This is a genomic window from Modestobacter sp. SYSU DS0875, from assembly GCF_054050915.1.
The window spans coordinates 1-53401 of record NZ_JBJHAH010000028.1 but is presented as its reverse complement, the minus strand read 5'-3'; the positions used below and the strand labels follow the sequence as shown (position 1 = coordinate 53401).

Genomic DNA, 53401 nt, shown 5'->3' with positions numbered 1-53401 from the left:
GCCGCGCACCGCCCCCCGCGCCCCGCACGCCCGGGCGCCCCGGCGGCCCCGGGGGGGCGGGGGGCCGGCGGGGGGGGCCCCCCCCCCCCCCCCCCCACGATCAGGTCACCTGATCCCGGGGCGGGGATCAGGCGGGGAGGGAGGCGACGCCGCGGGGGAGGAATCGCCGGCCGGTGACCGCCTCCGAGACGCCGGCGCGGTCCAGGTGCGCGGAGATGCCGCCCAGCCAGAAGGGCCAGCCGGCGCCGAGGATCATGCACAGGTCGATGTCCTGCACCGCCTGGACGACGCCCTCGTCGAGCATCAGCCGGATCTCCTCGGCCAGCGCCCGCTCGGCCCGGTCACGGAGCTGCCCGGCGGTGAGCGGGGAGTCGCCGGCGTCGATCCCGCCCAGCTCCGGGTCGACCACGCCGGGCACGGAGAAGACCGAGGTCTTGCCCAGCTCGACCATCCGCCGCAGCCCCGCACCCACCCCGAACCGGTCCGGGAACGCCTCGTGCATCCGCTCGGCCACGTGCAGCGCCACCGGCGGGCCGACCAGCGACAGCAGCTCGAACGGGGTCATCGGCAGGCCCAGCGGCTCCAGCGCCCTCTCCGCCACGTCGACCGGCGTGCCGGCGTCGACCGCAGCGATGACCTCGCCGAGGAAGCGGGTCAGCAGCCGGTTGACCACGAACGCCGGGGCGTCCGCGACCAGCACGCAGGACTTCCTGAGCTGCTTGCCGACGGCGAACGCGGTGGCCAGCGTCGCGTCGTCGGTGCGCTCGGCGCGCACCACCTCCAGCAGCGGCAGCACGGCGACCGGGTTGAAGAAGTGCAGCCCCACCACGCGCTCGGGGTGCTGCAGCTGCGCCGCCATCTCGGTCACCGACAGCGCCGAGGTGTTGGTGGCCAGTACGCACTCGGGCGCCACCACGGCCTCGACCTCGGCGAAGACCTGCTGCTTGACCGACAGCTCCTCGAAGACCGCCTCGATCACCAGGTCGGCGTCGGCGAAGGCGGCCTTGTCCAGCGCCCCGGTGACCAGGCCGGTGAGCCGGTTGAGCGCGTCGGGGGAGAGCCGGCCGCGCTCGGCCAGCTTCTGCAGCTCGCCGTGCACGTAGCCGACGCCCTTGTCGACCCGCGCCTGGTCGACGTCGGTCAGCACGACCGGCACCTCCAGCCGGCGGACGAACAGCAGCGCCAGCTGTGAGGCCATCAGCCCCGCGCCCACGACGCCGACCTTGGTGACCTTCCGGGCCAGCGCCTTGTCCGGTGCCCCCGCCGGCCGCTTGGCCCGCCGGTTGACCAGGTCGAAGGAGTAGAGGCCGGCGCGCAGCTCGTCGCTCATCAGCAGGTCGGTCAGCGCGTCGTCCTCGGCCGCGGTGCCGGCGGTGAAGCCGGCATCACCGGCCCGGGCCAGGTCGAGCAGCTCGATCGCGCGCAGCGCGCCGGGGGAGGCGTCGCGGGTGCGGGCGGCGACGATCTGCCGGGCCCGGGCGATGGCGCCGTCCCAGGCCGACCGGTCGACCTCGGAACGGCGCACCTCGACGTCCCCCCTGACCACGCCGGCCGCCCACTCCAGCGAGCGCTCCAGGAAGTCGGCCGGCTCGAACACCGCGTCGGCGATGCCGAGCTTCGCCGCCTCCGGCCCCGGCGTGACCTTGTTCTGCGCCAGCGCGTTCTCCACGATCACCGTGACCGCGGCGTCGATGCCGGTCAGCTGGGGCAGCAGCTGGGTGCCGCCCCAACCGGGCACCAGCCCGAGGAAGACCTCGGGGAAGGCGACGACGGCGGTCGAGGCGATCGTGCGGTGGGCGCAGTGCAGCGCCAGCTCCAGCCCGCCGCCGAGCGCCGCGCCGTTGACGAAGGCGAACGTCGGGATCGCCGAGTCCTTCAGCCGGCGGAACACCCGGTGACCGGTCTCGGCGATCTCCCGGGCCTGCCCGGCGGAGGTGATCCCCGGAACGCCGGAGAGGTCCGCGCCGACGGCGAAGACGAACGGCTTGCCGGTGACGGCGATCGCCGCCGGGGCGGGGGAGTGCGCGGCGATCTCGTCCAGCGCGGCGTCCAGCGAGGCCAGCCCGCCGGGGCCGAACGTCGACGGGCGGGTGTGGTCGTGCCCGTTGTCCAGGGTGATCAGCGCGACCTCGCCGGTCAGCCCCGGTACCCGCAGGTACCGGACCAGCGCCCGGGTGACGACCTCGTCGGCGAACTGCTCGCTCACGCCTGTGCTCCCTCGGTGTCCGCCCCGGACCAGTTCGGGTTCTCCCAGATGACGCTGCCGCCCATGCCGATGCCGATGCACATGGCGGTGAGGCCGTAGCGGACGTCGGGCCGCTCGGCGAACTGCCGGGACAGCTGGGTCATCAGCCGCACCCCGGAGGAGGCCAGCGGGTGGCCCACCGCGATCGCCCCGCCCCAGGGGTTGACCCGCTCGTCGTCGTCGGCGATGCCGAAGTGGTCGAGGAACGCCAGCACCTGCACGGCGAAGGCCTCGTTGAGCTCGAAGAGGCCGATGTCGTCGATGGTCAGCCCGGCGCGGGCGAGCGCCTTCTCCGTGGCGGGGACCGGGCCGACGCCCATCACCTCGGGCTCGACCCCGGCGAAGGCGTACCCGACCAGCCGCATGCCCACCTGCAGGCCCAGCTCGGAGGCGACGTCCTCGGCGGCGAGCAGGCACCCGGTGGCGCCGTCGTTCAGCCCGGCGGCGTTGCCGGCGGTGACGTGACCGTGCGGGCGGAACGGCGTCCTCAGCTCGGCCAGGGCCTCGACCGTGGTGCCCGGTCGCGGCGGCTCGTCGACCGTGGCCAGCCCCCAGCCGGCCTCGGCCGACCGGGTCGCCACGGGCACCAGGTCGGGGCCGATCCGGCCCGCGGCCACGGCCGCGGCGTGCTTCTGCTGGCTGGCGACGGCGAAGGCGTCGGCCCGCTCCCTGGTCAGGTGCGGGAAGCGGTCGTGCAGGTTCTCCGCGGTCGCGCCCATCACCAGCGCGGACCCGTCGACGATCTGCTCGCTGACGAAGCGCGGGTTCGGGTCGACGCCCTCGCCCATCGGGTGGTGGCCCATGTGCTCGACGCCGCCGGCGATGGCGACGTCGTAGGCGCCGAAGGCGATGCCCGATGCCGTGGTGGTCACGGCGGTCATCGCGCCGGCGCACATCCGGTCGATCGCGTAGCCGGGGACGCTCGTCGGCAGCCCGGCCAGCAGGGCGGCGGTGCGCCCGATGGTCAGCCCCTGGTCGCCGATCTGGGTGGTGGCGGCGATCGCCACCTCGTCGACCCGCTCGGCGGGCAGGGCCGGGTTGCGGCGCATCAGCTCACGGATGCAGCGCACGACCAGGTCGTCGGCCCGCGTCTCGGCGTAGATGCCCGTCGGGCCGGCCTTGCCGAAGGGCGTGCGCACGCCGTCGACGAAGACGACCTCCCGCAGGGAGCGTGACCGTTGCTGGGGGGTGGACACAGGACCTCCGCGTCGAGTCCGGACGCCGGATCGGGTGGCGAACCGGCCGCCGCCGAAGTTACCCACTGGTAACCAGCAGCGCGAGTGCCACCCCCGTCGGGGTGATCGGGTCGCCGGAGTTCTGGATCACGGTCCGGCAACGGTCCCACGGTGTGCTTGCCACCACATGTGAGGGAGCGCACGATCCCCCACGGCACTTTCCGGAACCTCGACGAAAAGGCAGGAACCTTCATGGCGCGACGGCGCACCCTGATGACTGCTCTGGCAGCGGCCCTCGTGTTCCCCCTCGCCGCGTGCGGTGGCGGCGACGACGGCGGCGGCACCGGTGGTGGCGGCGGTGACAACGGCGGCGGTCAGGCCGAGGGCAGGGTCGGCGTCATCCTCCCCGACACGGAGTCCTCGCCCCGCTGGGAGTCCTTCGACCGACCGCTGCTGCAGGCGGCGTTCGAGGAGGCCGGCATCGAGGCCGACATCCAGAACGCGCAGGGTGACGCCCAGCGCATGCAGACGATCGCCAACCAGATGATCACCTCCGGGGTGACCGTGCTGGCGATCGTCAACCTGGACAACGCCTCCGGTGCGCAGATCCAGGACCAGGCGGCCCAGCAGGGCGTGGCGACGATCGACTACGACCGCCTCACCCTCGGTGGCTCGGCGGAGTACTACGTCTCCTTCGACAACACCGAGGTCGGCCGGCTGCAGGGGCAGGGGCTGGCCGACTGCCTCGGTCCGGAGCCGGCGAACATCGCCTTCCTCAACGGCTCGCCCGACGACAGCAACGCCACGCTGTTCGCCAACGGGGCGCACGAGGTGCTCGACCCGATGAGCCAGTACACCCAGGTGGCCGAGCAGCCCGTCCCCGGCTGGGAGCCGGAGCAGGCGCTGACGATCTTCGAGCAGATCTACACCCAGCAGGGCGGCGACATCCAGGGCGTGCTGGCCGCCAACGACACCCTGGCCAACGCCGCCATCCAGGTGCTGGCGCGGAACAACCAGGCCGGCCAGGTGCCGGTGACCGGGCAGGACGCCTCGCTGGAGGGGCTGCAGAACATCCTGGCCAACCGGCAGTGCATGACCGTCTACAAGCCGGCCGCCGAGGAGGCCAACGCGCTCGCCGAGCTGGCGATCGCGCTGATCAACGGCGAGGAGGACCCGGAGATCATCAACGGGGAGTCCGAGGACACCGAGGGTGACCGCACGGTGCCGTCGGTGCTGCTGGACCCGGTCTCGATCACCCGGGACAACGTCAGCCGGGTGGTGGAGGACGGCCAGGTCAGCCCTGAGGACCTGTGCTCCGGCGAGTACGCCGCCGCCTGCGCCGAGCTCGGCATCCAGTAACCCCATCCGTCCCGGGGCGCCCTCCGTTCGCGGGGGGCGCCCCGCAGCCGTGTTCCCAGGGAGGACCACGCATGTCCGTTCCGACGTCCGAGGACGGCTCCCCGATCCTCGAACTGCGCGGGGTGACCAAGAGCTTCGGCGCCAACCAGGTCCTCCACGGGGTCGACCTGAAGGTGTTCCCCGGTCAGGTCACCGCGCTGGTCGGTGACAACGGCGCCGGCAAGAGCACGTTGATCAAGTCCATCGCCGGCATCCACCCGATCGACAGCGGGGAGTTCTGGTTCGACGGCGAGCAGGTGCAGATCGCCGGCCCGCGGGACGCCGCGCACCTGGGCATCGAGGTCGTCTACCAGGACCTCGCGCTCGCCGACAACCTCGACGTCGTGCAGAACATGTTCCTCGGCCGCGAGCGGAAGAAGGGGATCGTGCTGGACGAGGCGTCGATGGAGCAGGCCGCCAAGGACACGCTCACCACGCTGTCGGTGCGCACCCTGAAGTCGGTCCGCCAGCTCGTCTCCAGCCTCTCCGGCGGCCAGCGGCAGACCGTGGCGATCGCCAAGGCGGTGCTGTGGGAGTCGAAGGTCGTCATCCTCGACGAGCCGACCGCCGCGCTCGGTGTCGCGCAGACCCGGCAGGTGCTGGACCTGGTCCGGCGGCTCGCCGACACCGGTCACGCCGTCCTGTTCATCACCCACAACATGGTCGACGTCTTCGAGGTGAGCGACCGCGTCGCCGCGCTCTACCTGGGCCGGATGGCGGCCGACGTCCCGCTCGACCGGGTCGACCGGACGCAGGTCATCGAGCTCATCACCTCCGGCCGGTCCGGCGACCTGGGCCTGGACCAGTCCGTCTTCGAGGGGGCCTGACATGGCGAGCGACACCACCGTTCCCACCAGCGACGTCGAGCCCGGCGCGTCGGCGCCGTCCGGGTTCGACGGCGACCGCACGCAGGACACCGTGGGTGGCGTCGTCCGCGGGTACGTCGACCGCGTCCGCGGCGGCGACCTCGGCGCGCTGCCGGCGGTGCTGGGCATCGTCGTGCTCACCCTGCTGTTCTTCGCCCTGCGGCCCGAGACGTTCCTGACGCCGCTGAACATCACCAACCTGCTGGTCCAGGCCGCACCGATCACCCTGCTGGCGATGGGCCTGGTCTGGGTCCTCCTGCTGGGCGACATCGACCTGTCCGCCGGTGTGGTCAGCGGGGTGGCGGCCGCCGTGCTGGCCCAGCTGCTCGCCGAGGTGGGGGTGCCCTGGTACGTCGCGGTGCTGGCGGCGCTGGTCACCGGTGCGGTGATCGGCATGTTCACCGGCACCCTGGTGGCGATGATCGGCATCCCGTCGTTCGTCGTCACCCTGGCGCTGTTCCTCGCCTTCCAGGGCGTCACCCTGCGCATCATCGGTCAGGGCGGCACGGTGCCGATCCGGGACGACGTCATCCGGGCCCTGACCAACAGCTACATCCCGGTCGGGATCGGCTGGCTGCTGGCCGCCGCGGTGACCGTGCTCTACGCCGCGCTCACGCTGAACCGCTGGCGGGCGCAGCGCAGCAAGGGGCTGGCCAGCCAGCCGCTGGGCATCGTGCTGGGCCGGATCGCGCTGATCGCGGTGATCGTCGTGGTGCTCACCTGGATCCTCAACGCAGACCGTGCGCTGTCGGCCGCGGTGGACCTCAAGGGCATCCCGTACGCCATCCCGGTCGTCGTGGTCCTGCTCCTGGCGCTGACCTTCCTGCTGGGCCGGACGACCTTCGGCCGGCACGTGTACGCGGTCGGTGGCAACAAGGAGGCCGCGCGCCGGGCCGGCATCAACGTCGTCCGGATCCGGGTCATGGTGTTCGTGCTGTCCTCGTCGATGGCCGCGGTGAGCGGCCTGGTGGCGGCGGCCCGGCTGAGCTCGGTGACGCCCGGCTCCGGTGCCGGCAACACCCTGCTGTACGCGGTGGGTGCGGCGGTCATCGGTGGCACCAGCCTCTTCGGTGGCCGGGGTCGGGTCCGCGACGCGGTGCTCGGTGGTCTGGTGATCGCGATCATCGACAACGGCCTCGGGCTGCTGCAGGTGTCGGCGTACCTGAACTACATCATCACCGGCGGCGTGCTCCTGCTCGCCGCCTCCGTGGACGCCCTGGCCCGCCGCCGCGCGGCCGCCGGGCGAAGTTAGCCCTCCACCCCTCCACGGCACACGAGGGGCGGTCACCGGGCATCCCGGTGGCCGCCCCTCCGTCGTGGGACGCCCCCACTCCCGAGTCGCCCCACGGGACGGATCCGGCCGCTACGGTGTCGGCACCGGCGCGGGGGTGGCGATGGGTTCCAGGCAGGTGCTGCGGCGCGTGGTGCCCTGGCTGGCCGTGGGCGTCCCGCTGGTCGAGGCCGGGCTCGTGGTCGCCGGCGTGCTGCCCGTCCGGACCGCGGTCGTCGTCGCCGTCGTCCTCGAGGTGCTCGTCGCCGGGGTGTTCCTCGCCGAGCTGGCGCTGTTCCGGGGGGCCTACCGCCGGACCCGGGTGACCGGGGCCGGCCGGGGGACGGCGGTGCTGGCCGGAGCCGATGCGGCGCTGCCGCGGCCGGTGTACCGGCTGGTCCGCTCCGAGCTGGGCGTGCTCCGGGCGCTGGGCTGGGCGGTCCGCCGGCACACCGTGGTTCGGCCGGGGGAGGAGGCGTTCACCTACACGTCCCGGATCGGGGTGATGCTCGGCACGGTCATCGGGCTCACCCCGGTGGAGATCGGTGTGGTCCACCTGCTGCTGCCCTGGCCCACCGTGCGCTGGGTGGTGTTCGCACTCGCGGTGTGGGGGATGGTCTGGCTGATCGGGTTCACGCTGTCGCTGCGGCAGAGCCCGCACACCCTGGGCACCGACGTGCTGACCCTGCGGTTCGGGCAGCTGCGGACGGTCCGGGTCCGGCTCGCCGACGTCACCGAGGCCCGGGTCGTCGCCACCGACGGGGCGAAGCGGACCCTGGAGGTCGCCGCCGGGCTGGTCGCCCTGAGCGTCATGGAGGAGACCAGCGTCCGGCTGGCCCTGCGCCCCGGAGCGGCGGTCGACCTCGACGGGCAGGCCGTGCCGGCGGAGGCCGTCGCGCTCTTCGCCGACGACCCCCGCCGCCTGGTCCGCGAGCTGCGGACCAGGCTGGCCGACCCCGCGAGGGGCTGAGCCCGGCCGCTCGACCGGGGACTCAGCCCTGGGCGATGGCCTCGGTGAGCAGGTCCCGGGTCAGCCCGACCTGCCACTCGCGGGCACCACCGGCGCGCAGCGCGGCGGCGACCGAGTCGGCGTCGGCCGGAGACGGCGGGGCCCACATGAGCCGCCGGACGAGGTCGGGGGAGAGGATGTTCTCCACCGGCACCGACCACTGCTCGGAGACCTGCGCGAGCCCGGCCCGCGCGGCCTTGAGCCGGGCGGCGGCAGCGGGGTCGCGGTCGGCCCAGCGGTTCACCGGCGGCGGCCCCTCGCCGGGGCGGCTGTGCAGCGGCAGCTCGTCCTCCGGCAGCTCGCGCCCTCGGGTCAGCGCCCCGAACCAGGTGCCCACCAGCTTGCGGTTGGCCCGGCCGCGGAACACCGGCAGCTCCAGCAGGGCACCTTCGCTCTTCGGGTCGGCCTGCACCGCGGAGACCATCGCCGCGTCGGGCAGCACCCGGCCGGGGGCGACGTCGCGGCGGCGGGCCAGGTCGTCGCGGGCCTGCCACAGCGACCGGAGCATCCCCAGCTGCCGCCGGCTGCGCAAGCCGTGCATGCCCGACGTGCGCCGCCAGGGGTCGGCCTTCGGCGCGGGCGGGCCGGCGGCGAGGATCGCCTCGAACTCCTGCCGGGCCCACTCGGTCTTGCCCTGCTCCTCGAGCAGAGCGGCCAGCGCGTCGCGCAGGTCGACCAGCACCTCGACGTCCAGCGCGGCGTAGACCAGCCAGTCCTCGGGCAGCGGGCGGGTGCTCCAGTCGGCCGCCGAGTGACCCTTCTCCAGCCGGAAGCCCAGCAGCGACTCGACCACGGCGCCCAGCCCCACGCGGGGCAGGCCGGCCAGCCGGGCGGCCAGCTCGGTGTCGAACAGCCGGGCCGGGACCAGCCCGATCTCCGCCAGCGACGGGAGGTCCTGGTTGGCGGCGTGCAGCACCCACTCGGCGTCGGCGATCGCGGCCTGCAGCACCGAGAGGTCGGGCAGCGGCACCGGGTCGATCAGGCCGGTGCCGGCGCCCTCGCGGCGCAGCTGCACGAGGTAGGCCCGCTGCCCGTAGCGGTAGCCCGACGCCCGCTCGGCGTCGACGGCGACCGGCCCGGTGCCGGCGGCCAGCGCATCGGCGTAGGCGACCAGCGCCGTCGAGGTCTCGACGACCGGGGGCAGCCCGTCGCGCGGGGCCAGCAGCGGGATCGCGGGCGGGCCCTCGTCGACGGCGGGCTCCACGGTTGCGTCGGTGGGCACGGTCGCGTCGGTGGGCGCGGTGGACTCGGTGGGCAGCTGGGCGCCCGGGTCGGTGCTCAGTTGATGACCCCCGAACGGATGCCGAGCGCCACCATGTGCGCCCGGTCGCCGGTGCCCAGCTTGCGCGCGATGCGCGCCAGGTGGCTCTTCACGGTCAGTGCGGACAGGTCCACCTTCTCGCCGATCTCCTTGTTCGTGTGCCCGTCGGCCACCAGCCGCAGGATGTCCCGCTCGCGCGGGGAGAGCTCCCCGACGGCCTCCTCGACGCCGCTCTGGGTGAGCCCCTGGGCCAGGCTGCTGGCGATCCCCGGGTCGGCGTACACCTCGCCGGACAGCGCGGTGCGCAGCCCGTCGGTGAGCACGGCCAGCGGGCTGGTCTTCAGCACGTACCCCTGGACGCCGGCCAGGAAGGCGGTGCGCACCACCGCCGGGTCGGTGACGGCGGTGAGCACCACGGTCACCGGCCAGCCCTCGGTGCGCAGGGTGGGGAGCAGCTCCAGCCCCCGCCCCGGGTCACCGCCGCGGCCGGCGGTCTCCGGCCCGGTCTCGGGCAGGTCGACCTCCAGCACGCAGAGTGCCCGCGGGCCGGAGACGTGCGCCCGCACCCGCGCCTCCTCGAGTGAGGCGGCCTCCTCGACCTCCCGGGCACCGAGCGCCCGCAGCCGTCCGACCAGCGCCTCCCGGAGCAAGGGGGAGGGGTCGACGACGAGCGCGCCGGCGTGCGGACCGAAGAGGGCGCCGTCGGGCCATCCCGCACCTGCCCCCATCGACCCTCCCGCCGTGGGCCGGCCGCAGGTGGCCCGGACGCAGTTGGCGACCAGGCCGGTCCTCGGTCCGGCGTGTCCGATCACTCGGCGGCGCAACCGTTACGCCGAGTGGAGTACACCGGAGAGTCTAGGCGCGGTCGTCGCCGGTCCGCCCGTTCGCACCCAGCAGGTGGATGCCCACCGGCGGCAGTCCGGCGGCGTCGCCCAGCACCTCCAGCCAGGCGGCGAGGTGGCGGTCCAGGTCGGTGTCCTCGGCCGTCCACGAGGCGCGGATCTCCACCTCGACGGAGTGCTCCGGCGCGGCGATGGAGCCGAACCGGGTCGAGGCGGTGCGGGTGACGGTGCCGCCCACCGAGTGGTGCCGGGCGCCGGAGTCGGCCAGCGCGTCGGTCAGCCAGCTCCAGGCGACGTCGGAGAACATCGCGTCGTCGACCAGGTGCTCGTCGGTGAGCGCCGAGACGAAACCGACGCAGCGGGTGGTGCCCGCCCAGGCCTCGTGGCCCTCGGGGTCGAACAGCACGATGAACCGGCCGCTGGCCAGGTCGTCGTCGGGGTCGCCGGGCGAGGCCACCCGGGCGCCGATCGCGGCGGCGAACGGCGCCAGCCGTTGCGGTGCCGGGATGTGCTCCAGCTCCACCTCCGGGCGGGGGCGGACGGTGGCCAGGGCAGCGAGCGCGGCCTCGAACTCCGGCGGGCGCTCCGGGGCCTCCTCGGGCTGCCGCCCCTGCTCCGCGCGCGTGCGCTGCTGAACCACGCCCGCAGGGTAGGTGCCGGACGGTGGTCCGGGAGCCCCCGACGCGCGGCGCGACCCACCCGTGACCTCACCACCGGCTCCCGGAGGCGGGGGAGCGGTCGCCGCCGCGTCTGGGAGGATCGGCAGCCGTGGGCATCCCAGCGGCACCGGCCGCCGACTCCGATCTGGTCCGCGCTGCACGGGGGCTGCCGGTCTCACGCACCCCGGTGTGGTTCATGCGGCAGGCGGGCCGCTCGCTGCCCGAGTACCGGGCGCTGCGGGCGGGCACCGCGATGCTGGCCGCCTGCCAGGACCCCGACCTGGTCACCGAGATCACCCTGCAGCCGGTGCGCCGGCACGGGGTCGACGCGGCGATCCTCTTCTCCGACATCGTGCTGCCGCTGGTCGTGGCCGGGGTGGACATCGAGATCAAGCCCGGGATCGGGCCGGTGGTGGCGCAGCCGATCCGCACCGTCGCCGACGTCGACGCGCTGCCGGCGCTCGAGCCCGAGCGCCTGGAGTTCCTCGCCACCGCTGTCCGCCGGCTCGTCGCCGAGCTCGGCAGCACGCCACTGATCGGCTTCGCCGGTGCGCCGTTCACGCTGGCCACCTACCTGATCGAGGGCGGCCCCTCCAAGGAGCACGCCCGCACCAAGGCCTTCATGTACGCCGAGCCGGCCGCGTGGCAGCGCCTGCTGGAGCGGCTCGCGGTGAGCGCGGCGACCTTCCTGCGGGTGCAGGTCGACAACGGCGCCAGCGCCGTCCAGCTGTTCGACTCCTGGGCCGGGGTGCTGTCCGCCGTCGACTACGGCACCCGCGTGCTGCCGCACTCGCGCGCGGTGTTCGACGGCCTGGGTGACCGGGACGTGCCCAAGGTCCACTTCGGCGTGGGCACCGGGGAGCTGCTGCCGCTGATCGGCGACGCCGGCGCGGACGTCGTCGGGGTCGACTGGCGGGTGCCGCTGGACGAGGCCGCCCGCCGGGTGGGGCCGGGGTACTCGCTGCAGGGCAACCTCGACCCCGCGGTGCTGCTGGCCGACCGGGAGACGCTGGAGCGCGAGGTGCGCCGGGTCGTCGACCAGGGGCGTGCCGCCCGCGGCCACGTCTTCAACCTGGGCCACGGTGTGCTCCCCGAGACCGACCCCGATGCGCTGACCCGGGTGGTCGAACTGGTGCACGAGCTCTCCGCGAGATGAGCAGCCACCGGCTGGTCGTCGTCGGCGGCGGGCTCACCGGCCTCGCCGCGGCCTGGGAGTGGCGCCAGACCCATGCGGACGACGAGATCGTGGTGCTCGAGGCCGACCGGCGGCTCGGCGGCAAGCTGGACCGGGTCGAGCTGGCCGGGCAGTGGTACGACACCGGCCCCGAGGCGATGCTCGCCCGGGTGCCGGAGGCGGTCGAGCTGGTCGAGGCGCTCGGCCTGGGCGACCAGCTCGTCGAGCCGCGGACCACGCAGGCGTCGATCGTGCTGCCCGAGGGGCGCTTCGGCCTGCCCGCGGGCACCGTGCAGGGCGTGCCCACCTCCGCCGAGGGGCTGGCCGGCGTGCTGACCCCGGCCGGGGTGGCCCGGGTGGCCGCGGAGGCCGACCTGCCGCCGCTGCACCTCGACGGCGACGTCGCGGTCGGCCGGCTGCTGCGCGAACGGCTCGGCGACGAGGTCGTCGACCGGCTGGTCGAGCCGCTGCTCGGCGGGGTCTACGCCGGCCGGCCCGACGAGCTCTCCCTGGACGCCACGATGCCCGGGCTGGCCGCCCACCTCCGGGGGTCCACCTCCGTGCTCGGCGCGGCCACCGCCGCCCGGGACGCCGGTGCCCGCAGCCGCGGCGACGTCGACGGCCCGGTGTTCGTGACCGTGGCGCCCGGGATCGGCTCGCTCCCCGCCGCCCTGGTCGCGGCCAGCGGCGCCGACGTCCGGCTCGGCACGCGGGCCGATCGGCTGCGGCGCCGTGCCGGGGGCTTCGAGATCGAGCTGGCCGGCGGTGAGGTGCTCGCCGCCGACGCCGTCGTGCTGGCCACCCCGGCCGGGCCGACCGCCGCGCTGCTCGCCGACGTCGCGCCCGACGCGGTGGAGCCGCTGCGCGGCATCCCCTACGCGTCGATGGCCGTGGTGGCGATGGCCTTCCCGGCGCAGGACCTGCCGGCCGGGTCCGGGCTGCTGGTGCCGCCGCTGACCGGCCGGCTGGTCAAGGGCGTCACCGTCTCCTCCGCGAAGTGGCCGCACCTCTCCGACGGCGGGGTGCTCCGCGTCCGCTCCTCGGTGGGCCGCTTCGGGAACGACGCCGACCTGCAGCGCGACGACGCCGAGCTGACCGCCGCGGTGGTGGCCGACGTCGCCGAGCTGCTGGAGCTGGCCCGGCCCGAGCCGGTCGACACGCACCTGGTGCGCTGGGTCGACGGGCTGCCGCAGTACCTGGTCGGCCACCCCGGCCGGGTCGCCGCGATCCGGTCGGCGGTCGCCGCCGTGCCCGGGCTCGCCGTCGCCGGTGCCGCCTACGAGGGGGTGGGTGTGCCGGCCTGCATCCGCGACGCCCGCCGCGCGGTCGCCGCCATCGCCTGAACCGCCGGAGGCCGGCTCCCCACGTGGGGAACCGGCCTCCGGGGCGCTGCGGGGTCGCGCGGACCCCAGCCGTTGTGCAGGTCAGTCCTGGGCGGCCTCGGCCTGCCACATCCACCAGTGCTTCTCGAGCGCACCGGTGATCTCGATCATCAGGTCCTGGCTCACCTCGTCGTCCTCGGTCGCCTCGATCCGCTCGCGCATCCGCGCGACGACGACCTCGAACACCTCGACGAAGTAGCGGATGGCGTCGTCGGCGTGGATCCAGGCCACCGGCGGCTGGGGGAGCGCGGTGGCGCGCAGCGCCTCGGTGCGGCCGTCGGGCAGCACGCCGATCGCGGCGGCCCGCTCGGCCGCGGTGTCCTGGTACTCGCGGGCGGTGGCGACGACGTCGTCCAGCTGCAGGTGGATGCTGCGGAAGTTGCGGCCCACCAGCGTCCAGTGCACCTGCTTGGCGACCAGGCTCAGGTCGATCAGGTCGACGACGGCGCCCTGCAGCGCCTCGCCGGTGACCTTCTGCACGTCCTCGGGCAACGGGCTCTTGATGACGGCCATCTGTCCTCCTCGAATCGGGCTGACGGTGCAGCCGGTACAAGATCCGAGCAGTCGCTACCCTTCCCGCCCGCCGGGAGAAACCACCCGTGTCGAGCTTCACGATCATGATCGACCAAGGTCCCTGACCGGTCCGCTGCGGGCGGGGCGACAATGGGCGCATGAGCGCGGACGAGCAGCAGGCGGGCACCCGCAGTGCCGAGGAGATCAACGCACTGACCCGGTACACGATGTGGTCGGTGTTCAAGCTGGTCCGACCGCTGGCCGACGAGCAGCGCACTGCGCTGGCCGACGAGGTCAGCGGGCTGTTCGAGGAGCTCGCCGGCAAGGACGTCGTCGTCCGCGGCACCTACGACGTCGCCGGGCTGCGCGCCGACGCCGACCTGATGATCTGGTGGCACGCCGGCGACCCGGAGGCGCTGCAGGAGGCCTACACCCGGTTCCGCCGCACGGCGCTCGGCCGCCAGATGGAGCCGGTCTGGTCGCAGATGGGCATGCACCGCCCGGCCGAGTTCAACCGCAGCCACGTGCCGGCGTTCCTCAACGACGAGGAACCGCGGCACTTCATCTGCGTCTACCCGTTCGTGCGCTCCTACGAGTGGTACCTGCTGCCCGAGGACGAGCGCCGGGAGATGCTGCACGAGCACGGCATGCAGGCCCGCCCGTTCCCGGACGTCCGCGCCAACACCGTCTCCTCCTTCGCCCTGGGCGACTACGAGTGGCTCCTCGCCTTCGAGGCCGACGAGCTCCACCGGATCGTCGACCTGATGCGCGCCCTGCGGGCCAGCGCCGCCCGCCGGCACGTGCGGGAGGAGGTGCCCTTCTACACCGGCACCCGCAAGGCGGTCGCGGAGCTCATCGCCGACCTGCCCTGACACGGCGGTCCTGGCGGATCGCGCCGCAGCCGCCTCCCGTGCCCGGCCGGGGCGGCGGATCGTCCCCGGCCCGGGCGGTGGCTGGTCCGGGTCCTGCGGCTCACCGCCCCAGGCCCGCGTCGCGGGCGCGGACGATCGCCTCGGCCCGGTCGGCCACCTGGAGCTTGCTGAGCACGTTGGAGACGTTGTTGCGCACCGTCTTCGGCGACAGGTACAGCGCGGCGGCGATCTGGGCGTTCGACCGGCCGGCGGCGACCAGGTCCAGCACCTCGCGCTCCCGGGCGGTCAGCTGCGGGAAGGCGGTGGCCGGGCCGGCCGGGCCGGCGGTGAAGAACTCGGCGATCCGCCGGGCCAGGGCGGCACCGAACACCGCGCCGCCCGCCGCCACCGTGGTGATGGCCCGGACCACCTCCTCCTGGTCGGCGCCCTTGAGCAGGTAGCCGCGGGCGCCGGCCCGGACGGCGGCGAACACGGTGCCGTCGTCCTCGCTCATCGTGAGCACGACGACGCCGACCGACGGCTGCTCCGCGGTGACCCGCCGGGTGGCCTCGATCCCGTCCAGCCCGGGCATCTGCACGTCCATCACCACCACGTCCGGCTGCTCCTGGCGGGCCAGGGTCACCGCCTCCGCGCCGTCGGCCGCCGTGCCCACCACGGCGATGCCCGGCACGGACGAGAGCAGCGCGGCCAGCCCCTCCCGGTAGACCGGGTGGTCGTCGGCGACCACCACCCGCAGCGGCTCCTCGTCGACGACCGGATCAGCCACCAGCGCTCCTTCCCGCCACGGGCAGGACCGCCCGCACCTGGGTCCCACCCTCCGCCGGGCACCCGACGGTTCCCCAGCCGCCCAGTTCCGCGGCCCGCTCGCGCAGTGACGCCAGCCCCACCCCGGCCGGGGCGTCGGGGCCGATCCCGCGCCCGTCGTCGGTCACGCTGACCACCAGCGCGCCGTCGACCCGGTCGAGCTCGACGCGGCAGTGGTCGGCGTGGGCGTGCCGGGCCACGTTCGCCAGCGCTTCCGACGCGATCCGGTAGGCGGCCACCTCGACCGCCGCGGGCAACTGGTCGACCTCGCGGCCGGCGGTCACCGTGACGGCCACGCGCGGGGCGAGGAGCCGCTCCGCCTGCTGCCGGACCGCGCCGACGAGGCCGAGGTCGTCCAGCGCGGGCGGGCGCAGGTCGTGCACCAGCCGGCGCACGTCCGCGAGGGCGGCGGCCACCTCCTCGCGCGCCTGCCGGAGCACCCGGTCGGCCTCCTCGGGCCGGGACCCGGCCAGGTTCCGGGCGGTGTCGATGCGGAGCACGACGGCCCCCAGGCTGGGGCCGAGACCGTCGTGGAGGTCCCGTCGCAGGCGCCGGCGCTCCTCCTCCCGCGCGGTCACCAGCTGCTCCCGGCTGGCCTGCAGCTCGACCGCGAGCGCGCTCGACCGGGCAGCTGCCGCGGCCTGCCGGACGACGTCGGCCAGCAGTCGTTCGTCCCGCCCGAGCAGGGAGGCGTGGAGGCCGGCGCGGGGGAGGAGGAGGTGGCCCACCTGCTGGCCACGGAAGGAGATCGGCAGCGACTGCACCTCGGCCGGCCGGGTGCCGTGCTCGGCGACCAACTGGTCGCCCTCGGCGTGGTCGACCGCCACACCGACGTAGGGGGAGCGGAAGGCCTCCGCCACCGTCCGGGCGACGGTCAGCAGTTGCTCACCGGCGTCGGTGGAGCGTTCCAGCTGCTCGGCGAGGCCGGAGACCACCCGGTAGGGGTCCTCCCGGTCACCCAGCACCCAGCGGCGCACGACCCGCCAGAGCTGGGCCCGCAGGGGCACGTAGACGGCGGTCACCAGCAGGAGCGCCAGCAGCGCCACGTCGCGCTGCTCCAGCCGGTCGCCCAGCAGCGCCCCGGTGGTCGCGACGACGGCCAGGTCCAGCAGGACGACGGCGACCGCGAGCCCGCCGTACACCAGCGTCCCGCCGAGCAGCCGGTCGATGTCGACCGCCCGCGGCCGGACGATGCCCACGGTGACGGCCAGTCCGGTGAGCCCCACTGCCAGGGACAGGCCCAGGGAGGCGGCGTCGCCCGGCGTCAGCAACGTCGCGAGCATCACCAGCAGGTCGACGACGCCGGCCCACACCAGCCACCGCATCTGCCGGCGTCGCTCGCCGTGGGCCCGCCGGTGCCGGCCCAGGACCACCAGCAGCGGCACCACGACACCCAGCAGCGCGGCCGGGAAGGCCAGGTGCAGCAGGGGCAGCACGAGCTCGGCCGGCAGGGGCAGGCTCGTCGGGTCGACGTCGATGCGGTGGTACGCCGGCGGCAGCGACGTGCCCGCGCGGGCGTCGGCGATCTCCGCGGGCACCACGAGCAGCAGCAGCGGCAGCAGCGACGTCAGCGCCAGGCTGACCACCGACACCACCCGCCACCCGCCGCGGGGGAGCTGCCCGTCGGGGTAGAGGAGCAGCAGCAGGGGCAGACCCAGCAGCAGCGACGCCCCCAGCCGTTGGACCACCCAGAAGGCGGCCGTGGCCAGTGGCAGCACCGGGTCGTGCCAGAGCGCCCAGGTCAGCCAGGAGCCGGCCAACCCGTCGACGGCCCACAGCAGCGCGGTGGCGGCGAGCACCCAGGACAGCGGGTTCCGGTGTGCCCGGCGCAGCAGCACGTGGGCGGGAACGGCCAGGAGCGCGCCCGGGAGCCCGACCAGCCAGCCGAGCCCGTTCTCCGTCGCGGCCCGGGCCGCGGGCGGGGTGACGAGGTCCAGCCCGACCGCGCCGGCCATGGCCAGCAGGCAGATCGCCGGGACCGTCCACGCGACGACGTGCACCCACGTCGGCTCGGTGCGCCGGTGCCCCGCCGCGGCGTCCGGCTCGGCGGTGGGCACCGCGGAGGCCGGTGCCGGGGCCCGGCCGGACGCCCGTGCACCGGCGTCCGTGGTGGTCTGGCTGTGCACCCGCGGATCATCGCCGGTCCGGCGTCCCGGCGGGGAGAGGCAGGCGTCCCGGTGGATCCGGGACGGTGAACGGGACCGGGAACGGGGCGCTGCGCTCTGGGCGCCCGGGACGCCGTCCCGCGACGGTTCCTCCCGTCGCGGTGCACTGGGCACCGCCCGGACCACAGAGGACCCCCGATGTCGCTGAGCACCAACCCCGCCCCCGCCCGCACCGACGTGCCCGGCTTCGACCGAACGACCACGCCGCCGCCGTCGACGCCGTCCGCACGGATGGTCCGAAGGGCCGGGGCGGGGGTCGCTGCCGGCTCCGCGGCCTGGGCCGGGGGGATCCTGGCCTTCGGGCTCACCCCGGTCGACGGCTGGCAGGGCGTCACCTACGACCTGTCGTCGCTGGCGTTCCAGCTGGGCCTGGTCGCCCTGGTGACCGTCCAGCTGCGCACCGGCGCCATCGGAACCGGTCGCCTGGCCCGCGGCCTGCTGCACGCCGAGCACGTGCTGCTCGTGCTGGCGATCGCGTCCACGGTGACCTGGATGGTCACCTCGGAGGCCCAGCGCGAGACGACCTGGTTCCTGCTGCTGGACTCCTGCTGGCCGCTGTCGATGATCGGCATGTTCGCCATCGGGATCCGGATCGCCATCGCCGGCCGGTGGCGGGGGGCGGCGCGGTTCTGGCCGCTCGGGGCGGAGAGCTGGGCGCCGGTGGTCATCCCGGTCAGCGCCGCGCTGCCCGACGTGGCCGGCCCGGTCGCGGCCGCGCACCTGGTCCTGGGGTACGCCGCCCTGGGCGTCGTCCTGGCCCGCCGGCCGGAGCTGACCGGGGCCGGCGACTGACCCGGCTCCGACGCGACAGCACCCCCGCCCCGTGCTCCCGGGCGGGGGTGCTGTTCGCGTGGTGCGGGGTCAGCCCTCGGCGGGGTGCAGCCGGATGCTGACCGAGTTGATGCAGTAGCGGTCGCCGGTGGGGGTCTGCGGGGTGTCCTCGAAGACGTGGCCCAGGTGGCTGTGGCAGCTGCCGCAGAGCACCTCGGTGCGCACCATGCCGTAGCTGGTGTCCTGGCGGAGGACGACGTTGTCCGCGGCGGACGGCGCGTAGAACGACGGCCAGCCGCAGTGCGAGTCGAACTTCGTCTGCGAGGTGAACAGCTCGGCGCCACAGGCCCGGCAGGAGTACGTGCCGACGGTCGTGGTGTCGACGTACTCACCGGTCCCCGGCCGCTCGGTGCCCGCCTGGCGCAGGACGGCGTACTCCTCCGGCGACAGCTGGGCGCGCCACTCCTCGTCGCTCTTGACGACCCGGGGCTGGGCGGCGGGTGTGGTCGGCTGGGAGGCGGATGTGGTCATGGGTCCACGGTACGGCGGGCGTGCCACCGGCCACCCCGCCGAATGACCCGGGTGCCCCGCGCCCGGCCGGGACGGCGGACACTGGTCCGGTGACCGCACCCGATCCCCAGCAGCCCCTGTCCGACGTGTGGTTCACCCGCGACCTGCCGGTGCTGCGGGCGATCGTGCGGCTGCTCGACGAACCGCCGCACGGCAGCGCCCCCTACCTCGGCGCGGTGGTCCCGGCCAGCGGGCTGCCGAAGCCGCAGGTGGTGTCGGCGGCCAACGCCCTCGTCGCGGCCGGCTACGTCGTGGCGCTGACCAACCACGCCGGGGACGTCGTCCGGTTCACCTCCGCCTCCGCGGAGGCGCGCCGGCTGGCCGGTCTGTGGCCGACGCCGCAGGGGGAGTGGGAGCGGCTGCTGGAGCAGCTGGAGGTCCGGGCGGCGAACGCGCTCAGCGACGTCGAGCGCGACCGCTGGCGTGCCTTCGCCGACGCCGCGGCCGCGGTGGGCCCGCACGACGGCGCCCTGCTGATGTCGGCGCTCATCGGCGGCTACGTCCCGCGCGCCCGCTGAGCTCCCCGTGCGCTGAGCCTCGCCGGGCCGCCGTCCGTTGTGCACTCGTCGCCGGTCTCGGATGGCCGGACTGACGACGAGTGCACAACGGCGGGGCGGGGCCTCGGGTGGAGGACGCCGGAACGAAGACAGCGCCCCCACCCGGCGTACCGGGTGGGGGCGCTGCAGGTCTTCCTGGGGCCGCGATCAGCCCAGCTCTGAGGAGATCAGAGCGGGTTGACGTTCGCCGCCTGCGGGCCCTTCTGGCCCTGCTCGACGTCGAACGAGATGCGCTGACCCTCGTCGAGCGAGCGGTACCCGCTGGACTGGATGGCCGAGTAGTGGACGAAGACGTCCGGGCCGCCCCCGTCAGGGGTGGCGAAGCCGAACCCCTTCTCGGCGTTGAACCACTTCACTGTTCCTTCGGGCATTGCTCGCTCCTAGCTGCGGTGGTGCATCGGGGTCCTGCCAGTGCGCAGGGCCTTCCCGACAGACAGAACCCTAGCGGCTCCAGCGCCTCCGTGGGGGATCAGGGACAGATCTTGCACCGACACGGTGGTCAGAGCAGCCGGCCGTCGTCCTCGGGGAAGGCGCGCGCGGTGCCGCTGGCGGGGGCGTAGGCGTTGACCGGGGACCGCGGTGCCGCGTCCTCCGGGCGGTCGCCGGGCGACCAGGGCAGGGCCGGTCCGGCGGCGGGCAGCGCCCAGCGTGCCGGCCGCCACGACTGCACCTCGATGGGCTCCTGCTCGGCGGCCCACAGCTCCTGGGCGAGCCGGGCCTGCTCCTCGCGGTAGGTGCGGACCCAGCGGCGCCAGCGGTGTCCGAGCACGTCCAGGGCGACCAGCACGGCGACGAGCACGGCGACGGCGAGCATCGCGTCGGTGACCGCGGCCGCGACGTCCAGCGGGCTCAGCTCGGGCCAGCCGACGCTCTCCAACTGGTGCCCGATGATCTCGATGACGACGTACAGCACGCCGTACACCAAGAACGAGGCCCGCATCCCTGCACTCCTGTCGTCGGAACTGACTCCAGCTCAACGACAGCTGGGGTACCGAGGGAGAGGCCGCGGGGCACGCTCGGGCGCCGGGACCACCCGAAGGGGTGAGGCCGCAGTGTTCGTGCCGATCGGGGTGGTCGCCCTGGCGCAGCACCCGCCGACGTCGGTCGCGCTCGGCTGCGCGGTCACCGCCGGGCTGCTGGCCTCGGCGGTGCCGCTCGTGGTCGACGTGGCCGCGCTGCGCCGGGTTGCCGACCAGCGCCTACGGCCGGTTCACGAGCGTCCACCCGGTGCTCGCCGCGCTGGTCGGGCTGGGTCAGGCGCTGAGCTGGGACGCGTGGCTGGGCATCCCCGCGATCGTCGGCGCCAACGCCGGCAGCCGGCTCGCTGCCGGGCGGCGGACGGTCAGCTCAGCTGCGCGGCGACCATCGGGGTCAGCGTCAGGTGCGGGTTGTTCCGCTCCAGCACCCCCAGTGCCCACTTGTTCGTGAACAGCGCCAGCAGCTCACCGTCGGCGCGCTGCATGACCTCGACGTCGCGGGCCTTGGCCAGCTCGGGGGCGGACGCGGCATCGGTGATCCGGGCGATCTGGTAGGGCAGCGGCTCCAGGGAGATGCGGGCGCCGAACTCGTGCTCCATCCGGTGCGCGGCCACCTCGAACTGCATCGGTCCGACGACCGCGAACACCGGGGCGCCGTCACCGCGGCGCTCGGAGACCAGCACCTGCACCACGCCCTCGCCGCCGAGGGTGTCGATGCCCTTGCGGAACTGCTTGTACTTGCTGGTGTCGGCGGCCCGGACCACCGCGAAGTGCTCCGGCGCGAAGGTGGTCACCGGCGGGTAGCTGACCGGGTGGTCGGCGTAGAGGGTGTCGCCGATGCCCAGGGCGGCGGCGTTGACCAGGCCGACGACGTCGCCGGGGTAGGCGGTCTCGATCGTCTCCCGTTCGCGGCCGAGGACCTGCTGGGCGTACTTGGTGGCGAACGGGCGGCCGGTGCGCGCGTTGGTGACCACCATGCCGCGCTCGAACACCCCGGAGCAGACCCGGATGTAGGCCAGCCGGTCGCGGTGGCCGGTGTCCATGCCGGCCTGCACCTTGAAGACGAAGCCGCTGAACGGTGCGTCGACCGGGTGTGGCTTGCCCTCGGCGTCTGGCCGGTCGGCCGGTGCCGGTGCCATCGTCACCAGCACGTCGAGGAGCTGGCCGACGCCGAAGTTGGAGACGGCGGAGGCGAAGAGCACCGGGGTGGTGGCGTGGGCCAGGAACAGCTCCTGGTCGTGGACCTGGCCGGTCTCGGCCAGCAGCTCGGACTCCTCGACCGCGGTCACCCAGGCGTCGCCCTCGCGGGCCAGCGCCTCGTCGGCGGGGAACACCTGCTCGGGGGCGATGGTGGCGCCGCCGGCGGTGCGGGTGAAGTGCCGGTAGCTGCCGTCGCGGCGGTCCAGCACGCCGCGGAAGTCCCCGGCGATCCCCACCGGCCAGGTCAGCGGGGTGGGGGTGAGGCCGGTGCGGTCGGCGATCTCGTCCATCAGGGCGAGGGCGTCCATGCCGGGGCGGTCCCACTTGTTGACCACGGTGATCACCGGGATGCCGCGGTGCTTGCAGACGGCGAACAGCTTCATCGTCTGCGCCTCGAGGCCCTTGGCGGCGTCGATGAGCATCACCGCGGCGTCGACGGCGGTGAGCACCCGGTAGGTGTCCTCGGAGAAGTCGGCGTGGCCGGGGGTGTCCAGCAGGTTGACGACCGCCTTCTCCCCGCCGGCCGGGCCGTACTCGAACTGCAGGGCCGCGGAGGTGATGGAGATGCCGCGGTCGCGCTCCATGTCCATCCAGTCCGACACCGTGCCCCGCCGGCCGGCCTTGCCGTGCACCGCGCCGGCCTGCCCGATCACCCGGGCGTGCAGCGCCAGCGCCTCGGTCAGCGTCGACTTCCCGGCGTCCGGGTGGCTGATCACCGCGAACGTCCGCCGGCGCTTCGCCTGCTCGAGGACTGCCTGCTCCAGCACTGCCTGCTCACTCACGCTGCACTCCTCCTCACCGGGCATGCGTCGGCCAGGGAGGACGTGCGCCGGTGCCCTCGATGGTAGGCCGTGCGGACCGGTGGATCAGCGGGCCTGGTCGCTCCGGGTGCCGGCCGGTGCCGGCAGCCGCAGCCAGCCGGTCGACGGGGTGACGACGGCGGAGACGGGCTGGTCGTGCGGTTCGGCGGGCAGGTGGTCGACCAGTTCGTCGTCGAACACCAGGGCCACCAGCAACGCGTCGGGCCGGGCGTGCCGGAGCGCGCGGTCGTAGTACCCGCCACCGCGGCCGAGCCGGACCCCCGCCCGCGACACCGCGAGGGCGGGGACGACGACGACGTCGGCGGCCGCGAGCTCGGCCGGACCGAACCGGGGGCCCACCGGCTCGGACAGCCCGAACCGCCCCACGACGAGCTGCTCGGTGTGCACCGCCCACTGCAGCTCGTGACCGACGGCGGGGACGACGGGCAGCAGCACCCGGGCGTCGAGCTGGTCCAGAGCGGCCGGGAGCAGCGGTGCCCCCGGCTCGACCGGTTCGGGGGCGTAGGCGGCGATCGTGCGGGACCCCGTCAGCCCCTGCAGCAGGGCACCGGTGATCGCGGCGGCGGCCGCGGCCCGCTCCTCGGCGGGGCGGGCCGCGCGGCGGGCCAGCAGGCCTCGCCGGTAGGCGGCCTTGGCCCGCGCCTCGTCCTGGTGTGCTCCGCCCGAGGCGGCCGCCCACCCACTCGCCGCGGACATCAGCGGGCGATGCGCTCGCGGACGGCCGCCTCGACGGCGTCGGCCCGGCGGAGCAGGTCGTCGACGCGGTCCAGGGACGCGCCGAGGTCGGCCCGGGCAGCCTCGTCGGGGATGCCCCGGAGGTTCACCTCGACCGCCAGCCGGGCCGTGGTGGCCGCCGCGCGGGCGGCGGCGGTGGCGGCGGCGACGTCGCTGACGACGTTGGGGTTCGCGATGGGCAGCAGCCGCTCGGCCAGGGGGAGGAGGGTGACGGCCGCCTCGATGACGTCCCGCGGCGGCTGGGCCGCCTGGAGCTGGGCGGCGCGGACGGCCTCACGCCGGGACTCCTGCTCCTCCGGGGTGTCCCTGGGCAGCCGGTAGGCCGCGGTGACTGCGGTGAACGCGGTCTCGTCGGCCGCTGCCGCGGCCAGGCAGGTGGCGCGGACGGCGTCGGCCTCGGCGATCACCGCCGAGACGAGGTCGCGGTGCTCGGCGTACTCGTCCCCGGTGGTGAAACGGCCGACCATGGCGACGAGCGAGGCCGACAGCGCCGCCTCGATCGCCGCGGTGGCGCCGGCGCCCGGGGCGGGCAGGCGGGCAGCCAGCTGGCCCAGGAAGTCGCCCAGCGGCTGGACGTCGACCTCGGGAGCATCTGCCGGCGTCGTCATGCGGTCACTGTGCCAGCCACCCGTCCCGCCAGCGACTCGTCGGACGGACTCGTCGGGCATCCCGGCAGGTCAGGTGGTCGGGGCCTTCTTCGCGCGGCTGGGCTGCACCCGCATCGGCTCGCCGGGCATCTTCGGGTAGTCCGGCGGATAGGGCAGCTCGCCCAGCCCGAGGTCGCGCTCCTGCTTGTCCGCCAGCTCGACCAGCGGGGTGAGGTCGAAGGCGTGGTCGGCCAGCCCGGCGTGCTTGTCGCCGACCGCGGCGAACCGCGCCGGCATCGTCAGCACGTCGAAGTCGAACGGGGAGACGTCGGGCAGCTCGTCCCAGTCGACCGGGGCGGAGACCGGCGCGTGCGGCTTGGGCCGGATGGAGTACGCGGACGCGATCGTGCGGTCCCGGGCCATCTGGTTGTAGTCGATGAAGATCTTCTCGCCGCGCTCCTCCTTCCACCAGTTCATCGTCACGCGGTCGGGGATGCGCCGTTCCAGCTCGCGGCCGAACGCGATCACCGCGCGGCGCACCTCGGGGAAGGTCCAGCGCGGCTGGATCGGCACGTAGACGTGCACGCCGCGGCCACCGGAGGTCTTCGGCCAGCCCTCCAAGCCGAACTCGTGCAGCAGCTCGCGCACGTGCGGGGCGACCCACACGGCGTCGCCGAAGTCGGTGCCCGGTTGGGGGTCCAGGTCGATGCGGATCTGGTCGGGGGACTCGACGTCGCCCTTGCTCACCGGCCAGGGGTGGAAGGTGAGCGTGCCGAGGTTGGCGCACCAGGCGACGACGGCGACCGAGTCGGGTGCGATCTCGTCGGCGGTCCGCCCGCTGGGGAAGGTGATGTGCGCGGTCGGCACCCACTCGGGGGCGTTCTTGGGCACCCGCTTCTGGTAGAAGGCGTCGCCGGTGTTGTCGGCCCGGGTGGAGATCCGCGCGCCCTCGAAGACGCCGCCGGGCCAGCGCTCCAGCGTCGTCGGCCGGTCGCGCAGCGCGGAGACGACGCCGTCACCGACCGAGACGAAGTACCGGACGACGTCGATCTTGCGGATGCCCTTGTCGGCGAAGTAGGGCTTCTCCGGGTTGCTCACCCGCACCTCGTGCCCGTCGACCTCCAGCACCACGGCGTCCTTGCTGCTGGCCATCGGGCTCCGTCCGCTCGGGTGCACTGCTCAGGCAGTGAGCCTCCGGGCTCGCGCGACGGGGCGCAAGGTCACGACGCCCCGTCGGGTCACGCCGGGCAGGTGATCCCCTCGGGCGGCGCGACCAGGTCGATCAGGTAGGCGTTGACCGCCTGGGTCACGCACTCGGTCTCGGGGTAGGCGGTGTGCCCGCTGCCCTCCCAGGTCAGCAGCACGCTGCTGTCCAGCTCGGCGGCCATGTCCGCCGCGCCCTGCGGTGGGGTCACCGGGTCGCCCTGGGTGCCGATGACCATGATCGGCGCGCTGCCCTCGGCGTCGCGCTCGGGCAGCGGGGTGGTCGGGGCGTCCCAGGCCGAGCAGGTGTAGAGCCCCAGGGCCGCGTCGGCCCCGAAGAGCGGGTACCGGCCGTTCCAGTCGGCGGCCAGCGCCGCCACCTGGTCGGTGGTGAACTGCTCCTGCCCGTCGGCGCAGCTGATCGCCAGGTTGGCGTCGACGACGTTGCTGTAGCTGCCGTCGTCACTGCGGCCGGTGTAGGTGTCGGCGAGGGTCAGGATGCCGGCGGCGTCGCCGTCGCGGGCGGCGGCCAGCGACTGGGCCAGCTGCGGCCAGGCGCTGGGCTGGTACAGCGCCGAGCGCACCCCGTTGAGCACCAGCCCCGCGGTGGCCTGCCGGGTCTCGCCCTCGCGGGAGCTGGGGATCGGCGCCGCAGCGGCCTGGTCGAGGATGCCGTTGAGCGCCGCCCGCGGGTCGTCGCCCAGCGGGCAACCGCTGATCAGGCCCGTGCAGTTGCCGGCGAACGCGTCGAAGGCGGCCTCGAAGCCGGCGGCCTGCGCCTCGGCCCGCTCCTGGGCGGTGGCGGTCGGGTCGACCGCGCCGTCGAGCGCCAGGGCACGCACCCGCTCGGGGAACAGCTCGGCGTAGGTCGAGCCCAGCGTCGTCCCGTAGGAGTAGCCGAGGAAGGTCAGCTGCTCGTCGCCGAGCGACTCGCGCACCAGGTCCAGATCCCGGGCCGTGTCGACGGTGTTGAAGGCGCCCAGCGCCTCGCCGTACTCCTCCTCACAGCTCGCTGCGACGTCCTCCACCAGGTCGAAGGTGGCGGTGAGGGAGTGGGCGTCCAGCGCGCGCGGGTTGCTCGCGAACAGCGCGTCCTTCTGCTCGTCGGAGATGCACTCGACCGGCCTGGAGAACCCGACCCCGCGCGGATCGACGCCCACGACGTCGAACCGGGCCAGCACCTCCGGCGGGAGCGTCAGCGCCGCCTGGATCGCCGCGTCGCCGGCCGAGAAGCCCGGCCCGCCCGGGTTGACCACCAGCGAGCCGATCTTGTCGGTCTGCCCGGCGGCGGTGGCACGCAGCAGGAACAGCTCCAGGTCGCCGCCCTCGAGGTCGTCGTAGTCGGCCGGCACGGGGGTGGTGCCGCACTCGAAGAGCAGCTCGCGCTCCGAGCCGGGGCGCCCGGCGATGATCTGGTCGATGTCGGCGTCGCAGTCGGTCCACTCGATCGGCTGCGCCTCCGGCTCGGCGGGGGCGGTGGGGGAGCTGCTGGCCTGCCCGGCGTCCTCACCGGAGGAGGTGCAGCCGCTCAGCGCCACGGCGGCGGCGAGGAGGGCCCCGCCCAGGGCGGCGATCGGTCGGCGGTGCGCGTACATGATCGCCCAGCGTAGGAGGCGATCGCGGAGGTGGCCGCCGCAACCACCGTGGTGAATGCCTCAGCCGGGTTCCGCTCCCTGGCCCGGGTCGGGTCAGCCGCCGAGGACCTCGTCCAGGTCGTACCGCACCGGCACCTCGAGCTGGTCGTAGGTGCACGAGCGGGCGTCCCGGTCGGTGCGCCACCGCTGGAAGTGGCCGGTGTGCCGCAGCCGGCTGCCCTCCAGCTGGTCGTACCTGATCTCCACCACGAGCTCCGGGCGCAGCGGCACCCAGGAGAGGTCCTTGCCGGCGTTCCAGCGGCTGGTCGCCCCGGGCATCCGGCGCTCGGCGTCCTCGCCCGGCCCTGCTGCCGACGTGGACGCGTTGGCCCAGTCCTGCCACGGGTGGCCGTCGAGCGCCTGGGCGCGGTAGGGGGCGAGCTCCTCGACCAGCTCGGCGCGGCGCTTCATGGTGAAGGAAGCGGCGACGCCGATGTGCTGCAGGGTGCCGGCGTCGTCGTAGAGGCCGAGCAGCAGCGACCCGACGACCGGGCCGCTCTTGTGCCAGCGGAAACCGGCGACCACGCAGTCGGCCGTGCGCACGTGCTTGACCTTGGTCATCACCCGCTGGTCGGGGGAGTAGGGCCGGTCGCCGCGCTTGGCGATGACGCCGTCCAGACCGGCGCCCTCGAACTCGCGGAACCACCGCTGCCCGGTCTCCGCGTCCTGGGTGATCGTGCTGACGTGCACCGGTGCCTGGGCGGTGGCCAGCGCATCGCGCAGCCGCGCCTGCCGCTGCGCGAACGGGAGCTCCATCAGCGACTCGTCACCGAGGGCGAGCAGGTCGAAGGCGACGAAGGACGCCGGGGTCTCGGCGGCCAGTTTGGTGACCCGAGAGGCGGCCGGGTGGATCCGCTGGAGCAGTGACTCGAAGTCGAGCCGGTCCCCCCGGGGGACGACGATCTCGCCGTCGACCACGCACCGCTCGGGCAGCTGCGCCTTCGCCGCCGCGACGACGTCGGGGAAGTAGCGGGTCAGCGGGCGCTCGTTGCGGCTGCCCAGCTCGACCTCGTCGCCGTCCCGGAACACGATGCAGCGGAACCCGTCCCACTTCGGCTCGTAGAACCAGCCCTCGCCGGTGGGCAGCGCGGCCGCGGGCTTGGCGAGCATCGGCTTGACCGGGGGGAGCACGGGCAGGTCCATGCGGTCAGTCAAGCAGTCCCGAGCGGTCGGGGAGCGGACCGATCCCGGCGTGCTCGGCACCGGCTCGGCGGGTCAGCGACCCGGTCACCCGCGGGACGGCCGCGCACACATCGACACCCTGCCAGGACGACACCGGCACCCGCTGAGTCGCCGCCGAACCGGCGATGAGCTCCCCTTCCTGATGACGGAGCACCGGTCGGCGGGCCGAGCGCGACACATCGCCACGTCGACATGGCGACGTGGCGACATGGCGCCACCGGCCTGCGGGTCAGAAGGGCGGTGGTTCGTCGGCCGGTTGCGATGGCGGTGGCGGCTGGAGGACCTCGGTGCCCCCTGCCACTGGCGAGCTCGCGTCGGGACCCTGCACGGGGGCCGAACCGGGTGATCGCGCGTCGGGTGGTTCGGGCTCCCGTGGTCGGAGGCCGGGTGGTCGGGTGGTGCGGGTGACGCCGGATGGTGTGGTGGCGTGCAGGGTGCCGTCGGGGTCCATCCGGAACGCCCAACCGGGGGCGTGGGTCTTGAGCCGGTGGTGGCTGCGGCACAGGCAGCAGAGGTTGGCGCAGTCGGTGGCGCCGCCGTCGGCGTGGGGGACGACGTGGTCGAGGTCGTGCCAGCAGACGCGTTGGCCGCAGTTGGGGAACTGGCAGCGCCGGTCGCGGGTGGTGACGAACGCGCGTTGCCGCGCGGTGGGCTCGTAGCGCTCGGTGGGTGGCGGTGGACCCAGCACCGGGCAGTCGCACGGGCCGCCACCATCTCCCTCGCCGGTTCCACTGCCCTGGCCGTCGTGGTCGGCGATGCCGGCGTCGGGGTGCTGGCGGCAGCCGCGCTTGGCGAGCCGAGCCAGTTCGGCCGGGGTGATGGTGGCCAGCAGTTCGCCGTCGGGGCCGGTGAGCGCGTAGCTGAGCGTGCCGCCGGTGGGGGCGGTGAGGCCCAGCGCGCCGACGCGGGTGAGCAGGTCGCGGAGGTGGGCGGCGGTGATCGGCAGCCCGTTCACCTCACCGGGCTCGGTGCTGCTGCCTTCCAGCGCCTGCAGGGCGGCGGTGACGGTCTGGTTCGCCGCCACGGTGGGCAGGCCGTGGTCGGCGGGCCGCCGGACCAGCATCGACAGGACGTGGGTGCGCAGCTGCCCGATCGGCCGCTCGTCACCGTCGGCCTTGAGCATCCGCGCCAACTGGTCGAGCAGGTCATGGCACTCGGCGGCCTCATCGGCCGGCAGGTCCGCCACCAGCACCGACCGCCCATCGGAGGAGGACGGGTAGAGCTTCACGTCGGCGCGCTTCTCCGCCTCCACCCGGGCCTCGTCGGCGGCGGCGGCATCGAAGCGCAACATGAGTTCGGTGGCCCGCTTGCCCAGCCCGGCCACCGACAGATCCCGAGCCTCACCCAGCAGCGCGTCCTCCACCCGCCCGGCGACCTCGGCACTGGTGTACTGCAGCGCATCCGCCAGCTGCTGCGCCCGGCGCTCGTCGAGCTGCCCGGCCCGCAGCGCGGCGAACGTCGCCGGCAGCTTCCGGGCCCAGGTCAACGCCCGGCTCAGCCGGGTCGCCGCCGTCGGCCGGCCGACGTTGAGCACCGTGGCCAGCTCGGCGGTGAAGAACTCACTCACCTCACCCTCGGCCGGCTGCGCGGTCCACCCCGCCCGCCGCGCACCCGGAGCACCAGGGGCGGGATCGGCCGAGGCGGGCCGCTGACCGGCCAGGCCCAGGATCAGCTCCGCCTCGTAGGCGGCATCCCGCGCCCGGCGCTGCTGCACCCGCTGCAGCTCCTCGGCCAGCTCCTCATCACTCAGCCAGGGAACGGGCAGCCGCGTGGGCTCGACGCGGTGATCGAGGACCCAGTCCACGACCAGCCCCTCGATCGTGCTCGACCCCGACCGCCTCGCCATGGATCGAACCTACGTTCGAGGTACGACAGTTTCCGGCGTCGCAGCGGGACGGCACCTGCGGGGCAACCGGACGCTCGGTCAGCCCAGCGCGTAGCGGGTGAAGAGGACGCCGTCATCGGTGAGCACCTGCAGCAACCGCGCACGCATCGGAGCGGGCAGGGCGGCGGGCACGAGTCCGGGACCGCCGCCGACCAGCAACGGTGAGATCGACAGGTCCAGCTCGTCGACCACGTCCGCGGTCAGCGCCGCCTGCACCAGCGCCGGCCCGCCCTCGCAGACCAGCTGCTCCAGCCCCCGTGCGGCCAGGGCGTCCAGCGCCGCGGGCAGGTCGACGTCGTCGTCACCGCAGACGAGCACCTCGACCCCGGCGGCGGACAGCGCCTCCCGCCGCCCACGGTCGGCTGCCGCGCAGGTGACCAGCACGGTGGGCACGACGGCGTCCGTCACCAGCTGGTCGTCCGGCCGCAGCGACGCCCGCCGCGACACGACCACCACCGGCATCACCGCCTCGCGACCCAGCGACGTGCGCAGCCGGCTGACGGCGGAGTCCGGGAGCACCGGTCGGTACCCCTCGGCCGCCGCCGTCCCGGCCCCGACGAGCACGGCGTCGGCCAGCGCCCGCAGGGTGCGGAACACCCGGCGGTCGCCGTCGGAGCCCAGCGGTCCGCTGCGCCCGTCGACGCTGATCGCGCCGTCCAGCGAGGCGATGAAGTCGACCCGCAGGTGCCGGCCCGGCGCGACCCGGTAGGCGTCGGCCAGGCCGGCGGGGTCGCGGGGGAGCTCGTGCACCGTCAGCGGGTGCTGACCACGGCCGCGCTCTCGGCGGGCACGGTCACGGTGGCGCCGTCCAGCCCCGGCGCCTCGCCGGTGCTGAACAGCACCTCACCGGCCGCCGCGTCCAGCTCGATCCGCCGCTGCTCACCCGACAGGTTGGCCACCACGCGCAGCGATCCGCGCTCGACGACCACCCAGCGCTCGTCGTCGTCCCAGGTGACGCCCGTCGTGGACAGGTCGGGATCGAGCAGCTCGGGGTGCTGCTTGCGCAGCGCCAGCAGCGTCTTGTGGGTGGCCAGGAGGCCGGCGTGCGGCTCCTGCGCCAGCTCGGACCAGTCGAGCTTGGAACGGGTGAAGGTCTCCGGGTCCTGCGGGTCGGGGACGACGGAGGCGTCCCAGCCGTGCGCGGCGAACTCGCCGATCCGGCCCTCGGCGGTGGCCTTGCCCAGCTCCGGCTCGGGGTGGCTGGTGAAGAACTGCCACGGCGTCGAGGCGCCCCACTCCTCGCCCATGAACAGCATCGGCGTGAACGGGCTGGTGAGCACCAGGGTCGCGCCGACGGCGAGCAGGCCGGGCGAGAGGGAGGCCGAGATCCGGTCACCGACGGCGCGGTTGCCGATCTGGTCGTGGTCCTGCAGGTAGCCGAGGAACTTCCAGCCCGGCAGCTGCGCGGTGTCGACCGGCCGGCCGTGGTGCCGGCGGCGGAAGCTGGACCAGTCGCCGGCGTGGAAGTAGGCCCCGGTGAGCACCCGGGCCAGGCCCTCGAGGCCGGCGTCGGCGAAGTCGGCGTAGTAGCCCTGCGCCTCACCGGTCAGCTGGGTGTGCAGCGAGTGGTGGAAGTCGTCGCTCCACTGCGCGTCGATGCCGGTGCCGCCGGCCACCCGGGGGGTGACCATCCGCGGGTCGTTGAGGTCGCTCTCGGCGATCAGCGTCAGCGGCCGGCCGAGCGCGACCGACAGCTTCTCGGTCTCGATCGCCATCTCCTCCAGCACGTGCGTGGCGCGCTCGTCGACCAGCGCGTGCACGGCGTCCAGGCGCAGCCCGTCGACGTGCATGTCGCGCAGCCACATCTGCACGTTGTCGAGGATGTAGCGGCGCACCTCGTCGGAGTCGGGGCCGGACAGGTTGACCGAGTTGCCCCAGGTGTTCGCCCCGCCCTCGCTGAAGATCGGCATGAACTCCGGCAGGTAGTTCCCCGACGGGCCGAGGTGGTTGTAGACGACGTCCTGGATCACGCCGAGGCCACGCTGGTGGCAGGCGTCGACGAAGCGCTGGTAGGCGGCCGGGCCGCCGTAGGTCTCCTGCACGGCGTACCAGGCGACGCCGTCGTACCCCCAGTTGTGGGTGCCGTTGAAGGCGTTGACCGGCAGCAGCTCGACGAAGTCGACGCCGAGGTCGACCAGGTGGCCGAGCCGGTCGACGGCGGCGTCCAGCGTCCCCTCGGGGGTGAACGTGCCGACGTGCATCTCGTAGACGACGCCCCCGGCGAGGGGCCGGCCGGTCCACGCGGTGTCGCCCCAGGAGTAGGTGGTGGGGTCGAACCGGCGGGACAGCCCGTGCACGCCGTCGGGCTGGCGGCGGGAGCGCGGGTCGGGGCGGGGCGTCTCGTTGTCGTCGAGCAGGAAGCCGTAGTCGCTCTCGGCCTCCGCGGGCACGGTGGCCCGCCACCACCCCTCGTCGTCGCGCTGCATGTCGTGCACCTGGCCGTCGACCTGCAGGCGCACCCGCTCGGGCAGCGGGGCCCAGACGGAGAACTCGACGGGCTCGGGCATGCGGGGGCCTCCTGGCAGGCGGGACGGGGTGGCTGCCCGATCATGCCCGCCCGGCGGCCGGTCAACCGTGCCGCGCGGCACCCGCCGGAGCCGGGTGGTCGGGGCGAGTGCCCCGGCCACCCGGCCGGCTGATCAGACGGACAGGACCTGGCCGACGTAGATCAGGTGCGGGTTGCTGACGACGTCGCGGTTCTGGTCGAACAGCTGCTGCCAGCTGGTGCCGTGCGCCGCCGCGATCGTCCCGAGCGTGTCACCGGGCGTGACCGTGTAGCTGCCGCCGGTCGCCGAGGGAGCGGGTGCCGGGGCCGGGGCCGGGGCGGGAGCCGGTGCCGGGGCCGGTGCGCCCGCGGCGGGCGTCGTCCCCTCGGTCAGGTACTGCCCGCAGACCGGCCACGCGCCGACGCCCTGGCCGTCGAGCACCCGCTCGGCGACGGCGATCTGCTGCGCCGGGGACGCCAGGTCGGCGCGCGGCGCGAACTCCAGGCCGCCGTAGCCCTCCCAGGTGGGCTGGAAGAACTGCAGGCCGCCGTAGTAGCCGTTGCCGGTGTTGATGCTCCAGTCGCCGCCGGACTCGCACTGGGCGACCCCGGTCCAGTCGTGCTGCGGCGCGGCGGACGCCGGTGCGGCGAAGGCGCCGACCGCGAGGGCGGCGGCACCGGTGGTGAGGGCGCCGCGGCGGACCAGTCGGCGGGTACGGGTGGACTCGGGCATGGGGATCCTCCGATCGCCGCCTGCGAGGTGAGCTGTCGGGTTCGGGCGATCGGTGCCCGGCCGCGCGCACACGCCGGCGCCCCGGCTCGGGAGCCGGGCGTCGGAGGTGCGGAACGGCTTCACCCCGAGGCGCGCGCACGGTGTGCGGTCGCGCCGGAGATGGGTCCCCCGCCCCCGTCCTGGGGTTCGGTTGAGGTCACCGGCGGACGGGGTTGGGCGGTCCGGTGCCGTGCCCGGCCGGGAACGCCCGGGCACCCGACCGACGCTAGGTGGCCGCCGGCGGTCCCGCAGGCTCATCGGCGACAGGCCCGGGCCCGCTCACCGCCCGTCGACGACCGTGTACGGACGGTCGGGATCCGAGACGCTGGAGTCCGTGGCTGTCCCTCGCCCCCCGACCTCGGTGTCGGGGCCCGCCGCGAGCTCGCGAGCAGTGGGGGCGAGGGCGCCCGTCGTCAGTCGCGGACCAGCAGGGCCACCGGCAGCTGGGACAGCAGCTGCTCGACGCCGACGCCACCGGCGTCGGAGACCACGCGGGCGCCGGTGAAGAGGTCGCGCCACGCGCCGGTGGGAAGCGCCAGCCCGGTGTCCCCCCAGCCGGTCTCGGCCAGGTGCACGGGCAGCCGGGTCGCCACGGTCACCACCCCACCGCGGTCGAAGGCGACGGCGTGGTCGGCGGCCGTGCCGGTGGCCTGCACCGGGGTGTACCCGGTGAAGGCATCCGGGTGCTCCCGCCGGTGGCGCAGGGTGCGGGAGACGACCAGCAGCTTCGCGGCGCCCTCCTCGTCGACCGACGGCACCCAGCCCTCGTCGAGCCGGGCCAGCAGCCGGCGCCGCAGGCCGTAGTCGACCGGACGGCGGTTGTCCGGGTCGACCAGCGAGAAGTCCCAGAGCTCGGTGCCCTGGTACACGTCCGGGACACCGGGGACGGTCAGCTGCAGCAGCTTCTGCGACAGCGAGTTCGACCAGCCGAACGGCGCGATCCGGGCCACGAACCGCTCGATCTCCGCGTGCGTGGTCGCGTCGTCGAACGCGGCGTCGACCAGCGCGTGCAACTGGTCCTCGAACTCCTGCACCGGGTTGGTCCAGGTGGTCGAGGTGCCGGCCTCGCGCGCCGCCTTCTCCACGTAGCCGTGCGCCCGATCCCGGGAGAGCGGCCAGGCGCCGACCAGGTTCTGCCACACCAGGTGCGCCAGCGACCGGTCGGCCAACGGGTGCCGGCCCAGCCAGCCGCGCACCAGGCCGGCCCACTCGGTCGGGATCTCGGCCAGCACCGCCAGCCGGGCGCGGACGTCCTCGCTGCGCTTGGTGTCGTGCGTGGACAACGTGGTCATCGACGCCGGCTTGACCTCCTGCCGGTGCTGCTGCGCCGCGTGGAACTCCGCGACCGAGCTGCCGAACCGCGCCGGGTCGCCACCCACCTCGTTGAGCGCCACGAACCGCGCCCACCGGTAGTAGGCGCTGTCCTCCACGCCCTTGGCCATGACCGGACCGGAGGTCTGCTCGAAGCGGGTGGCCAGCTCGGTGCCGGCCGACCCGAGCAGCGGGTGCAGTGCGTCGACGGCGGCGGCCAGGTCGGGCCGCCGCAGCTTGACCGCGGCGACCGTCTGGTCCAGGTGCTCCCGGCCGTCGGGCAGGTAGCTGCGGTACACCGGGAAGGAGGCCAGCAGCTCGGCCAGCCCTTCGGTCACCTGCCCGGGCGGCATGCCCGGCAGGTCGCCGACGATCCGCTGGAGCCGGGCCACCTCCGAGCCGAGCATCCCGTCGGTGACCTCGCGCTTGCAGTCGTGCACGAGCTGCGCGTAGTCGACCCGGTGCCCGGCCAGCTCGGTGTCCAGCGCGGTGAACGCGGGCTCGCCGGCCGGGTCGACCAGCACCCCGTCCACCTCGGTGAGCGCGTCGTAGCCCGTCGTCCCGGCCGTCTTCCAGCTGCCGGGCAGCTCCTCACCGGGTTCGAGGATCTTCTCCACCACGGTCCACCGGTCACCGGTCGCCGCGGCCAGGGAGTCCAGGTAGCCCTTGGGGTCGGCGAGGCCGTCGGGGTGGTCGATCCGCAGCGCGTCGACCGATCCGTTCTCCACCAGCTCCACGATCAGCGCGTGGGTGGCCCGGAAGACCTCCGGGTCCTCCACCCGCAGCCCGGCCAGGGTGTTGATCGCGAAGAACCGCCGGTAGTTGAGCTGGTCGTCGGCGCGGCGCCAGTCGACCAGCTCGTAATGCTGCCGGTCGTGCACCGCGACCGGGTCGTCCCCGGCCCGACCCGTGCCCGGCGCCACCGGGAAGCGGTTGTCGTAGTAGTGCAGCTCCAGATCGCCGTCGACCTCGACCAGCTGCAGCTGCGTCACGTCGTCCGCACTGCCCAGCACCGGGATGCGCACCCGTCCGCCGCCGAAGTCCCAGTCGACGTCGAAGGCGTCGGCGTGCGCGGACCCCCGTCCGTGCTTCAGCAGGTCCCACCACCAGCTGGACTCGTGCGCGTCGGAGACGCCCATGTGGTTGGGCACGAGGTCCAGCACCAGCCCGAGGCCGTGCTCGTGCAGGCGGGCCACGAACCGGTCCAGGCCCTCTCGGCCGCCGCGTGGCTCGTCGACGTGCGCGTGGTCGGTGGTGTCGTAGCCGTGCGTGCTGCCCGCCGCCGACCGCAGCAGCGGGGACGAGTAGGCGTGGCTCACCCCGAGGTCGGCCAGGTAGCCGGCCACCGACGCCGCGTCGTCCAGCGTGAAGTCGGCGGTCACCTGCAGCCGGTAGGTGCTCGAGGGCACGTCCCGGCGCTCGCCGGTCGACGGCGTCGTCACGACGCGGCCGCCTGCAGCACGACCGTCGACCGCGGCTGCAGGGTGACCTTCCCGCCGGCCTTCACCGCGACCGGCTCGACCTCGCCCAGCTCGGCGGTGTCGACGACGAGCGTCCACTCCTCCGCGTAGTCGACGCCGGGCAGGGTGAACGCGATCGCCTCGTGCGAGGCGTTGAACGCCAGGTAGAAGTGGTCGTCGCTGACGTACTCGCCGCGGTCGTCCATCTCCCGGATGCCGTGTCCGTTGAGGTACATCGCCAGCGACTTGGCGGAGCCGTCGGACCAGTCCGCGTCGTCCATCGGCTCGCCGTCGGCACCCAGCCAGGCGATGTCCTGCTGCGGGTCGGTCTCCTCCCACGGCACCGGGCGACCGTGGAAGAACCGCCGGCGGCGGAACGTGGGGTGGTCGGTGCGCAGCCGGGTGACCAGCTTGGTGAACTCCAGCAGCCCCTCGTCGACGTCCTCCCAGTCGATCCAGGTCAGCTCGGAGTCCTGGCAGTAACCGTTGTTGTTGCCGCCCTGCGTGCGGCCCAGCTCGTCGCCGTGCAGCAGCATCGGCACGCCCTGGCTGAGCATGAGCGTGGCGATGAAGTTGCGCCGCTGGCGGGCGCGCAGCTCCAGCACCTCGGGGTCCTTCGTCGGGCCCTCGACGCCGCAGTTCCAGCTGCGGTTGTGGCTCTCGCCGTCGTTGTTGCCCTCGCCGTTGGCCTCGTTGTGCTTATCGTTGTAGGAGACCAGGTCGTTGAGGGTGAACCCGTCGTGCGCGGTGACGAAGTTGATGCTCGCCACCGGTCGGCGGCCGGCGTGCTGGTAGAGGTCGGCGGAGCCGGAGATGCGGCTGGCGAACTCGCCGAGGGTGCCCTCCTCGCCGCGCCAGTAGTCGCGCACGCTGTCGCGGTACTTGCCGTTCCACTCGGTCCACAGCGCCGGGAAGTTGCCGACCTGGTAGCCGCCGTCCCCGACGTCCCAGGGCTCGGCGATCAGCTTCACCTGGCTGACGATCGGGTCCTGGTGCACCAGGTCGAAGAAGGCGGACAGCCGGTCGACCTCGTGGAACTGGCGGGCCAGGGTGGAGGCCAGGTCGAAGCGGAAGCCGTCGACGTGCATCTCGGTGACCCAGTAGCGCAGCGAGTCCATGATCAGCTGCAACGACTGCGGGTCGCGGACGTTGAGCGAGTTCCCGGTGCCGGTGGTGTCCATGTAGTACTGCTCGTCGCCCTCGACCAGCCGGTAGTAGGCCCGGTTGTCGATGCCCTTGAACGACAGCGTCGGGCCCAGGTGGTTGCCCTCGGCGGTGTGGTTGTAGACCACGTCGAGGATGACCTCGATGCCCGCCTCGTGCAGGGCACGCACCATGCCCTTGAACTCCTGCACCTGCTGCCCGTCGGTCGACTGGGCGTACTCGTTGTGCGGGGCGAAGAAGCCGATCGTGTTGTAGCCCCAGTAGTTGCGCAGGCCCTTCTGCAGCAGGGTGTCGTCCTGCACGAACTGGTGCACCGGCATCAGCTCGAGGGCGGTGACCCCGAGGTCGGTCAGGTGCTCGATGACCGCCGGGTGGGCGATGCCGGCGTAGGTGCCGCGCAGCTCCTCCGGCACCCGCGGGTGGGTCATCGTCAGCCCCTTGACGTGGGCCTCGTAGATGACGGTCTTCTGGTACGGGGTCTTCGGCGGCCGGTCGGTGCCCCAGTCGAAGAACGGGCTGACGACGACGGACTTCGGCATGTGCGCCGCGGAGTCCTCGTCGTTCCGCTCACCGGACTCGAAGTGGTACCCGAAGACCGACTCGTCCCAGTCGATCTGCCCGTCGATCGCCTTGGCATAGGGGTCCAGCAGCAGCTTGTTGGGGTTGCAGCGCAGGCCCTGCGCCGGGTCGTTGGGGCCGTACACCCGGTAGCCGTAGCGCTGCCCGGGCTGGATCCCCGGGAGGAAGGCGTGCCAGACGAACGCGTCGCGCTCGGGGAGCCGGACGCGCTCCTCGTTGCCCTGGTCGTCGAACAGGCAGAGCTCGACCTTCTCTGCGACCTCGCTGTAGAGGGCGAAGTTCGTGCCGGTGCCGTCGTACGTCGCACCGAGCGGGTAGTCGGAACCGGGCCACACCTGGGTGGTCATGGGAGAGCGTCGTCCTCCTGGCTGAGGCCCCCCGGGACGGGGGCTGGCGTCACACCCCTGGTCCGTGACCGGGCCAGGGGTTCGCCGTCGGATGCCCGGAAACGACCCCGGTCACACCTGTCGCCTCCACCACTGTGCGGGTGGGCGGGACACGTCGCCGCGGTGTCCCGGGCAGGTCGCCCCGCAGTGTGCCAACTCCGGCGGCGGATGACGATCATGGTCGGTCCGCCGACCCGGACGGTCGTCGCGGCCCGTTCTGTCGCACCCCCGTCGTACCGTCGTGCCGTGCGCACGAACACCGACCTCCGCCCCACCCGGGGGCGGTTCCGCGTCGTCAGCGAGTTCGAGCCCTCGGGCGACCAGCCGGCGGCGATCAAGGCCCTGGCCGAGCGGGTGAACGCGGGGGAGGCGGACACGGTCCTGCTCGGCGCCACCGGCACCGGCAAGTCGGCGACCACGGCGTGGCTGATCGAGCAGGTGCAGCGCCCCACGCTGGTGATGGCGCCCAACAAGACCCTCGCGGCACAGCTGGCCAACGAGTTCCGCGAGCTCCTGCCCGACGCCGCGGTGGAGTACTTCGTCTCCTACTACGACTACTACCAGCCCGAGGCGTACGTCCCGCAGACCGACACCTACATCGAGAAGGACTCCTCCATCAACGAGGAGGTGGAGCGGCTGCGCCACTCGGCGACGAACAGCCTGCTCACCCGGCGCGACGTCATCGTCGTCTCCACCGTCTCCTGCATCTACGGCCTCGGGACGCCGGAGGAGTACGTCGACCGGGCGCTGAAGATCAAGGTGGGGGAGGACCGCGACCGCGACGAGCTGCTGCGCACGCTGGTCACCGAGCAGTACACCCGCAACGACCTGGCCTTCACCCGGGGCACCTTCCGGGTGCGGGGCGACACGATCGAGGTCTTCCCGGTCTACGAGGAGCTCGCCGTCCGGATCGAGATGTTCGGCGACGAGGTCGAGCGGCTCTACTACCTGCACCCGCTCACCGGCGAGGTCGTCCGCGAGGTCGACGAGCTGTTCGTCTTCCCCGCCACCCACTACGTCGCCGGCCCGGAGCGGATGGAGCGGGCGATCGCCACCATCGAGGCCGAGCTCGAGCAGCGGCTGGCCGAGCTCGACCGGCAGGGGAAGCTGCTGGAGTCCCAGCGGCTGCGCATGCGCACCACCTACGACATCGAGATGATGCGCCAGGTCGGCTTCTGCTCCGGCATCGAGAACTACTCGCGGCACATCGACGGGCGCGCTCCCGGCAGCGCCGGCGCCTGCCTCATCGACTACTTCCCCGACGACTTCCTGCTGGTCATCGACGAGTCGCACGTGACGGTGCCGCAGATCGGCGGCATGTACGAGGGCGACATGAGCCGCAAGCGCACCCTGGTCGAGCACGGCTTCCGACTGCCCTCGGCGATGGACAACCGGCCGCTGAAGTGGGAGGAGTTCACCGAACGCATCCACCAGACCGTCTACCTCTCCGCGACACCGGGGAACTACGAGCTGGGCCGGGTGCAGGGCGACGTCGTCGAGCAGGTCATCCGGCCGACCGGTCTGGTCGACCCGGAGGTCGTGGTCAAGCCGACCAAGGGCCAGATCGACGACCTGGTGCACGAGATCCGGGTCAGGGTCGAACGGGACGAACGCATTCTCGTCACCACGCTGACCAAGAAGATGTCCGAGGACCTCACCGACTACCTGCTCGAGCTGGGCATCAAGGTGCGGTACCTGCACTCCGAGGTCGACACCCTGCGCCGCGTCGAGCTGCTGCGCGAGCTGCGGCAGGGGGAGTACGACGTGCTGGTCGGCATCAACCTGCTGCGCGAGGGGCTCGACCTGCCCGAGGTGTCCCTGGTGGCGATCCTCGACGCCGACAAGGAGGGCTTCCTCCGGTCCGGCACCTCGCTGATCCAGACGATCGGCCGGGCGGCGCGCAACGTCTCCGGGCAGGTGCACATGTACGCCGACAAGATCACCCCGTCGATGGCCCAGGCGATCGACGAGACCAACCGGCGCCGGGCCAAGCAGATCGCCTACAACACCGAGCACGGCATCGACCCGCAGCCGCTGCGCAAGAAGATCGTCGACATCCTCGACGGGATCTACAAGGCGGCAGAGGAGGCCGAGGAGTCGACCGAGCTCCTGGGCGGCTCGGGGCGGCAGCAGTCCCGCGGCAAGGCGCCGGTGCCCGGGCTGTCGTCGAAGAGCAAGGCCGGATCGACCAAGGGCAAGGCCGGCTCGATCGACGTGCAGGGTCTGCCGCGCAACGAGCTCGCCGACATGATCACGCAGATGAACGACCAGATGCTCGCCGCCGCCCGGGAGCTGCAGTTCGAGGTCGCCGCGCGGCTGCGCGACGAGCTGACCGAGCTGAAGAAGGAACTGCGCCAGCTCGACGCCGCACACGCCTGAGGAGGGACCCCCTCGCCCCCCGAGAAGGACCTCGTCCCCCTCATCCCCCGCAAGCTCGGGCGAGCCTCCGGACGAGGCCGTCCGAGGCTCGCGGCGGGCCCCTGCGAGGGGGCCGGGCGGGGCGGGAACTCCCCGGGCGGTTCGCGCGTTGGGCGGCAGCGGACCCCCACTGCGGGCGCTCGAGTAGCGACGCGGCTGCTGCCGGTGGTGATCGGGTCCGACGTGGAGGGGAGTATCCCTGCGCGGCAGTGGTCGTCAGCACGGGTCACCCCGACCCCGGCCCTGTCGGTCGACCCGGGTCCGGGGCGGCGGGAGAGACCTCCGGTACTGACAGCTGCCAGTGAACCGGAGGAATCCGTTGGACGTCCCACTCTGGGTCTGGGCGATCACCGTCGCCGCCATCATCGGGATGCTGGTGTTCGACTTCGTCGGACACGTCCGCACCCCGCACGCGCCCACTCTCAAGGAGTCGGCCACCTGGTCGGCGATCTACGTCGGCATCGCGCTGGTCTTCGGACTGCTGGTGCTGTGGTTCGCCGGCGGCACCTACGGTGGTGAGTACTTCGCCGGGTGGGTCACCGAGAAGAGCCTCTCGGTCGACAATCTCTTCGTCTTCGTGCTGATCATGGCCAGCTTCGCGGTGCCCCGGGAGCTGCAGCAGAAGGTGCTGCTGTTCGGCATCGCCTTCGCCCTGGTGCTGCGGACGATGTTCATCTTCGTCGGCGCGGCCGCGATCGAGAACTTCAGCTTCGTCTTCTACATCTTCGGCGGCTTCCTCATCTGGACCGCGATCGCGCAGGCGCGCAGCGGTGGGCACGACGAGGACGAGGAGTTCAAGGAGAACGCCGTCCTGCGGCTGACCCGCAAGGTGCTGCCGACGACGGCGGAGTACCACTCCGACCGGCTCACCACGAAGATCGACGGCAAGCGCTTCATCACGCCGCTGGCCATCGCGCTGATCGCCATCGGCAGCGCCGACATCCTCTTCGCCGTCGACTCCATCCCGGCGATCTTCGGCCTCACCCAGGAGACCTACCTGGTCTTCACCGCCAACGCCTTCGCCCTGCTCGGCCTGCGGCAGCTGTTCTTCCTGCTCGACGGCCTGCTCGACAAGCTGGTGTACCTCGCCTACGGCCTGGCGGTCATCCTCGGCTTCATCGGCGTCAAGCTGGTCATCCACGCGCTGCACGAGAACGAGCTGCCGTTCATCAACGGTGGTGAGCACTTCACCGCGATCCCGGAGATCCCGACCTGGCTGTCGCTGGTCGTCATCCTGGTCACCCTGGTGGTGACCACCGTGGCCAGCCTGCGCAAGAACAAGAAGGACGCCGACCGCCGGGCCCAGCGCACCGGCGCGGGCGACCCCGGCGCCGACCGGACCGGGCGGAACATCGGTGCCCCGGGCGACCCCGAGCGCGCCTCCCAGGACGGCCTGCCGGAGCCCCGGCAGGCGGCGGTCACCAAGTCCGACCGACCCGACCGGGGCTGAACGACCCGCCCGCCGGTGTCCCTGGGGCACCGGCGGGCGGGTCGGGGGCACCACGGACCCCCGCCGCGTCCTGGCGGGTGGTTGGTGCAACTGACTTGTAGAGTTCCGGTACGTGGAGCTCCCCGTCTGGTTCGAGATCTCGACGTTCGTGGGGCTCACCGTCCTGCTGCTCGCCGACCTCGCGATCGTCGCCCGTCGCCCGCACGAGCCCTCCGTGAAGGAGGCGGCCGCCTGGGTCACCTTCTACGTGGGGTTGGCGCTGCTGTTCGGGCTGCTGCTGCTCGCCGTCACCGACGGGACGTTCGCCACCGAGTTCTACGCGGGCTGGCTGACCGAGTACTCGCTCTCGGTCGACAACCTCTTCGTCTTCGTGATCATCATGGCCCGCTTCCAGGTGCCCCGGAAGCTGCAGCAAGAGGTCCTGATGGTCGGGATCATCATCGCGCTGGTGCTGCGAGGGGTCTTCATCCTGGCCGGTGCCGCCCTGATCGAGCAGTTCATCTGGGTCTTCTACCTCTTCGGTGCCTTCCTGGTCTGGACCGCCGTCAACCTGGTCCGGCACCGCGACGAGGACGAGGACTACGAGGAGAACGCGCTCATCCGCCGCATGCGGCGGGTGCTCCCGATGACCGCCGAGTACCACGGCAGCAAGGTCCGGGTCGAGCACGACGGCACGAAGCTCTGGACCCCGATGATCGTGGTGTTCCTGGCGCTGGGCACCACCGACCTGCTGTTCGCGCTGGACAGCATCCCGGCGATCTTCGGCCTCACCCGGGAGGCGTTCATCGTCTTCACCGCGAACGTCTTCGCGTTGATGGGGCTGCGCCAGCTGTACTTCCTGCTCGGCGGCCTGCTCAAGCGCCTGGTCTACCTGTCCCTGGGGCTGGCGGTCATCCTGGCCTTCATCGGCGTCAAGCTCGTCCTCGAGGCGCTGCACGAGAACCAGTACCCGTTCGCCGGGGAGCGCGAGCCGCTGGAGGCGGTGCCCACGGTGCCCACCTGGCTGTCGCTCACGGTGATCCTCGTCGTCCTCGTGGTGGCGACCGTGGCCAGCCTGCTGAAGACCCGCGGCGAGGAGGCCCAGGCGGGGCCGGCCGCCGTGACCGGCGAGCCGCCCGTGGAGACCGACGAGACCGGCCGTACCGTGCCCGACACCGCGGAGACCGGCCGCGCCGAGGTGGTCGAAGAGCCCCGGGGCAGCTGAGCCGGGTCAGCGGGGCGGGATCGTCCCGGGCTCCACGACGGCGCCGCCGGCCGCGACCAGTTCGCCGTCCCGCCAGACCTCCCGGATCCGCCCGGCCAGCCCGGTCAGGTCCCGGGCGTCCCCGTCCAGCACGACGACGTCGGCCCGCTTGCCCGGCTCGAGGCTGCCGAGGGAGTCGGCGACCCCGAGCAGCTGCGCCGCGGACAGGGTGGAGGCGTGCCAGGCCTGCTCGGGGGTCATCCCGCAACCGGCCATCAGGCCGAGCTCGCTGAGGTTGTCCCCGTGCGGGCCGACGCCGCTGTCGGTGCCCATGGCGATCCGCACCCCGGCGTCGACGGCCCGGCTCACCGCCTCGTCGTGCACCGCCTGCACGGCGCGCGCCTTCGCCACCACCGCGTCGGGGAGCGCCGCGCCGGCGTCGGCGGCGGTGAGCACCGCCCGGGGCGCGGCGAGGGTGGGCACCAGCCAGGTGCCGCGTTCGAGCATCAGCTCGATCGCCTCGTCGTCGAGGTAGATGCCGTGCTCGATGGAGCGGATCCCGGCCCGGACGGCGGCCTTGATCCCCTCCGCGCCCTGCGCGTGCGCCATCACCGCGACGCCGGCGGCCTCGGCCTCCTCGACGAGCACGGCGAGCTCGGCGGGGCGGAAGTGCGGGTGGCGCGGGTCGTCCCGGGCGGAGAGCACCCCGCCGCTGGTGGCGACCTTGAGGACGTCGGCGCCCGCGCGCAGCAGCTCGCGGACGGTGCGGCGCATCTCGTCCGCCCCGTCGACGATCGTCCGCGGGCGGCCCGGGTGTGGCCCGAGCAGCGGCAGCTCGGCCCCGCAGACGTGCCAGCCGTCGCCGTGGCCACCGGTCTGGGACAGCATGCTGATGGCGATCTGCAGCCGCGGCCCGGCGGTGAGCCCGCGCCGGACCGCCTCGGCCACGCCGAGGTCGGCGCCCCCGGCGTCGCGGACCGAGGTGATGCCCTGGGCGAGGGTGCGCCGCAGGTTCTGCGCGGCCTCGAAGAAGCCGTAGCTGAAGGGCGTCTGCAGGTGCCGCAGGGTGTCGACGCCGCTGATCATCACGTGCACGTGGCAGTCGAACAGGCCGGGCAGCACCGTGGCGCCGGTGCAGTCGACGACCTCGTCGCCGTCCAGGCCCGTGCCGACCTCCACGATCCGGCCGTCCTGCACGACGACGTCGGCGGGCGCGGCCGGGCTGCCCGTGCCGTCGAGGACCTGACCGCCGGAGAACACGCGTCGCGTCATGCGGGCACCTTAGGCACTCACCCGTTAGCGGTGCTCACCATCTGGCCCGCGCCGGGCCTGGGCTAGCGTCGCAGACATGCGGCCGACCGACCTCTCCCTGCTGCGCGTCCCCGGTGTGCCCGCGGTCTCCCCGGACGGGCGGACCGCGGTCGTCGCGGTGACCCGGCTGGACCTGGACGCCGACGAGTACCGCAGCCAGCTGTGGACCGTGCCCACCGACGGGTCGGCCCCGGCCCGCCCGCTCACCGCCGGGCACCGCGACTCCGCCCCCGCGTTCTCCCCGGACGGCCGCTGGCTCGCCTACCTGGCCGCCGAGCCGAAGGGCGCGCCCCAGCTGCACGTGCTGCCCGTCGCGGGCGGCGCTCCCCGCCGGCTCACCGACCACCACCTGGGCGCCGGCGCCCCGGTCTGGTCGCCGGACTCCCGGCGGCTGGCGTACACCGCCCGGGTGCCCGAGGCGGGCCGGTACGGCACCGAGGAGGACGTCGCCCCGGCGGCGGAGGCGCCCCGGCTGATCACCACGCTGAAGTACCGCAGCGACGACGTCGGCTTCACCACCGACCGGCGCCGCCACGTGTTCGTCGTCGACCTGCCCGGCGACGCCGACGACACCGCCGTCCCGCTGCCGGAGCCGGTCCAGGTGACCGGCGGCGACCACGACGACACCGACGTCGCCTGGAGCCCGGATGGCGTGCTGCTCGCCTTCGTCTCCGCCCGCCACGAGCGGGCCGACGCCGACCTGGTCAGCGACGTCTTCGTGGTGCGCCCCGACGGGTCCGGGCTGCGCCGGATCACGCAGAGCCGCTCGGCCGTCGCCCACCCGGCCTGGGACCCGGCGGGGGAGACCCTCTGGTTCTCCGCGCAGCCCGACCTGGGTGACAGCGGCCGGGACTTCGTCGGCCGCAACACCACGCTGTGCCGGGCGCCCGCCGCCGGCGGCCCGGTCACGCCGGTGCTCGACCCGGAGACGCACGACCGGGGCGACGAGACCCCGGCGACCGTCGTCACGCCCGACGGCGTGCTGTTCGGGGTGCAGCGCCGCGGCGCGGTCGAGCTGCTGCGGGTGCCGCTGGGCGGCGGGGAACCCGAGACGCTGATCGACGGGCCGTACACGGTGCGGGGCGTCGGGGCCGGCGGGGGCGTCGTCGTCGCCACGGTCGCGCACGACCGGTCGGCCGGCGAGCTGATCGCGATCACCCCCGGACGGCGCCGGCTGCTCACCGGGTTCGGCGCCCCGCTCCAGGAGACCGGCCGGCTGCACCGGATGCGCGAGCGGACCGCCACCGCCCCCGACGGCTACCCGGTGCACGGCTGGCTGACCACCCCGCCCGGGCCCGGGCCGCACCCGGTGCTGCTCACCGTGCACGGCGGGCCGTTCAGCCAGTACGGCTGGACCCTGTTCGACGAGACCCAGGCCTACGTCGAGGCGGGCTACGCGGTGCTGATGTGCAACCCGCGCGGGTCCTCCGGCTACGGGCAGGAGCACGGCCGGGTGATCAAGGAGCACATGGGCGAGCTGGACGCCGACGACGTGCTGGCCTTCCTCGACGACGCGCTCACCGACCCGCAGCTGGACGCCTCCCGGGTGGGGCTGATGGGCGGCTCCTACGGGGGCTACATGACCACCCTGCTGCTGGGGCGCACCGACCGGTTCGTCGCCGGGATCAGCGAGCGGGCGTTCAACGACCCGGTCAGCTTCGTCGGGTCGTCGGACATCGGCTGGTTCTTCCCCGACGAGTACCTGGGCACCGACCCCGCGCGGGTCGCCGCCCAGTCGGCGCTCGCGCACGCCCACCGGATCACCACGCCGACGTTCGTCATCCACTCCGAGGAGGACTGGCGCTGCCCGCTGGAGCAGGGCACCCGGCTGTACGTGGAGCTCAAGCGCCGCGGCGTGCCCACCGAGCTGCTGCTGTTCCCCGGTGAGGGCCACGAGCTGTCCCGCTCCGGCCGGCCCAAGCACCGGCTGGCCCGGCTGGAGCACGTGCTGCGCTGGTGGGCCCGCTGGCTGCCCACGCCGCAGAACCGGGTCGGGGTGGCCGAGCTTCCGGCGGGCGCCGGACCGGCCGCTCCGGTGGGGGAGGAGCCGGTGGAGGCCCAGCTCGATGTGGGGGTCGAGGCGGCGGCCGACGGCGAGGCCGGCGGGCGGCGCGACGACACGCTCAGCGTGCCGGCCACCCGGCTGTGACGCCGGACCTGGACGGGGCCGCCCCGGAGCTGGCCGCCACCGCGCTGCGGACGGTGCAGGAGGAGTTCCCCAACGGGTTGTACGTGCACTACCGCGCGCCCGGGGACGCGCCGGTGCGCCCACGCGACCGGCACCCCGCGTTCTACGGCAGCTACGACTGGCACTCCGCGGTGGAGATGCACTGGGTGCTGCTCCGGCTGCTGCGGGTCGCCGGTGACCGGGTGCCGGCCGCGGAGGTCCGGGCGGTGCTCGACGCGCACTGGACGCCGGAGGCGATCGCGGCGGAGGTGGCGCACGCCGTCGGGAACCCCGGCTGGGAGCGGCCCTACGGCTGGGCCTGGGCGCTGACGCTGGTCGAGGAGGCGGCCTCCTGGGCGGCCGAGGACGCCGCCCCGGACGACGTCCGCCGCTGGGCCGCGACGCTGCAGCCGCTGGCCGACCACTTCCTCGCCGCCTACGCGCGCTGGTTGCCCGGGGCGACCTACCCGGTGCGCACCGGGCTGCACCCCAACAGCGCGTTCGGCCTGCTGATGGCCTTGCCGGCCGCCCGGCGGGCGGGGGTCGACGGGATGCTGGCCGACGCCGCCCGCCGCTGGTTCGCCGCGGACACCGACGCGCCGGTGCGCTGGGAGCCCTCCGGCTCGGACTTCCTGTCACCGGCCCTGGTCGAGGCGGTGCTGGTGTCCGTCGTCGTGCCGGACTTCCCGGCCTGGCTGTCGGCCTTCCTGCCCGGCCTCGCCGACGGGCCGCTGTTCGGCCCCGCCGTGGTCGGCGACGCGAGCGACGGGCAGACCGCGCACCTGCACGGGCTGAACCTGAGCCGGGCGTGGTGCCTGGGCCGGCTCGCCGGCGCCCTGCCGGCGGACGACGCCCGGGTGCCCGTGCTGCGGGCCTCCGCCGGGGAGCACGCGGCCGCGGCGCTGCCGCACGTCAGCGGCAGCGACTACATGGTCGAGCACTGGCTCGCCGCCTACGCCCTGCTGTACCTCGATACTGGTTGCTGAGCCGGCGGGGCCGCGGTCCGCGGCCCGGAGCCGGCAGCAGGACGGGGAGGTCCGAGTGGCTGCACCGAGGGCATGGCTGGACGGGCTGCCGCGGCGCCGCCGCCGCTGGCTGGTCGCAGGGCTGGCCGTCGCGGCGCACGTCGTCGGCTACGTGGCGGTCGTCGCCCTGATCGCACACGTGCGGGAGGGCCCGGCCGACTGGGCAGGGCCGCTCCCGACGTTCCTGGGAGCCGCCGTCGGCGCCTCGTTCGGCGCCTGGATGCAGGCGCGCCGCCTGGGCGGCGCCGACCGCGCGGAGGACTTCCGGGCAGCTCTGCGGTCGGGACGGCTGCCCGAGGGCGCCGACCCGGCGCGGTGGCGCCGGTCACTGCTCCGGGAACGCCGCATCCTGCGCGGGTACCTGGCCGCCGGGCTGGTGATGGTGGCCCTCCTGGCGGTCGCCGTGCTGGCGCTGCTGCCCGCCCGATCCGACTGGGCGCTCGGCGCGCTCGCGGTCGGCGCGCTGGTGGTGCTGCTGGCCACCATCGGGTGGGGGGCCGGGCGGGGCACCCGGCGGATCGACCGGCTCCTCAGGCAACTGCCCCCCTCAGCGGCCGTCACCCGGGAGTGAGGGGCACGCCTTGCCTTCGGGGGGCGGGGGCTGGTCACCAGCCGCGCTCGCGCCACTCCGCGAGGTGGGGGCGCTCGGCGCCCAGCGTCGTGTCCGCGCCGTGGCCGGGGTAGACCCAGGCCTCGTCGGGCAGGACGCCGAACAGCCGGGCCTCGACGTCGTCGAGCAGGCTGGTGAACCGGGCGGCGTCGGACTGGGTGTTGCCGACCCCGCCGGGGAAGAGGCTGTCGCCGGTGAAGACGTGGGTGCCCGCGCCCTCGGGCCCCCGCCAGACCAGCGCGATGCTGCCCGGGGTGTGCCCCCGTAGGTGCACGACCTCGAGCACCTGGTCGCCCACGGTGATCGTGTCGCCGTGCTGGACCGGGCGGGTGACCGGCACCGGCAGGTCAGCGGCGTCGGCCGGGTGCGCGACGTTCTCGGCGCCGGTGGCCCGGAGCACCTCCGGGAGCGCGCGGTGGTGGTCCCAGTGGCCGTGCGTGGTGACCACGGTGCGGACGTCGGCGGCGTCGATCAGCTCCAGCAGCGCCTCGGGTTCGGCCGCCGCGTCGATCAGCAGCGCCTGGCCGGTGCCCGGGCCCGTGCCGCTGTCGGTGAGCAGGTACGCGTTGTTCGCCATCTCGCTGACCGCGAGCTTTCGGATCGTCAGCCCGGGCAGCTCGCGGACGTCGGCCGGCCCGCCGACCCGCACGTCGCCGGTGTAGCTGTCGTTCATCGCGCTCCGATCTGAGAACTGTCGGGGGCCACGGTTAGGTTCGACCGCATGGACGCTAGTGCAGGTGCCGCGCCCGCAGACCCCCTGTCGGGATCCGGGACGGGGACGGGCCCGCTCGTGGGCCTCCCCGCCACCGAGCTGGCCGCCCGGGTCCGGTCCGGCGAGCTGACCGCGGTCGAGGTGGTCCGGGCGCACCTGGCGCACCTGGCCGACGTCGAGCCGCGGGTCGGCGCCTTCCGCGTGGTGCGCACCGAGGCGGCGCTGGCCGAGGCCGCGGCGGTCGACGCCTCGCCCGACCGCGCACGGCTGCCGCTGGCCGGTGTCCCGGTCGCGGTGAAGGACAACGTGGCCGTGGCGGGGGAGCTGGCCACCGACGGGTCCGCCGCGCACACCCCGACCCCGGCCGCCACCGACGACCCGGTCGTCGCGCGGCTGCGCGCCGCCGGTGCGGTGGTCGTCGGGATCACCCGGGCACCCGAGCTCTGCGTCTACTCGGCCACCGACGGTCCGGGCACCGTCACCCGCAACCCCTGGGACACCGCGCGGTCGGCCGCCGGCTCCTCCGGCGGCAGCGCCGCGGCCGTCGCGGCGGCCGCGGTGCCGCTGGCCCACGGGAACGACGGCATGGGGTCGCTGCGACTCCCGGCGGCGGCCTGCGGGCTGGTCACGCTGAAGCCCGGCACGGGCGTCGTGCCGGGCGCGGTCGGGGCGAACAGCTGGTACGGCATGGCCGAGCACGGGGTGCTCGCGACCACGGTCGCCGACCTCGCCGCCGGCATCGCCGTGCTGTCCGGCGCACCCCTGGCCGAGCCGTCGCCGCCTCCCGGGCCGCTGCGGATCGCGGTCTCCACCCGGTCCCCGGTCCCCGGCGCGCGCCTCGACGCCGCGGGGCGGGCAGCGCTGGACGCCGTCGCCGCCGAGCTGCGGGCCGCCGGGCACACCGTCGTCCGCCGCGAGCCACCGATCACGCCGGCCGCCGCGGCCGCGGTGGTCGCCCGCTGGCTGGCCGGCCCGGTCACCGACGCCGACGCCCTCGGGATCGACCGGCGCGCACTCGAGCCCCGGCACCGGGTGCACACCCGACTGGGCCGGCTGGTGCAGCGCACCCGCCTGCTCCGGCCCGGGGCGCTCGCGGCCTTCCGGGGCCGGATGGCCGACTTCTTCACCGACGTCGACGTGCTGCTCACGCCCGTGGTCAGCGGCCCGCCGCTGCCCGCCCGCCCCTGGCACGAGCGTGGCTTCCTGGCCAACACGACCGCCAACGCCCGCTGGGCGCCGTGGACCTCCGCCTGGAACGGCGCCGGCCTGCCGGCCCTCGTGCTGCCGGCGGGCCCGGGCCGGTCCGGGCTGCCCACGTCGGTGCAGCTCGTCGGCCCGGCGGGTGGCGAGACCCGACTACTGTGGCTCGCCGGAGAGCTGGAACGCCGGCTGCCCTGGCGCCGGCACGCGCCCGTCTTCGACCCCCGCGCCCGGCCCGCCGTCGCCACCGGCTGACCGGTCCGGCCGGGAGACCCAGCCGACACCGCGGAGGGGAAGTCCGCCCGCCGGCCCCGGCGTTCCACCCCAGCAAGAACCACTGCGACCGACAGGGATCACATGGACCGGCTCGTCGTCCGCGGCGCCCGCGAGCACAACCTCAAGGACGTCAACCTCGACCTGCCCCGCGACGCGATGATCGTGTTCACGGGGCTCTCCGGCTCGGGCAAGTCCAGCCTGGCCTTCGACACGATCTTCGCCGAGGGGCAGCGCCGGTACGTCGAGTCGCTGTCGGCCTACGCCCGCCAGTTCCTCGGGCAGATGGACAAGCCCGACGTCGACTTCATCGAGGGGCTCTCCCCGGCGGTGTCGATCGACCAGAAGTCGACCAACCGCAACCCCCGGTCGACCGTCGGCACGATCACCGAGGTCTACGACTACCTGCGGCTGCTCTACGCCCGCGCCGGGCAGCCACACTGCCCCAACTGCGGCAAGCCGATCAGCCGGCAGACGCCGCAGCAGATCGTCGACCAGGTGCTGGCGATGGCGGAGGGCACCCGGTTCCAGGTGCTCGCCCCGGTGGTCCGCGCCCGCAAGGGCGAGTACGTCGACCTGTTCAGCTCGCTGCAGACCCAGGGCTTCTCCCGGGTCCGCGTCGACGGCACCGTGCACCCGCTGACCGAGCCGCCCACGCTCAAGAAGCAGGAGAAGCACACCATCGAGGTGATCGTCGACCGGCTCACCGTCAAGGAGAACGCCAAGCGGCGGCTCACCGACTCGGTCGAGACGGCCCTCGGCCTGGCCGGCGGTCTCGTCGTGCTGGACTTCGTCGACCTCCCGGAGGACGACCCGGCCCGCGAGCGGACCTTCTCCGAGCACCTGGCCTGCATCGACGACGGGCTGTCCTTCGAGGCGCTCGAGCCCCGGTCCTTCTCCTTCAACTCGCCCTTCGGCGCGTGCCCCGAGTGCACCGGCATCGGCACCCGCAAGGAGGTCGACCCCGACCTCGTGGTGCCCGACCCGACCAAGAGCCTCGAGGAAGGCGCGATCGCGCCGTGGGCCGGCTCGATGAGCAAGGAGTACTTCCAGCGGCTGCTCTCCGGGCTGGCCGACATGCTCGGCTTCTCCATGACGACGCCGTGGGAGCGGCTGCCGGCCAAGGTGCAGAAGGCGGTGCTGCACGGGTCCCCGGACCAGGTGCACGTCCGCTACAAGAACCGCTACGGCCGCGAGCGCAGCTACTACGCCGCCTTCGAAGGCGTGCTGCCCTTCCTCGAGCGCCGGCACGAGGACACCGACAGCGAGTTCATGAAGGACAAGTACGAGGGCTACATGCGGGACGTCCCCTGTCCCGTCTGCCACGGCACCCGGCTCAAGCCGGAGATCCTCGCGGTCAAGCTCAACAGCCGGTCGATCGCCGAGGTCACCGGGCTGTCCATCGGCGAGGCCTCGGAGTGGCTCGGTGCGCTGGAGCTGGGCGAGCGGGAGAAGGTGATCGCCGACCGCGTGCTGCGCGAGATCCAGGCCCGGCTGTCCTTCCTGGTCGACGTCGGGCTCGACTACCTGTCCCTCGACCGCCCGGCGGCCACCCTGGCCGGCGGCGAGGCGCAGCGGATCCGGCTGGCCACCCAGATCGGCTCCGGGCTGGTCGGCGTGCTCTACGTCCTCGACGAGCCGTCCATCGGGCTGCACCAGCGGGACAACATCCGGCTCATCGAGACCCTCGTCCGGCTGCGCGACATGGGCAACACGCTCATCGTCGTCGAGCACGACGAGGACACGATCAAGCAGGCCGACTGGGTCGTCGACATCGGCCCCGGCGCCGGTGAGCACGGCGGCGAGGTGGTCGTCAGCGGCACCGTGCAGGACCTCCTGGAGAGCGAGCGCTCGCTGACGGGTGCATACCTGTCCGGGCGCAAGGAGATCACCATCCCCGCCGTCCGCCGGCAGCCGCAGCCCGGCCGGGAACTGGTGGTCAAGGGCGCGCGGGAGAACACCCTGCGGGGCATCGACGTCGCCTTCCCGCTGGGCTGCCTGGTCGCCGTCACCGGGGTCTCCGGCTCGGGCAAGTCCAGCCTGGTCAACGACATCCTGTACACCACCCTGGCCAACGAGCTGAACCGCGCGCGGCTGGTGCCAGGCCGGCACCGCACCATCACCGGCCTGGACCAGCTGGACAAGGTCGTCGGCGTCGACCAGTCGCCCATCGGCCGCACGCCGCGGTCGAACCCGGCCACCTACACCGGCGTCTGGGACCACATCCGCAAGCTGTTCGCCAGCACGTCGGAGGCGAAGATCCGCGGCTACCAGCCCGGCCGCTTCTCCTTCAACGTCAAGGGCGGCCGCTGCGAGGCCTGCTCCGGTGACGGCACGCTGAAGATCGAGATGAACTTCCTGCCCGACGTCTACGTGCCCTGCGAGGTCTGCAAGGGCGCCCGGTTCAACCGGGAGACGCTGGAGGTGCACTACAAGGGCAGGACGGTCGCCGAGGTCCTGGACATGCCTATCTCGGAGGCCGCCGAGTTCTTCGAGGCGATCCCCGCGATCGCCCGGTACATGCGCACCCTCACCGACGTCGGCCTCGGCTACATCCGGCTCGGCCAGCCGGCCACCACCCTGTCCGGCGGTGAGGCACAGCGGGTCAAGCTCGCCAGCGAGCTGCAGAAGCGGTCCAACGGCCGCACCATCTACGTCCTCGACGAGCCGACCACCGGCCTGCACTTCGAGGACATCCGCAAGCTGCTCCTGGTGCTCCAGGGCCTGGTCGACAAGGGCAACTCGGTCATCGTCATCGAGCACAACCTCGACGTGATCAAGAGCGCCGACTGGCTCATCGACATGGGCCCGGAGGGCGGCTTCCGCGGTGGCTCCGTCGTCGCGGAGGGTCCGCCGGAGTTCGTCGCCACCGTGGCGGAGAGCCACACCGGCCGGTTCCTCGCCGACATCCTCGACCCGGCGGCGATCGCCGCGGCGGCCGAGCCGAAGAAGCGAGTCCGCAAGAAGGCCAGCTGACCCTCTCCGGGCGACGGCCCACCCGACCGAGCCCCGGGGGGCCCCCCGCGGGGGGGGGGGGGGGGGTGCCCCCCCCCCCCCCCCGGGCCCCCCCCGACGACCCCCCCGGACCACCACTCGGCAGCCCGATGCCGATGAGTTCTGCCGGACCGCGGAGTCCTC

At 73.9% G+C, this 53401-nt stretch carries 42 protein-coding genes; 17 read left to right on the top strand and 25 right to left on the bottom strand.

Annotated features, from left to right (window positions below; genetic code table 11):
- Positions 1 to 127: 127 nt before the first annotated feature.
- Both ACI79Y_RS15720 and ACI79Y_RS15715 read right to left on the bottom strand, forming a co-directional pair.
- On the bottom strand, positions 128 to 2206 hold the full coding sequence (locus ACI79Y_RS15720; RefSeq protein ID WP_457159382.1) for a 3-hydroxyacyl-CoA dehydrogenase NAD-binding domain-containing protein: 2079 nt from the start codon (positions 2204 to 2206) through the stop codon (positions 128 to 130).
- Entirely contained in the window at positions 2203 to 3441 is a 1239-nt protein-coding gene (locus tag ACI79Y_RS15715) for a thiolase family protein (protein ID WP_457159381.1), read from the bottom strand. The genes ACI79Y_RS15720 and ACI79Y_RS15715 overlap by 4 nt, the downstream gene beginning before the upstream one ends.
- A 252-nt stretch (positions 3442 to 3693) precedes the next feature.
- Here ACI79Y_RS15715 and ACI79Y_RS15710 point away from each other — a divergent pair, with 252 nt between their 5' ends.
- The 4 genes from ACI79Y_RS15710 to ACI79Y_RS15695 all read left to right on the top strand — a co-directional run bounded on the left by ACI79Y_RS15710 (position 3694) and on the right by ACI79Y_RS15695 (position 7924).
- On the top strand, positions 3694 to 4779 hold the full coding sequence (locus tag ACI79Y_RS15710; protein WP_457159380.1) for a sugar ABC transporter substrate-binding protein: 1086 nt from the start codon (positions 3694 to 3696) through the stop codon (positions 4777 to 4779).
- A 71-nt stretch (positions 4780 to 4850) separates the two neighbouring features.
- A complete protein-coding gene (locus ACI79Y_RS15705; RefSeq protein ID WP_457159379.1) occupies positions 4851 to 5645 on the top strand; it encodes an ATP-binding cassette domain-containing protein in 795 nt (264 codons plus the stop codon).
- 1 nt (position 5646) lies between these two features.
- Positions 5647 to 6936 carry a sugar ABC transporter permease gene (locus ACI79Y_RS15700; RefSeq protein WP_457159378.1) on the top strand — a complete coding sequence of 430 codons (1290 nt, stop codon included), beginning with the start codon at positions 5647 to 5649 and terminating at the stop codon, positions 6934 to 6936.
- 142 nt (positions 6937 to 7078) lie between these two features.
- Positions 7079 to 7924: a hypothetical protein gene (locus ACI79Y_RS15695; protein ID WP_457159377.1), complete on the top strand. Its 846-nt coding sequence runs from the start codon at positions 7079 to 7081 to the stop codon at positions 7922 to 7924.
- 22 nt (positions 7925 to 7946) lie between these two features.
- Here ACI79Y_RS15695 and ACI79Y_RS15690 read toward each other — a convergent pair whose 3' ends face one another.
- The 3 genes from ACI79Y_RS15690 to ACI79Y_RS15680 form a co-directional block, all read right to left on the bottom strand.
- On the bottom strand, positions 7947 to 9185 hold the full coding sequence (locus ACI79Y_RS15690; protein ID WP_457159376.1) for an HRDC domain-containing protein: 1239 nt from the start codon (positions 9183 to 9185) through the stop codon (positions 7947 to 7949).
- 56 nt (positions 9186 to 9241) lie between these two features.
- Positions 9242 to 9952: a LuxR C-terminal-related transcriptional regulator gene (locus tag ACI79Y_RS15685; protein WP_457159375.1), complete on the bottom strand. Its 711-nt coding sequence runs from the start codon at positions 9950 to 9952 to the stop codon at positions 9242 to 9244.
- Between the two features lie 127 nt (positions 9953 to 10079).
- Positions 10080 to 10706, bottom strand: a complete 627-nt coding sequence (locus tag ACI79Y_RS15680; protein ID WP_457159374.1) for a DUF3000 domain-containing protein — start codon at positions 10704 to 10706, stop codon at positions 10080 to 10082.
- Between the two features lie 128 nt (positions 10707 to 10834).
- Here ACI79Y_RS15680 and hemE point away from each other — a divergent pair, with 128 nt between their 5' ends.
- Positions 10835 to 11881 (top strand): uroporphyrinogen decarboxylase, encoded by a 1047-nt coding sequence (gene hemE, locus ACI79Y_RS15675; RefSeq protein ID WP_457159373.1) that lies wholly within the window; start codon positions 10835 to 10837, stop codon positions 11879 to 11881.
- Positions 11878 to 13242, top strand: a complete 1365-nt coding sequence (hemG, locus tag ACI79Y_RS15670) for a protoporphyrinogen oxidase (protein ID WP_457159372.1) — start codon at positions 11878 to 11880, stop codon at positions 13240 to 13242. Before hemE ends, hemG begins: the two co-directional genes overlap by 4 nt.
- A gap of 81 nt (positions 13243 to 13323) precedes the next feature.
- Here hemG and ACI79Y_RS15665 read toward each other — a convergent pair whose 3' ends face one another.
- Positions 13324 to 13794, bottom strand: a complete 471-nt coding sequence (locus ACI79Y_RS15665; protein ID WP_457141468.1) for a Dps family protein — start codon at positions 13792 to 13794, stop codon at positions 13324 to 13326.
- Between the two features lie 158 nt (positions 13795 to 13952).
- Between ACI79Y_RS15665 and hemQ the strand changes: the two genes are divergently transcribed.
- A complete protein-coding gene (gene hemQ, locus ACI79Y_RS15660; RefSeq protein WP_457159371.1) occupies positions 13953 to 14666 on the top strand; it encodes a hydrogen peroxide-dependent heme synthase in 714 nt (237 codons plus the stop codon).
- Between the two features lie 100 nt (positions 14667 to 14766).
- Here hemQ and ACI79Y_RS15655 read toward each other — a convergent pair whose 3' ends face one another.
- Both ACI79Y_RS15655 and ACI79Y_RS15650 read right to left on the bottom strand, forming a co-directional pair.
- Positions 14767 to 15432 carry a response regulator gene (locus ACI79Y_RS15655; protein ID WP_457159370.1) on the bottom strand — a complete coding sequence of 222 codons (666 nt, stop codon included), beginning with the start codon at positions 15430 to 15432 and terminating at the stop codon, positions 14767 to 14769.
- Positions 15425 to 17596 carry a histidine kinase gene (locus tag ACI79Y_RS15650; protein WP_457159369.1) on the bottom strand — a complete coding sequence of 724 codons (2172 nt, stop codon included), beginning with the start codon at positions 17594 to 17596 and terminating at the stop codon, positions 15425 to 15427. Before ACI79Y_RS15650 ends, ACI79Y_RS15655 begins: the two co-directional genes overlap by 8 nt.
- Positions 17597 to 17773: 177 nt before the next feature.
- On the opposite strand from ACI79Y_RS15650, the gene ACI79Y_RS15645 reads away from it, so the two are divergent.
- A complete protein-coding gene (locus ACI79Y_RS15645; RefSeq protein ID WP_457159368.1) occupies positions 17774 to 18427 on the top strand; it encodes a hypothetical protein in 654 nt (217 codons plus the stop codon).
- Between the two features lie 69 nt (positions 18428 to 18496).
- Here the strand turns inward: ACI79Y_RS15645 and msrB are convergent, their stop codons facing one another.
- Positions 18497 to 18937, bottom strand: a complete 441-nt coding sequence (gene msrB, locus ACI79Y_RS15640) for a peptide-methionine (R)-S-oxide reductase MsrB (RefSeq protein WP_457159367.1) — start codon at positions 18935 to 18937, stop codon at positions 18497 to 18499.
- Positions 18938 to 19026: 89 nt separating this feature from the next.
- Here msrB and ACI79Y_RS15635 point away from each other — a divergent pair, with 89 nt between their 5' ends.
- Positions 19027 to 19494, top strand: coding sequence for a hypothetical protein (locus ACI79Y_RS15635; RefSeq protein WP_457159366.1), 468 nt, complete (start codon positions 19027 to 19029; stop codon positions 19492 to 19494).
- A 206-nt stretch (positions 19495 to 19700) separates the two neighbouring features.
- Here the strand turns inward: ACI79Y_RS15635 and ACI79Y_RS15630 are convergent, their stop codons facing one another.
- The 14 genes from ACI79Y_RS15630 to glgX all read right to left on the bottom strand — a co-directional run bounded on the left by ACI79Y_RS15630 (position 19701) and on the right by glgX (position 37875).
- Positions 19701 to 19904, bottom strand: coding sequence for a cold-shock protein (locus ACI79Y_RS15630; protein ID WP_153356009.1), 204 nt, complete (start codon positions 19902 to 19904; stop codon positions 19701 to 19703).
- A gap of 128 nt (positions 19905 to 20032) precedes the next feature.
- Positions 20033 to 20473 (bottom strand): hypothetical protein, encoded by a 441-nt coding sequence (locus tag ACI79Y_RS15625; protein ID WP_457159365.1) that lies wholly within the window; start codon positions 20471 to 20473, stop codon positions 20033 to 20035.
- A gap of 402 nt (positions 20474 to 20875) precedes the next feature.
- Positions 20876 to 22492 (bottom strand): peptide chain release factor 3, encoded by a 1617-nt coding sequence (locus tag ACI79Y_RS15620; protein WP_457159364.1) that lies wholly within the window; start codon positions 22490 to 22492, stop codon positions 20876 to 20878.
- A gap of 84 nt (positions 22493 to 22576) precedes the next feature.
- Positions 22577 to 23227 carry a 5-formyltetrahydrofolate cyclo-ligase gene (locus ACI79Y_RS15615; RefSeq protein WP_457159363.1) on the bottom strand — a complete coding sequence of 217 codons (651 nt, stop codon included), beginning with the start codon at positions 23225 to 23227 and terminating at the stop codon, positions 22577 to 22579.
- Entirely contained in the window at positions 23227 to 23874 is a 648-nt protein-coding gene (locus ACI79Y_RS15610; protein WP_457159362.1) for a cyclodeaminase/cyclohydrolase family protein, read from the bottom strand. The genes ACI79Y_RS15615 and ACI79Y_RS15610 overlap by 1 nt, the downstream gene beginning before the upstream one ends.
- Positions 23875 to 23943: 69 nt before the next feature.
- Complete coding sequence (locus ACI79Y_RS15605) at positions 23944 to 25005, bottom strand: DNA polymerase domain-containing protein (protein WP_457159361.1); 1062 nt, start codon at positions 25003 to 25005, stop codon at positions 23944 to 23946.
- A gap of 86 nt (positions 25006 to 25091) precedes the next feature.
- Positions 25092 to 26651 (bottom strand): alpha/beta hydrolase, encoded by a 1560-nt coding sequence (locus ACI79Y_RS15600; RefSeq protein WP_457159360.1) that lies wholly within the window; start codon positions 26649 to 26651, stop codon positions 25092 to 25094.
- Positions 26652 to 26744: 93 nt separating this feature from the next.
- Positions 26745 to 27833, bottom strand: a complete 1089-nt coding sequence (locus ACI79Y_RS15595; RefSeq protein WP_457159359.1) for an ATP-dependent DNA ligase — start codon at positions 27831 to 27833, stop codon at positions 26745 to 26747.
- Positions 27834 to 28101: 268 nt separating this feature from the next.
- Positions 28102 to 29718, bottom strand: coding sequence for a DUF222 domain-containing protein (locus ACI79Y_RS15590; RefSeq protein ID WP_457159358.1), 1617 nt, complete (start codon positions 29716 to 29718; stop codon positions 28102 to 28104).
- A gap of 78 nt (positions 29719 to 29796) precedes the next feature.
- Positions 29797 to 30507 carry a dihydrofolate reductase family protein gene (locus tag ACI79Y_RS15585; protein ID WP_457159357.1) on the bottom strand — a complete coding sequence of 237 codons (711 nt, stop codon included), beginning with the start codon at positions 30505 to 30507 and terminating at the stop codon, positions 29797 to 29799.
- Positions 30508 to 30509: 2 nt separating this feature from the next.
- Positions 30510 to 32264, bottom strand: coding sequence for a malto-oligosyltrehalose trehalohydrolase (treZ, locus tag ACI79Y_RS15580; protein ID WP_457159356.1), 1755 nt, complete (start codon positions 32262 to 32264; stop codon positions 30510 to 30512).
- A 132-nt stretch (positions 32265 to 32396) separates the two neighbouring features.
- Positions 32397 to 32975 (bottom strand): transglycosylase family protein, encoded by a 579-nt coding sequence (locus tag ACI79Y_RS15575; protein WP_457159355.1) that lies wholly within the window; start codon positions 32973 to 32975, stop codon positions 32397 to 32399.
- Positions 32976 to 33427: 452 nt separating this feature from the next.
- Positions 33428 to 35767 (bottom strand): malto-oligosyltrehalose synthase, encoded by a 2340-nt coding sequence (treY, locus tag ACI79Y_RS15570; RefSeq protein WP_457159354.1) that lies wholly within the window; start codon positions 35765 to 35767, stop codon positions 33428 to 33430.
- Positions 35764 to 37875 carry a glycogen debranching protein GlgX gene (gene glgX / locus ACI79Y_RS15565; protein ID WP_457159353.1) on the bottom strand — a complete coding sequence of 704 codons (2112 nt, stop codon included), beginning with the start codon at positions 37873 to 37875 and terminating at the stop codon, positions 35764 to 35766. Before glgX ends, treY begins: the two co-directional genes overlap by 4 nt.
- Before the next feature lie 285 nt (positions 37876 to 38160).
- On the opposite strand from glgX, the gene uvrB reads away from it, so the two are divergent.
- The 3 genes from uvrB to ACI79Y_RS15550 all read left to right on the top strand — a co-directional run bounded on the left by uvrB (position 38161) and on the right by ACI79Y_RS15550 (position 42986).
- Positions 38161 to 40293, top strand: a complete 2133-nt coding sequence (gene uvrB / locus ACI79Y_RS15560) for an excinuclease ABC subunit UvrB (RefSeq protein WP_457159352.1) — start codon at positions 38161 to 38163, stop codon at positions 40291 to 40293.
- 358 nt (positions 40294 to 40651) lie between these two features.
- A complete protein-coding gene (locus ACI79Y_RS15555) occupies positions 40652 to 41782 on the top strand; it encodes a TerC family protein (protein ID WP_457159351.1) in 1131 nt (376 codons plus the stop codon).
- A gap of 112 nt (positions 41783 to 41894) precedes the next feature.
- The gene (locus tag ACI79Y_RS15550) at positions 41895 to 42986 is read left to right on the top strand and encodes a TerC family protein (RefSeq protein ID WP_457159350.1); all 1092 of its coding nucleotides are present in this window, start codon (positions 41895 to 41897) and stop codon (positions 42984 to 42986) included.
- 6 nt (positions 42987 to 42992) lie between these two features.
- Here the strand turns inward: ACI79Y_RS15550 and ACI79Y_RS15545 are convergent, their stop codons facing one another.
- The gene (locus ACI79Y_RS15545) at positions 42993 to 44237 is read right to left on the bottom strand and encodes an amidohydrolase family protein (protein WP_457159349.1); all 1245 of its coding nucleotides are present in this window, start codon (positions 44235 to 44237) and stop codon (positions 42993 to 42995) included.
- A gap of 76 nt (positions 44238 to 44313) precedes the next feature.
- Between ACI79Y_RS15545 and ACI79Y_RS15540 the strand changes: the two genes are divergently transcribed.
- From ACI79Y_RS15540 to ACI79Y_RS15530, 3 genes are read left to right on the top strand one after another with little or no spacing between them, the layout of a single operon-like run.
- Complete coding sequence (locus ACI79Y_RS15540; protein ID WP_457159348.1) at positions 44314 to 46425, top strand: prolyl oligopeptidase family serine peptidase; 2112 nt, start codon at positions 44314 to 44316, stop codon at positions 46423 to 46425.
- Positions 46422 to 47429: a DUF2891 domain-containing protein gene (locus ACI79Y_RS15535; protein WP_457159347.1), complete on the top strand. Its 1008-nt coding sequence runs from the start codon at positions 46422 to 46424 to the stop codon at positions 47427 to 47429. The genes ACI79Y_RS15540 and ACI79Y_RS15535 overlap by 4 nt, the downstream gene beginning before the upstream one ends.
- Before the next feature lie 55 nt (positions 47430 to 47484).
- Positions 47485 to 48039 (top strand): hypothetical protein, encoded by a 555-nt coding sequence (locus tag ACI79Y_RS15530; protein WP_457159346.1) that lies wholly within the window; start codon positions 47485 to 47487, stop codon positions 48037 to 48039.
- Between the two features lie 34 nt (positions 48040 to 48073).
- On the opposite strand, the gene ACI79Y_RS15525 is transcribed toward ACI79Y_RS15530, so the two are convergent.
- Complete coding sequence (locus ACI79Y_RS15525; RefSeq protein ID WP_457159345.1) at positions 48074 to 48751, bottom strand: MBL fold metallo-hydrolase; 678 nt, start codon at positions 48749 to 48751, stop codon at positions 48074 to 48076.
- Between the two features lie 117 nt (positions 48752 to 48868).
- Between ACI79Y_RS15525 and ACI79Y_RS15520 the strand changes: the two genes are divergently transcribed.
- Positions 48869 to 50245: an amidase gene (locus ACI79Y_RS15520; protein WP_457159344.1), complete on the top strand. Its 1377-nt coding sequence runs from the start codon at positions 48869 to 48871 to the stop codon at positions 50243 to 50245.
- 102 nt (positions 50246 to 50347) lie between these two features.
- A complete protein-coding gene (uvrA, locus tag ACI79Y_RS15515; protein WP_457159343.1) occupies positions 50348 to 53239 on the top strand; it encodes an excinuclease ABC subunit UvrA in 2892 nt (963 codons plus the stop codon).
- The last annotated feature ends 162 nt before the right edge of the window (positions 53240 to 53401 follow it).

Coding starts and splice junctions, on each gene's coding strand:
- ACI79Y_RS15710 (WP_457159380.1), top strand. CDS start 3,694: ATGACTGCTCTGGCAGCGGCCCTCGTGTTCCCCCTCGCCGCGTGCGGT.
- ACI79Y_RS15705 (WP_457159379.1), top strand. CDS start 4,851: ATGTCCGTTCCGACGTCCGAGGACGGCTCCCCGATCCTCGAACTGCGC.
- ACI79Y_RS15700 (WP_457159378.1), top strand. CDS start 5,647: ATGGCGAGCGACACCACCGTTCCCACCAGCGACGTCGAGCCCGGCGCG.
- ACI79Y_RS15695 (WP_457159377.1), top strand. CDS start 7,079: ATGGGTTCCAGGCAGGTGCTGCGGCGCGTGGTGCCCTGGCTGGCCGTG.
- ACI79Y_RS15685 (WP_457159375.1), bottom strand. CDS start 9,952: ATGGGGGCAGGTGCGGGATGGCCCGACGGCGCCCTCTTCGGTCCGCAC.
- hemG (WP_457159372.1), top strand. CDS start 11,878: ATGAGCAGCCACCGGCTGGTCGTCGTCGGCGGCGGGCTCACCGGCCTC.
- ACI79Y_RS15665 (WP_457141468.1), bottom strand. CDS start 13,794: ATGGCCGTCATCAAGAGCCCGTTGCCCGAGGACGTGCAGAAGGTCACC.
- hemQ (WP_457159371.1), top strand. CDS start 13,953: ATGAGCGCGGACGAGCAGCAGGCGGGCACCCGCAGTGCCGAGGAGATC.
- ACI79Y_RS15645 (WP_457159368.1), top strand. CDS start 17,774: ATGTCGCTGAGCACCAACCCCGCCCCCGCCCGCACCGACGTGCCCGGC.
- msrB (WP_457159367.1), bottom strand. CDS start 18,937: ATGACCACATCCGCCTCCCAGCCGACCACACCCGCCGCCCAGCCCCGG.
- ACI79Y_RS15630 (WP_153356009.1), bottom strand. CDS start 19,904: ATGCCCGAAGGAACAGTGAAGTGGTTCAACGCCGAGAAGGGGTTCGGC.
- ACI79Y_RS15625 (WP_457159365.1), bottom strand. CDS start 20,473: ATGCGGGCCTCGTTCTTGGTGTACGGCGTGCTGTACGTCGTCATCGAG.
- ACI79Y_RS15615 (WP_457159363.1), bottom strand. CDS start 23,227: ATGTCCGCGGCGAGTGGGTGGGCGGCCGCCTCGGGCGGAGCACACCAG.
- ACI79Y_RS15610 (WP_457159362.1), bottom strand. CDS start 23,874: ATGACGACGCCGGCAGATGCTCCCGAGGTCGACGTCCAGCCGCTGGGC.
- ACI79Y_RS15605 (WP_457159361.1), bottom strand. CDS start 25,005: ATGGCCAGCAGCAAGGACGCCGTGGTGCTGGAGGTCGACGGGCACGAG.
- ACI79Y_RS15600 (WP_457159360.1), bottom strand. CDS start 26,651: ATGTACGCGCACCGCCGACCGATCGCCGCCCTGGGCGGGGCCCTCCTC.
- ACI79Y_RS15595 (WP_457159359.1), bottom strand. CDS start 27,833: ATGGACCTGCCCGTGCTCCCCCCGGTCAAGCCGATGCTCGCCAAGCCC.
- ACI79Y_RS15590 (WP_457159358.1), bottom strand. CDS start 29,718: ATGGCGAGGCGGTCGGGGTCGAGCACGATCGAGGGGCTGGTCGTGGAC.
- treZ (WP_457159356.1), bottom strand. CDS start 32,264: ATGCCCGAGCCCGTCGAGTTCTCCGTCTGGGCCCCGCTGCCCGAGCGG.
- ACI79Y_RS15575 (WP_457159355.1), bottom strand. CDS start 32,975: ATGCCCGAGTCCACCCGTACCCGCCGACTGGTCCGCCGCGGCGCCCTC.
- glgX (WP_457159353.1), bottom strand. CDS start 37,875: ATGACCACCCAGGTGTGGCCCGGTTCCGACTACCCGCTCGGTGCGACG.
- ACI79Y_RS15545 (WP_457159349.1), bottom strand. CDS start 44,237: ATGACGCGACGCGTGTTCTCCGGCGGTCAGGTCCTCGACGGCACGGGC.
- ACI79Y_RS15540 (WP_457159348.1), top strand. CDS start 44,314: ATGCGGCCGACCGACCTCTCCCTGCTGCGCGTCCCCGGTGTGCCCGCG.
- ACI79Y_RS15525 (WP_457159345.1), bottom strand. CDS start 48,751: ATGAACGACAGCTACACCGGCGACGTGCGGGTCGGCGGGCCGGCCGAC.
- uvrA (WP_457159343.1), top strand. CDS start 50,348: ATGGACCGGCTCGTCGTCCGCGGCGCCCGCGAGCACAACCTCAAGGAC.